General features: G+C 55.5%; 52 protein-coding genes (1 of these 52 only partly in view). 25 read left to right on the forward strand and 27 right to left on the reverse strand.

Translation table 11 applies throughout. The features are described from left to right. Positions 1–41 carry the 3' portion of an MFS transporter gene (locus IM300_RS16830; RefSeq protein WP_193037506.1) on the forward strand. 1,450 nt of this gene lie to the left of the window's left edge, so only the last 41 of its 1,491 coding nucleotides appear in the window; its start codon lies beyond the left edge, outside the window; its stop codon occupies positions 39–41. A gap of 90 nt (positions 42–131) precedes the next feature. On the opposite strand, the gene IM300_RS16835 is transcribed toward IM300_RS16830, so the two are convergent. From IM300_RS16835 to gltB, 4 genes are all read right to left on the reverse strand, one after another. Then, positions 132–1,412, reverse strand: coding sequence for a cytosine deaminase (locus tag IM300_RS16835; RefSeq protein WP_193037508.1), 1,281 nt, complete (start codon positions 1,410–1,412; stop codon positions 132–134). Further along, positions 1,402–2,652, reverse strand: a complete 1,251-nt coding sequence (gene codB / locus IM300_RS16840; RefSeq protein WP_193037510.1) for a cytosine permease — start codon at positions 2,650–2,652, stop codon at positions 1,402–1,404. Before codB ends, IM300_RS16835 begins: the two co-directional genes overlap by 11 nt. Positions 2,653–2,839: 187 nt before the next feature. Beyond that, entirely contained in the window at positions 2,840–4,258 is a 1,419-nt protein-coding gene (gene gltD / locus IM300_RS16845; protein WP_063451012.1) for a glutamate synthase subunit GltD, read from the reverse strand. 9 nt (positions 4,259–4,267) lie between these two features. After that, positions 4,268–8,728, reverse strand: coding sequence for a glutamate synthase large subunit (gltB, locus tag IM300_RS16850; protein WP_063867554.1), 4,461 nt, complete (start codon positions 8,726–8,728; stop codon positions 4,268–4,270). Positions 8,729–9,415: 687 nt separating this feature from the next. Here gltB and IM300_RS16855 point away from each other — a divergent pair. After that, positions 9,416–10,357 carry a TIGR01212 family radical SAM protein gene (locus IM300_RS16855; protein ID WP_193037536.1) on the forward strand — a complete coding sequence of 314 codons (942 nt, stop codon included), beginning with the start codon at positions 9,416–9,418 and terminating at the stop codon, positions 10,355–10,357. Here IM300_RS16855 and IM300_RS16860 read toward each other — a convergent pair. Beyond that, positions 10,337–11,839 carry a helicase HerA-like C-terminal domain-containing protein gene (locus IM300_RS16860; protein ID WP_193037512.1) on the reverse strand — a complete coding sequence of 501 codons (1,503 nt, stop codon included), beginning with the start codon at positions 11,837–11,839 and terminating at the stop codon, positions 10,337–10,339. The two genes, IM300_RS16855 and IM300_RS16860, sit on opposite strands and share 21 nt — an antisense overlap. A gap of 137 nt (positions 11,840–11,976) precedes the next feature. Between IM300_RS16860 and IM300_RS16865 the strand changes: the two genes are divergently transcribed. Beyond that, on the forward strand, positions 11,977–13,614 hold the full coding sequence (locus IM300_RS16865) for a dihydroxyacetone kinase subunit DhaK (protein ID WP_193037514.1): 1,638 nt from the start codon (positions 11,977–11,979) through the stop codon (positions 13,612–13,614). Between the two features lie 46 nt (positions 13,615–13,660). Here the strand turns inward: IM300_RS16865 and IM300_RS16870 are convergent, their stop codons facing one another. From IM300_RS16870 to pepA, 5 genes are all read right to left on the reverse strand, one after another. Further along, complete coding sequence (locus tag IM300_RS16870) at positions 13,661–14,680, reverse strand: NAD(P)-dependent alcohol dehydrogenase (RefSeq protein WP_063867558.1); 1,020 nt, start codon at positions 14,678–14,680, stop codon at positions 13,661–13,663. Between the two features lie 83 nt (positions 14,681–14,763). Then, the gene (locus IM300_RS16875; protein ID WP_063867559.1) at positions 14,764–15,267 is read right to left on the reverse strand and encodes a GNAT family N-acetyltransferase; all 504 of its coding nucleotides are present in this window, start codon (positions 15,265–15,267) and stop codon (positions 14,764–14,766) included. A gap of 123 nt (positions 15,268–15,390) precedes the next feature. Continuing rightward, complete coding sequence (locus IM300_RS16880; RefSeq protein ID WP_193037516.1) at positions 15,391–18,246, reverse strand: valine--tRNA ligase; 2,856 nt, start codon at positions 18,244–18,246, stop codon at positions 15,391–15,393. Beyond that, complete coding sequence (holC, locus tag IM300_RS16885; protein ID WP_193033000.1) at positions 18,246–18,689, reverse strand: DNA polymerase III subunit chi; 444 nt, start codon at positions 18,687–18,689, stop codon at positions 18,246–18,248. The genes IM300_RS16880 and holC overlap by 1 nt, the downstream gene beginning before the upstream one ends. Before the next feature lie 117 nt (positions 18,690–18,806). Next, positions 18,807–20,318: a leucyl aminopeptidase gene (gene pepA, locus IM300_RS16890; RefSeq protein ID WP_063451022.1), complete on the reverse strand. Its 1,512-nt coding sequence runs from the start codon at positions 20,316–20,318 to the stop codon at positions 18,807–18,809. A 265-nt stretch (positions 20,319–20,583) separates the two neighbouring features. Here pepA and lptF point away from each other — a divergent pair, with 265 nt between their 5' ends. The 5 genes from lptF to mtgA all read left to right on the forward strand — a co-directional run bounded on the left by lptF (position 20,584) and on the right by mtgA (position 26,845). Next, positions 20,584–21,684, forward strand: coding sequence for an LPS export ABC transporter permease LptF (lptF, locus tag IM300_RS16895; protein ID WP_063451023.1), 1,101 nt, complete (start codon positions 20,584–20,586; stop codon positions 21,682–21,684). Then, complete coding sequence (gene lptG, locus IM300_RS16900; RefSeq protein ID WP_193037518.1) at positions 21,684–22,766, forward strand: LPS export ABC transporter permease LptG; 1,083 nt, start codon at positions 21,684–21,686, stop codon at positions 22,764–22,766. Before lptF ends, lptG begins: the two co-directional genes overlap by 1 nt. Positions 22,767–22,903: 137 nt before the next feature. Then, a complete protein-coding gene (gene arcB / locus IM300_RS16905) occupies positions 22,904–25,237 on the forward strand; it encodes an aerobic respiration two-component sensor histidine kinase ArcB (RefSeq protein ID WP_063451025.1) in 2,334 nt (777 codons plus the stop codon). A 232-nt stretch (positions 25,238–25,469) separates the two neighbouring features. Continuing rightward, on the forward strand, positions 25,470–26,123 hold the full coding sequence (gene elbB / locus IM300_RS16910; RefSeq protein ID WP_193037520.1) for an isoprenoid biosynthesis glyoxalase ElbB: 654 nt from the start codon (positions 25,470–25,472) through the stop codon (positions 26,121–26,123). Then, positions 26,120–26,845, forward strand: coding sequence for a monofunctional biosynthetic peptidoglycan transglycosylase (mtgA, locus tag IM300_RS16915; protein WP_063451027.1), 726 nt, complete (start codon positions 26,120–26,122; stop codon positions 26,843–26,845). The genes elbB and mtgA overlap by 4 nt, the downstream gene beginning before the upstream one ends. Positions 26,846–26,884: 39 nt before the next feature. Here mtgA and npr read toward each other — a convergent pair whose 3' ends face one another. The 11 genes from npr to IM300_RS16970 all read right to left on the reverse strand — a co-directional run bounded on the left by npr (position 26,885) and on the right by IM300_RS16970 (position 34,804). Beyond that, positions 26,885–27,157 carry a PTS phosphocarrier protein NPr gene (gene npr / locus IM300_RS16920; RefSeq protein ID WP_003861872.1) on the reverse strand — a complete coding sequence of 91 codons (273 nt, stop codon included), beginning with the start codon at positions 27,155–27,157 and terminating at the stop codon, positions 26,885–26,887. Beyond that, positions 27,154–28,008, reverse strand: coding sequence for an RNase adapter RapZ (rapZ, locus tag IM300_RS16925; RefSeq protein ID WP_063451028.1), 855 nt, complete (start codon positions 28,006–28,008; stop codon positions 27,154–27,156). Before rapZ ends, npr begins: the two co-directional genes overlap by 4 nt. A 45-nt stretch (positions 28,009–28,053) precedes the next feature. Continuing rightward, positions 28,054–28,545, reverse strand: a complete 492-nt coding sequence (ptsN, locus tag IM300_RS16930; protein ID WP_003861869.1) for a PTS IIA-like nitrogen regulatory protein PtsN — start codon at positions 28,543–28,545, stop codon at positions 28,054–28,056. Positions 28,546–28,627: 82 nt separating this feature from the next. After that, positions 28,628–28,915, reverse strand: coding sequence for a ribosome hibernation promoting factor (hpf, locus tag IM300_RS16935; protein WP_003861866.1), 288 nt, complete (start codon positions 28,913–28,915; stop codon positions 28,628–28,630). Between the two features lie 22 nt (positions 28,916–28,937). Next, a complete protein-coding gene (gene rpoN, locus IM300_RS16940) occupies positions 28,938–30,371 on the reverse strand; it encodes an RNA polymerase factor sigma-54 (RefSeq protein WP_063451029.1) in 1,434 nt (477 codons plus the stop codon). Positions 30,372–30,418: 47 nt separating this feature from the next. Then, positions 30,419–31,144: an LPS export ABC transporter ATP-binding protein gene (gene lptB / locus IM300_RS16945; protein ID WP_003861862.1), complete on the reverse strand. Its 726-nt coding sequence runs from the start codon at positions 31,142–31,144 to the stop codon at positions 30,419–30,421. 6 nt (positions 31,145–31,150) lie between these two features. Further along, a complete protein-coding gene (gene lptA / locus IM300_RS16950; protein ID WP_063451030.1) occupies positions 31,151–31,705 on the reverse strand; it encodes a lipopolysaccharide ABC transporter substrate-binding protein LptA in 555 nt (184 codons plus the stop codon). Next, entirely contained in the window at positions 31,674–32,249 is a 576-nt protein-coding gene (lptC, locus tag IM300_RS16955) for an LPS export ABC transporter periplasmic protein LptC (protein WP_063451031.1), read from the reverse strand. Before lptC ends, lptA begins: the two co-directional genes overlap by 32 nt. After that, positions 32,246–32,812: a 3-deoxy-manno-octulosonate-8-phosphatase KdsC gene (gene kdsC, locus IM300_RS16960; RefSeq protein ID WP_063867563.1), complete on the reverse strand. Its 567-nt coding sequence runs from the start codon at positions 32,810–32,812 to the stop codon at positions 32,246–32,248. Before kdsC ends, lptC begins: the two co-directional genes overlap by 4 nt. 14 nt (positions 32,813–32,826) lie before the next feature. Next, a complete protein-coding gene (kdsD, locus tag IM300_RS16965; RefSeq protein WP_003861853.1) occupies positions 32,827–33,813 on the reverse strand; it encodes an arabinose-5-phosphate isomerase KdsD in 987 nt (328 codons plus the stop codon). 13 nt (positions 33,814–33,826) lie between these two features. After that, positions 33,827–34,804, reverse strand: coding sequence for a calcium/sodium antiporter (locus IM300_RS16970; protein ID WP_063867564.1), 978 nt, complete (start codon positions 34,802–34,804; stop codon positions 33,827–33,829). 227 nt (positions 34,805–35,031) lie between these two features. Here IM300_RS16970 and mlaF point away from each other — a divergent pair, with 227 nt between their 5' ends. The 7 genes from mlaF (at position 35,032) to murA (ending at position 39,825) form a co-directional block, all read left to right on the forward strand. Continuing rightward, a complete protein-coding gene (gene mlaF / locus IM300_RS16975; protein ID WP_063867565.1) occupies positions 35,032–35,844 on the forward strand; it encodes a phospholipid ABC transporter ATP-binding protein MlaF in 813 nt (270 codons plus the stop codon). Between the two features lie 7 nt (positions 35,845–35,851). Next, positions 35,852–36,634, forward strand: a complete 783-nt coding sequence (gene mlaE, locus IM300_RS16980) for a lipid asymmetry maintenance ABC transporter permease subunit MlaE (RefSeq protein WP_003861848.1) — start codon at positions 35,852–35,854, stop codon at positions 36,632–36,634. 4 nt (positions 36,635–36,638) lie between these two features. Further along, a complete protein-coding gene (gene mlaD, locus IM300_RS16985; RefSeq protein WP_063451035.1) occupies positions 36,639–37,187 on the forward strand; it encodes an outer membrane lipid asymmetry maintenance protein MlaD in 549 nt (182 codons plus the stop codon). A gap of 18 nt (positions 37,188–37,205) precedes the next feature. After that, entirely contained in the window at positions 37,206–37,841 is a 636-nt protein-coding gene (mlaC, locus tag IM300_RS16990; RefSeq protein WP_063451036.1) for a phospholipid-binding protein MlaC, read from the forward strand. Further along, on the forward strand, positions 37,841–38,134 hold the full coding sequence (mlaB, locus tag IM300_RS16995; RefSeq protein WP_063451037.1) for a lipid asymmetry maintenance protein MlaB: 294 nt from the start codon (positions 37,841–37,843) through the stop codon (positions 38,132–38,134). Before mlaC ends, mlaB begins: the two co-directional genes overlap by 1 nt. 126 nt (positions 38,135–38,260) lie before the next feature. Beyond that, the gene (gene ibaG / locus IM300_RS17000) at positions 38,261–38,515 is read left to right on the forward strand and encodes a BolA family iron metabolism protein IbaG (protein ID WP_003861840.1); all 255 of its coding nucleotides are present in this window, start codon (positions 38,261–38,263) and stop codon (positions 38,513–38,515) included. A gap of 50 nt (positions 38,516–38,565) precedes the next feature. Continuing rightward, positions 38,566–39,825 (forward strand): UDP-N-acetylglucosamine 1-carboxyvinyltransferase, encoded by a 1,260-nt coding sequence (murA, locus tag IM300_RS17005; protein WP_006812128.1) that lies wholly within the window; start codon positions 38,566–38,568, stop codon positions 39,823–39,825. A 63-nt stretch (positions 39,826–39,888) separates the two neighbouring features. On the opposite strand, the gene sfsB is transcribed toward murA, so the two are convergent. Both sfsB and ispB read right to left on the reverse strand, forming a co-directional pair. After that, a complete protein-coding gene (sfsB, locus tag IM300_RS17010) occupies positions 39,889–40,176 on the reverse strand; it encodes a DNA-binding transcriptional regulator SfsB (RefSeq protein WP_063451240.1) in 288 nt (95 codons plus the stop codon). 228 nt (positions 40,177–40,404) lie between these two features. Continuing rightward, on the reverse strand, positions 40,405–41,376 hold the full coding sequence (gene ispB, locus IM300_RS17015) for an octaprenyl diphosphate synthase (RefSeq protein WP_063451038.1): 972 nt from the start codon (positions 41,374–41,376) through the stop codon (positions 40,405–40,407). Positions 41,377–41,633: 257 nt separating this feature from the next. Here ispB and rplU point away from each other — a divergent pair, with 257 nt between their 5' ends. From rplU to cgtA, 4 genes are all read left to right on the forward strand, one after another. Then, complete coding sequence (gene rplU, locus IM300_RS17020) at positions 41,634–41,945, forward strand: 50S ribosomal protein L21 (RefSeq protein WP_003025032.1); 312 nt, start codon at positions 41,634–41,636, stop codon at positions 41,943–41,945. A 19-nt stretch (positions 41,946–41,964) separates the two neighbouring features. Continuing rightward, complete coding sequence (gene rpmA, locus IM300_RS17025) at positions 41,965–42,222, forward strand: 50S ribosomal protein L27 (protein WP_003861831.1); 258 nt, start codon at positions 41,965–41,967, stop codon at positions 42,220–42,222. Between the two features lie 95 nt (positions 42,223–42,317). Next, a complete protein-coding gene (locus IM300_RS17030) occupies positions 42,318–43,283 on the forward strand; it encodes a DMT family transporter (RefSeq protein WP_193037522.1) in 966 nt (321 codons plus the stop codon). Between the two features lie 15 nt (positions 43,284–43,298). Continuing rightward, positions 43,299–44,474 (forward strand): Obg family GTPase CgtA, encoded by a 1,176-nt coding sequence (gene cgtA / locus IM300_RS17035; RefSeq protein ID WP_107533974.1) that lies wholly within the window; start codon positions 43,299–43,301, stop codon positions 44,472–44,474. Positions 44,475–44,505: 31 nt separating this feature from the next. Here cgtA and pmrB read toward each other — a convergent pair whose 3' ends face one another. Then, a complete protein-coding gene (gene pmrB / locus IM300_RS17040; protein WP_193037524.1) occupies positions 44,506–45,549 on the reverse strand; it encodes a two-component system sensor histidine kinase PmrB in 1,044 nt (347 codons plus the stop codon). Continuing rightward, positions 45,546–46,208 (reverse strand): two-component system response regulator PmrA, encoded by a 663-nt coding sequence (pmrA, locus tag IM300_RS17045; RefSeq protein WP_193037526.1) that lies wholly within the window; start codon positions 46,206–46,208, stop codon positions 45,546–45,548. The genes pmrB and pmrA overlap by 4 nt, the downstream gene beginning before the upstream one ends. Positions 46,209–46,420: 212 nt before the next feature. On the opposite strand from pmrA, the gene opgB reads away from it, so the two are divergent. Then, the gene (gene opgB, locus IM300_RS17050) at positions 46,421–48,754 is read left to right on the forward strand and encodes a phosphatidylglycerol--membrane-oligosaccharide glycerophosphotransferase (protein WP_193037528.1); all 2,334 of its coding nucleotides are present in this window, start codon (positions 46,421–46,423) and stop codon (positions 48,752–48,754) included. A 41-nt stretch (positions 48,755–48,795) separates the two neighbouring features. Here the strand turns inward: opgB and dacB are convergent, their stop codons facing one another. Next, positions 48,796–50,229 (reverse strand): serine-type D-Ala-D-Ala carboxypeptidase, encoded by a 1,434-nt coding sequence (dacB, locus tag IM300_RS17055; protein ID WP_193037530.1) that lies wholly within the window; start codon positions 50,227–50,229, stop codon positions 48,796–48,798. A gap of 227 nt (positions 50,230–50,456) precedes the next feature. Between dacB and greA the strand changes: the two genes are divergently transcribed. Continuing rightward, positions 50,457–50,933, forward strand: coding sequence for a transcription elongation factor GreA (gene greA, locus IM300_RS17060; protein WP_014171793.1), 477 nt, complete (start codon positions 50,457–50,459; stop codon positions 50,931–50,933). Positions 50,934–51,084: 151 nt separating this feature from the next. Here greA and yhbY read toward each other — a convergent pair whose 3' ends face one another. Then, positions 51,085–51,378, reverse strand: a complete 294-nt coding sequence (yhbY, locus tag IM300_RS17065) for a ribosome assembly RNA-binding protein YhbY (RefSeq protein ID WP_003861814.1) — start codon at positions 51,376–51,378, stop codon at positions 51,085–51,087. A gap of 127 nt (positions 51,379–51,505) precedes the next feature. Here yhbY and rlmE point away from each other — a divergent pair, with 127 nt between their 5' ends. The 4 genes from rlmE (at position 51,506) to glmM (ending at position 56,447) form a co-directional block, all read left to right on the forward strand. Then, positions 51,506–52,132, forward strand: a complete 627-nt coding sequence (gene rlmE / locus IM300_RS17070; RefSeq protein WP_003861812.1) for a 23S rRNA (uridine(2552)-2'-O)-methyltransferase RlmE — start codon at positions 51,506–51,508, stop codon at positions 52,130–52,132. 102 nt (positions 52,133–52,234) lie between these two features. After that, a complete protein-coding gene (gene ftsH, locus IM300_RS17075; protein WP_003861810.1) occupies positions 52,235–54,169 on the forward strand; it encodes an ATP-dependent zinc metalloprotease FtsH in 1,935 nt (644 codons plus the stop codon). Positions 54,170–54,268: 99 nt separating this feature from the next. Next, a complete protein-coding gene (folP, locus tag IM300_RS17080; protein WP_193037532.1) occupies positions 54,269–55,117 on the forward strand; it encodes a dihydropteroate synthase in 849 nt (282 codons plus the stop codon). Further along, positions 55,110–56,447 carry a phosphoglucosamine mutase gene (gene glmM, locus IM300_RS17085; protein WP_193037534.1) on the forward strand — a complete coding sequence of 446 codons (1,338 nt, stop codon included), beginning with the start codon at positions 55,110–55,112 and terminating at the stop codon, positions 56,445–56,447. The genes folP and glmM overlap by 8 nt, the downstream gene beginning before the upstream one ends. Positions 56,448–56,642 lie beyond the last annotated feature (195 nt).

The raw sequence follows: 56,642 nt of genomic DNA on the forward strand, positions 1-56,642 counted from the left end.
TTGGCGGCGATAAAAGCGCGTTAGCCAAAAGCAAAAGTTAATCTGCTGGAAAAAACGGCAGGGCGTTAGCTCCGCCGTGAGGATATCTTTATGTACGCGATGACGTTTGCCACGCGATTTCCAACCCAGAATTAGCGCGTAAACGTTACCGCTTCCGGCTGCGTCAGGTGCACGGTTGTCTGGCTGGGCACCGTCTCGGCAATCACCCTGCCGTGGCGAACAGAGTATCGTGCCGGCGTCTGGCGACGAACGGCATCAAACCCATTCTCTGCCGGGAGGATCACCAGGTTTGCTGAATTCCCAACGCGCACGCCGTAGTCCTGCAAATTGAGCGTTTTCGCGCTGTGGGTAGTGATTAGGTTAAGCCCATCGTTTATTTGCCCGTAGCCCATCAGTTGGCAGACGTGCAGCCCCATATGCAGAACCTGAAGCATATTCGCGGTTCCCAGTGGATACCACGGATCGAAAACGTCGTCATGACCAAAGCAGACGTTGATCTCCGCTTCCAGCATTTCTTTGACGCGCGTGATGCCGCGGCGTTTTGGGTAGGTATCGAAACGGCCCTGCAAATGCGTGTTAACCAGCGGGTTTGCCACGAAGTTAATGCCTGACATTTTTAACAGGCGGAACAGCCGGGACGTATACGCGCCATTATAGGAGTGCATCGCCGTGGTATGGCTGGCGGTCACGCGCGAACCCATTCCGTCACGATGTGCCAGAGCGGCAACGGTTTCAACGAAGCGCGATTGCTCATCATCAATTTCGTCACAGTGGACATCGATCAGGCGGTCGTACTTTCTGGCCAGGGAAAACGTTTTATGCAGCGACTCCACGCCATATTCACGCGTAAATTCAAAGTGCGGGATTGCGCCGATGACATCCGCCCCTAAACGCACGGCTTCCTCAAGCAGTGCTTCACCGTTCGGATAAGAAAGAATGCCTTCCTGCGGGAATGCCACAATTTGCATATCGACCCACGGGGCGACTTCCTGCTTCACCTCCAGCATGGCTTTCAGTGCCGTAAGGGTAGGGTCCGAGACGTCAACGTGTGTACGTACGTACTGAATGCCGTTGGCGATCTGCCACTTCAGGGTCTGCATCGCGCGGGTTTTAACGTCTTCGTGGGTGAGCATCGCCTTACGTTCGGCCCAGCGCTCGATTCCCTCGAAAAGGGTGCCTGACTGGTTCCAGTTCGGTTCACCCGCCGTTTGCGTTGTATCCAGATGGATATGCGGTTCGATGAAAGGAGGGATAACCAGCCCGCATTCGGCGTCCAGCACCTGACCGACTGGCGCAGGGGCAGTTTCCTGAGGATCGATACGGCTGAAGCGTCCGTCCTCAATCGTGATCTGCCATAAACCTTCCTGCCCCTGCAAACGGGCCTGACGGATAGTGAGGGAATTATTCTGCATGGGAAGCCTCCGAAGGATTAGCAAGGGTACGTTTGGCGAATGGGTTTAACACCAAATAGCTGAAGACGCCACCCAATACTGCGTTAACGGGGACAATTCCCGGAATGTAGTGCCCGGCAGCAACACCCAGGGCGACCGAGAAAATGGCAATCCAGTTAACGGACACAAATTTTGCGTGGTCGAAGCTGGCATAGCGGCGGCGATTAATCAGATAGTCGGCGATAATCACCCCGCCAATCGGCGGAATCGCTGCCGACAAAAAGGTCAGCCAGCCAACGAAGTTGTTGTATAGCCACAGCGCGCACAGCGTACCGATAATGCCATTCGCCACCGACAGCGTACGGCTGGAAAGGCCAGTAATATTGGCGAAACCCAGACCAGAGGCGTACAGCGCGTTGTCATTGGTGGTCCAGATATTCAGGCCGAGAACGACAATTGCCGGCAGCAGCAGTCCCTGGGCGATCATCACGTCAGAAATATCGGCCTGTCCTACGGCGGCAGCGCCTGCCGCACCGAAGATAAACATCAGCGAGTTGCCAAGGAAAAATGCCACCATCGCTACCAGAACGGCCCCTTTGGCATTGCGGCCAAAGCGGACGAAGTCGGCGGTCAGCGTGCCTGCGCTGATAAACGAACCTACAACCAGCGCCAGCGCGCTGGAAAAGTTGAGCGGCGTCTGCGGCACAATGGATTTGAGGTGGTCCAACCCTCCCACGCCGTCCACCGCCAGCCAGACGGAGTAGCTACCCAGGATGACAATAGCGGGTACGGCGATGATGGATAAAATCGTCAGTGCCGAGATGCCAAAAAAAATGGTCAACGTCATCAGCAGGCCGGAAACCGCAATCAGGATGTTCACGTCGATGCCCGTGGCTTTACTCACCGGGATGGCAAACATCGCTACGCCGACGCCAAACCATCCTACCTGCGTACCGCCTAAAAGCATGGAGGGAAGCCAGGAACCTTTTATACCGAACGAGTAACGCGCAAGAAGATGGGTTGAGAGGCCGGTTTTTGCGCCAATGTAGCCAAGAAAAGCAGTGTAAATACCGAGGAGGAGATTGCCGAAGAGAACTGCGAGGAAGAAATCATTATAGGAAAGACCGGTACCGAGCGTGCCTCCGGTCCACATACTGGCGGAAAAAAACGTTAACCCTAACATCACAAAAGTGAGTGGAACCACGCCTTTCCGCGCCGCCAGAGGAACCGGGCCCTGGCTATAATTGTTATCTTGCGACACAACGCCTCCTTGAATTTTGGCCAAAAAATCCGCCGCATAATATACATTTTTTTCAACAATGCAAACGTTTACGTCGGGATTTACGCTGCTTTTTTGGGGTAGAGGGTATCGTTAACTGAAGGGTAGGTTACTGAAAACAGGCTCCCCGGCGTTCCGCGTTATGCTTCTGCCGGGGAGTCAGAGGGGCTTACACTTCCAGGAAGTTCATGATCCCGTCAGCCGCTTTACGCCCTTCGGCAATCGCGGTAACCACCAGGTCTGAACCGCGAACGATATCGCCACCGGCGAAGATTTTCGGGTTGCTGGTCTGGAAGGCGTTGTCGCTGCCTTCCGGCGCAATCACGCGGCCCTGAGAGTCCAGCTCTACGCTGTGCTTCGCCAGCCACTCCATGCTGTGAGGGCGGAAACCAAACGCCATCACCACGGCGTCGGCCGGGATCACGTGCTCAGAGCCTGCCACGATCTCCGCGCGACGACGACCTTTCGCATCCGGCGCACCCATCTCCGTGCGCGCCATCTTCACGCCGCTCACCTTACCGTTGGCGTTCACTTCAATGCCCAGAGGCTGGATGTTGAACTGGAACTCCACGCCCTCTTCACGCGCGTTTTTCACTTCGCGCTTAGAGCCCGGCATGTTCTCTTCGTCACGACGGTAGGCGCAGATGACGTGCGCCGCGTTTTGACGAATGGAGGTACGCACGCAGTCCATCGCGGTATCACCGCCGCCCAGCACGACAACGCGTTTACCTTCCATGCTGACAAACGGCTCGTCGGCGGTTTCGCCGTAGCCCATCAGCTGTTTGGTGTTAGCAATCAGGAACGGCAGCGCGTCGTACACGCCTGGCGCATCTTCGTTCTCCAGACCACCGCGCATGGACTGATAGGTGCCCACGCCCAGGAACACGGCGTCGTAATCCTTCAGCAGATCGTCGAGCTGCACGTCGCGGCCCACTTCGGTGTTGAGTTTGAACTCAATGCCCATGCCGGTGAAGATTTCACGGCGGCGGGTCATCACCTCTTTTTCCAGCTTGAAGGCCGGGATGCCGAAGGTCAGCAGGCCGCCGATTTCCGGATGACGGTCAAAAACCACCGCCTTCACGCCGTTGCGTGTCAGCACGTCGGCACAGGCGAGGCCTGCCGGACCCGCACCGACGATCGCCACGCGCTTGTCGGTTTGACGCACGCCGGTCATATCCGGACGCCAGCCCATCTCGAAGGCTTTATCGTTGATATAGCGTTCGATGTTGCCGATGGTCACCGCACCAAACTCGTCGTTCAGCGTACAGGAGCCTTCGCACAGGCGATCCTGAGGACACACGCGCCCGCACACTTCCGGCAGGGTGTTGGTCTGGTGAGAGAGCTCGGCGGCTTCAAAAATACGCCCTTCGTTGGCCAGCTTCAGCCAGTTCGGAATGTAGTTATGGACCGGACATTTCCATTCGCAGTAAGGGTTACCGCAGGACAGGCAGCGGTCTGCCTGTGCTTTGGCCTGGCCTTCTGAAAACGGCTCATAGATTTCAACAAATTCAATTTTACGGATCTTCAGCGGTTTCTTTGGCGGATCAACACGCTGAAGGTCGATAAACTGGTAAACGTTCTGGCTCATCTGAATTCCTTACTGCGCCTGCACGCGCAGCTCTGCTGCGCTACGACTACGGTGACCCAACAGGGCTTTAACATCGCTGGACTTCGGCTTAACCAGCGCGAATTTGGCAGAGAACGCTGGCCAGTTCGCCAGGATCTCTTCGCCGCGCGAAGAACCGGTATGCTGCACGTGTTCGGTAATCAAACCGCGCAGGTGTTCTTCGTGAATGGCCAGCGAATCAACGTCCAGCACTTCCACCAGTTCCGGGTTCACGCGCTTGCGGAACTCACCGTCTTCATCCAGCACGTAGGCAAAACCGCCCGTCATGCCGGCGCCAAAGTTCACGCCGGTTTTACCCAGGACGCACACAATTCCGCCCGTCATGTATTCGCAGCCGTTATCGCCGATGCCTTCCACCACGGTGATGGCACCGGAGTTACGCACCGCAAAACGCTCGCCCGCACGGCCCGCAGCAAACAGACGACCGCCGGTCGCACCGTACAGACAGGTGTTGCCGATGATGCTGGCTTCATGACTGCGGAAGGCTGAACCCACCGGAGGACGCACCGCCAGCAGACCGCCCGCCATGCCTTTGCCGACGTAGTCGTTGGCATCGCCGGTCAGGTATAACTCAACGCCGCCGGCGTTCCACACGCCGAAGCTCTGGCCCGCGGTACCGCTGAAGTGCGCGGTAATCGGATCCGACGCCAGCCCCTGGTCACCGTGCGTTTGTGCGATGTAACCGGAGAGAGACGCGCCCACGGAACGGTCGGTGTTGCGGATGTCAAACCAGAACGTTTTGCTCTGCTTCTCGTCCACGTACGGCTTCGCCTGTTGCAGCAGCTGCGCGTTCAGCACGCCGTTGTCGAACGGCGGGTTGTTCTCGGTGCAGTAAACCGCTTTGCCAGGATGCGGCTCAGCCGTTTCCAGCAGCTTAGACAGCTCCAGCTTCTGCTGCTTGGCGGTGAAGCCTTCCAGCTCTTTCAGCAGGTCGGTACGGCCAATCAGATCCACCAGACGCTTCACGCCCAGCTGCGCCATCAGCTCGCGGGTTTCACGGGCGATGAAGTCAAAGTAGTTGGTCACCTTGAACGGCAGGCCGTGATAGTGATTCTTACGCAGCTTCTCGTCCTGAGTTGCAACGCCGGTTGCGCAGTTGTTCAGATGGCAGATACGCAGGTATTTACAGCCGAGCGCAACCATCGGGCCGGTACCGAAGCCGAAGCTTTCCGCACCCAGAATCGCCGCTTTGATGATGTCGAGGCCGGTTTTCAGACCGCCGTCCACCTGCAAACGGATCTTGTGGCGCAGGCCGTTAGCCACCAGCGCCTGCTGGGTTTCCACCAGGCCAAGCTCCCACGGACAGCCCGCGTATTTCACGGAGGAGAGCGGGCTTGCGCCGGTGCCGCCGTCATAGCCGGCAATGGTGATCAGATCCGCATAGGCTTTCGCCACGCCGGTGGCGATGGTGCCGACGCCCGGCTCGGAGACCAGCTTCACGGAGATCATCGCTTTCGGATTGACCTGCTTCAGGTCGAAAATCAGCTGCGCTAAGTCCTCGATAGAGTAGATATCGTGGTGCGGCGGCGGGGAGATCAGCGTCACGCCCGGCACCGAGTAGCGCAGTTTGGCGATGTACGGCGTGACTTTATCACCCGGCAGCTGACCGCCTTCGCCCGGTTTTGCACCCTGAGCGACCTTAATCTGGATCACGTCGGCGTTAACCAGGTACGCAGGGGTTACGCCAAAGCGGCCGGACGCCACCTGCTTGATGCGCGACACTTTGTTGGTGCCGTAACGGGCCGGATCTTCACCGCCCTCGCCGGAGTTGGAGTTGCCGCCGATGCTGTTCATGGCTTCCGCCAGCGCTTCGTGCGCTTCCGGGCTCAGCGCGCCGATGGACATCGCCGCGGTATCGAAGCGTTTGAACAGTTCGGATGCCGGTTCTACGTCGTCGATGCTGACAGCCTCGTCACCCGGATTCAGGGCAATGAGATCGCGCAGCGTCGCTGCCGGACGGTTGTTCACCAGCTCGGCATACTGCTGATAATCGCTGTACTCGCCGCTCTGTACCGCCTGTTGCAGCGTGCGCACCACGTCCGGGTTATACGCGTGGTACTCGCCTCCGTGGACATATTTCAGCAGGCCGCCCTGTTCCAGCGGCTTACGTGCCAGCCAGGCGCGCTTCGACAGGTTCACCAGGTCCTGCTGGAAGTCAGCAAAACCGGCGCCGCCGATACGGCTGATGACGCCCTGGAAGCAGAGGTTCGCGACATCGTCGTGCAGGCCGACCGCTTCAAACAGCTTCGAGCAGCGGTAAGAGGCGATGGTCGAGATGCCCATTTTGGACATGATCTTGTACAGGCCTTTGTTGATACCGTTACGGTAGTTCAGCATCACCGCACGGTAGTCTTTGTCGATGGCGCGGGTGTCTACCAGGCGGGCCAGCGTTTCGTAGGCCAGGTACGGATAGATCGCCGTCGCACCGAAGCCTAGCAGCACGGCAAAGTGGTGCGGATCGCGGGCGCTCGCGGTTTCAACAATGATGTTGGCATCGCAGCGCAGGCTCTTGTCGACCAGACGCGTCTGAATAGCCCCTACCGCCATTGGCGCAGGCACCGGCAGACGGTTTTTCGCGATGTTGCGGTCAGACAGCACCAGCAGAACGGTGCCGTTACGCACCATCTGCTCGGCTTTGTCGCACAGCGCATTCACCGTCTCTTCGAGGCTCGTTTCAGTCACGTCGAAGGTGATATCGAGCGTGTCGGCGCGGTAGTGCTCCTCGGTCATGGTGGTGAGCTGTTTAAAATCGGAATACAGCAGGATCGGTGATTTAAAGGTCAGACGGTGCGCCTGGCCTTCGGCTTCGCAGAAGACGTTCATCTCGCGACCGATGCTGGTGGCCAGCGACATCACGTGCGCTTCGCGCAGCGGATCGATTGGCGGGTTGGTTACCTGCGCAAACTGCTGACGGAAATAGTCGTAAATAATGCGCGGCTGGCTGGAGAGCACGGCGAACGGGGTATCGTCACCCATCGAGCCGACCGCTTCCTGGCCGTTTTCGCCGAGTACGCGAATAACCGAGTCCAGCTCTTCCGCGCTGTAGTTAAACTGTTTCTGGAAGCTCGCGAGGGTATCGTCGTCCATCTCGCGGCTGCCCACTTCGTCGTCAGACAGATCTTCGAACGGCACCAGGCGACGGACGTTTTTCGCCATCCACTCTTTATACGGATGGCGGCTTTTCAGATCGTTATCGGTTTCCGCAGAGTGCAGAATACGGCCGCCGCGGGTATCGATAACCATCAGCTCGCCCGGACCGACGCGGCCTTTCTCGACCACTTCGTCAGGCTGATAATCCCAGATCCCCACTTCAGAGGCGCAGGTGATGAGCTTGTCTTTGGTGATGACGTAGCGCGCCGGACGCAGACCGTTACGGTCCAGGTTACACGCAGCAAAACGACCGTCGGACATCACGATGCCCGCGGGACCATCCCACGGCTCCATGTGCATGGAGTTGAAATCGAAGAACGCGCGCAGCTCCGGATCCATATCCGGGTTGTTCTGCCAGGCCGGTGGCACGAGCAGACGCATAGCGCGCACGATATCCATCCCGCCCGCCAGCAGCAGCTCCAGCATGTTATCCATGGAGCTGGAATCCGAGCCGGTTTCGTTCACGAACGGCGCGGCATCGTGCAGGTCAGGGATCAGCGGGGTCTGGAACTTATAGGTACGGGCGCGCGCCCACTGGCGGTTACCGGTGATGGTGTTGATCTCGCCGTTGTGCGCCAGGTAGCGGAACGGCTGTGCCAGCGGCCAGCGCGGCACGGTGTTGGTGGAGAAGCGCTGGTGGAACAGGCAAATGGCCGATTCCAGACGCAGGTCCGCCAGGTCCAGGTAGAAGCGCGGCAGGTCAGCCGGCATACACAGACCTTTATAGATGTTCACCAGGTTCGAGAGGCTACAGACGTAGAACTCTTTATCGTCCTGGAGACGTTTTTCGATGCGGCGGCGGGCGATGAACAGACGGCGTTCCATATCACGTGGACGCCAGCCCGCAGGCGCGTTAACGAAAATCTGTTCAATACGAGGCAGCGAGGAGAGGGCGATTTCACCGAGCACCCCTTCGTTGGTTGGCACATCGCGCCAGCCGACAATCGACAGGGTTTCGCGCTGAAGTTCTTCTTCAACGATGCGGCGTGAGGCGGCCGCTTTTTCAGGATCCTGATTCAGGAACAGCATGCCGACGGCGTAGTTTTTGGCTAAACGCCAGCCGCGCTCTTCCGCCACGATGCGAAAGAAACGATCCGGTTTTTGCAGCAGCAGGCCGCAACCGTCGCCGGTTTTACCATCGGCCAGGATGGCGCCACGGTGCTGCATACGGGCCAGTGCGTGAATAGCGGTACGCACTACCTTGTGGCTAGGTTCGCCTTCTATGTGGGCGATCAGGCCGAAACCACAGTTATCCTTCTCAAGGGATTTATCGTACAACATATCAGTGAACCTCCCCAGGCTCGTCGGGCTTCCCACTGAACTTTACCGTGGCGCACAGGCGCAGAAAGAGCATGGCGACGGGGTTTGCGTTTCATACGCGGACCTCGCATTCGCCCTCTTTTTCATCCTTTCGCGCAGGTAAACAAGTTTGAGGACTTGCTTCAGAGGGAATCTCAATTACTGCATAAATATGATGAGCAGGCCGCTCATCCAGAAAGCTTCCAGCGGATTTCCAACTTATCGGGAATTAGTACACAGGTCAAATGGCAATCTTATTTATACAAAAATGTGCTAAAGCGTAATTATCCTTTTGTTTTTATTGGTTATTTAACTAATTTTACAACCACTTAAAGCGTCAGGAAGGTGCAGGGGAGTGTGATCTGACTCACTATATGAAAGCGGTATTATTGATGCAGCATGCTGAAATGCGGATTTATGGCAGAATAATAATCTGGTGCAGTGTTCGAACCCGCATAAAATCACTGTTTTTCAGTCCTGGCGCTATAAATGAAAAAAACCATCAGAACATAAGGAAAAGTAATTACGTGGTGGATGAATGAAATCTCGGTAATCATGATTATTTATTCAAATAGATAAAGGCCGTCCAGGGCGATTGATCCAGGTCATCGCCGACAGAGGCTAAAAATGGCAGGCTTGTCCCCTTTCTTCGGGACGGTCTATCAGATTATGCAGTTACAGAAATTAGTCAATATGTTTGGTGGGGATCTTTTGCAGCGTTACGGGCAAAAGGTGCATAAGCTGACGCTTCACGGCGGCTTTAGCTGTCCGAACCGCGACGGCACCATCGGGCGTGGTGGCTGCACGTTCTGCAACGTGGCGTCGTTTGCTGACGAAGCCCAGCAGCATAAATCTATCGCAGAACAGCTCGCGCATCAGGCCAGCCTCGTGAACCGTGCCAGGCAATATCTGGCCTATTTTCAGGCCTACACCAGCACGTGGGCGGAGGTGCAGGTATTACGCTCTATGTATCAGCAGGCGGTCGCTCAGGCGAATATTGTCGGGCTGTGCGTGGGTACGCGCCCGGACTGCGTACCGGAGGCGGTGCTGGATTTACTTAGCGAGTACAGAGAGAAGGGCTACGAGATCTGGCTGGAGCTGGGCTTGCAGACCGCGCACGATAAAACCCTGCACCGTATCAATCGCGGGCATGATTTCGCCTGCTACCAGCGCACCACACGTCTTGCCCGCGAGCGTGGCCTGAAAGTCTGTTCGCATCTGATTGTCGGCTTGCCCGGAGAAGGGCAGCAGCATGGCCTGGAGACGCTGGAAAAAGTGGTTGAGACCGGCGTGGACGGGATCAAGCTGCATCCGCTGCACATCGTAAAGGGCAGCATAATGGCGAAAGCCTGGGAAGCGGGGCGGCTAAGCGGTATCGAACTCGACGACTATACGGTGACGGCGGGGGAGATGATCCGCCACACGCCGCCGGACATTGTTTTTCACCGTATCTCGGCAAGCGCCCGCCGCCCAACGCTTCTGGCACCGCTGTGGTGCGAGAACCGCTGGACGGGGATGGTAGAAATTGACCGTTATCTGCGTGAACACGGTGTGCAGGGGTCGGCGCTGGGCCGTCCGTGGGTTCCCCCGCTACCGGCGACGGCCGCCTAGCAGACTTCCCAGCATGCCGCGCACTATCTGATTGGTAATCTGACGCGTCGCGCTTTTTGCCATGGTCTGCACTACGCCATCGCGCTTGCCGCCGCGTGGCCCGGTGCTGCCGAACAAAATATCTTTCAGCCCGCCGAGAATACCGTCATCCACGGCAACAGATTGCCCTTTGGCGGCAGGCGCTTCCTGCGATTCGGCAGTCGCCTGCACCCCTTTTTGCAGCATCTCGAACGCAGACTCCCGATCCACCTCGTCTTCATACTTGCCGTACACCGGGGAGTGATTAATCAGGCTGTTACGTTCATCGTCGGTAACCGGCCCCATGCGCGAGCAGGGCGCGATCACCATTGCGCGTTCCACCACGGACGGGCTGCCCTTGGCATCCAGGAACGAGATCAGCGCTTCACCGGTGCCCAGCGCCTGAATCGCGGCTTCGGTATCAAAGGCCGGATTGGCACGCATGGTTTGCGCGGCGGCTTTGACGGCTTTCTGATCTTTCGGCGTGAAGGCGCGCAGGGCGTGCTGTACGCGGTTGCCCAGCTGCCCCAGCACGTTGTCAGGAATATCCGACGGGTTTTGCGACACAAACCAGACCCCAACCCCTTTGGAGCGGATCAGGCGGATAACCTGTTCAATTTTATCCAGCAGCACCTGCGGCGCGTCGTTGAACAGCAGGTGCGCTTCGTCAAAGAAGAACACCAGCTTAGGTTTTTCCAGATCGCCTGCTTCTGGCAGCTGTTCGTAAAGCTCAGAGAGCATCCACAGCAGGCTGGCGGCGTAGAGCTTCGGCATCTGGTAGAGCTTTTCTGAACTCAGAATGTTGATAATGCCTTTGCCGTTGCTGTCGGTGCGCATCCAGTCCTTGATATCCAGCATCGGCTCGCCGAAGAAGTGCTCGGCACCCTGCTGCTCCAGCGTCAGTAGCCCGCGCTGAATGGCACCGACAGAGGCGCTGCTGATATTGCCGTACTGGTTCTGGAAGGATTTGGCGTTATCGCCGATGTACTGGGTGATGGCGCGTAGATCTTTGAAATCAAGCAGCAGCAGCCCCTGATCGTCGGCGATACGGAAGATGATGTTCAGCACCCCGGACTGTACGTCGTTAAGATTAAGCAGGCGGGCCAGCAGCAAAGGACCGAGATCGGAGACGGTGGCGCGCACCGGGTGCCCTTTTTCGCCGAAGATATCCCATAGCACGACAGGATTGCCGTGCGGCGTCCAGTCCGTGATGCCGATATTTTTCAGGCGCTCGAGCAGTTTTTCTGATGCCGTACCTTCCTGAGCCACCCCGGTTAAATCGCCCTTCACGTCAGCCATAAAGACCGGCACGCCAATGTCTGACAATGACTCCGCCAGCTTTTGCAGGGTGACGGTTTTCCCCGTCCCGGTCGCGCCTGTGATCAGGCCATGACGGTTCGTCATCGCGGGCAGTAAAAACAGCTCTTTTTCCAGCGTCCTGGCGATTAACAATGGTGTACTCATGATGCACGTCCTCTCGTAGTCCTGGGTGGAGTATAGGCAACCTGACGGCAAAATGTCTGCGTAAATTCCTCACTTTGCGGCGCATTATCCAGTGCGAACTATGCTTTTGCATACGGTAAACAAATTTTTGGGAAACTATGTCCAGATTCTTTTTTAACGACCGCAAACAGCTTGTCAACGACGCCATAGAAGGCATACTCCTCTCCGCGCCACACGGTAATCTCGTCAAACTCGATATTGATCCGGCCATCCGCGTGGTGGCGCGCGGCGACTGGGATAAAAGCCGCGTGGCGGTGATCTCCGGTGGCGGCTCCGGCCACGAACCGGCGCATGCCGGGTTTGTCGGTAAAGGCATGCTCACCGCCGCGGTGTGTGGCGATCTGTTTGCCTCCCCAAGCGTGGATGCGGTTCTCAACGCCATTGTGGCGGTGACGGGCGATCGTGGCTGTCTGCTGATCGTAAAAAACTATACCGGTGACCGGCTTAACTTTGGCCTGGCCGCGGAGAAAGCCAAACGCTACGGCCTTAAGGTGGAAATGGTTATCGTGGCGGATGACATCGCCCTGCCGGATAACAAGCAGCCGCGCGGTATCGCAGGAACCGCGCTGGTGCACAAGATTGCGGGATATGCGGCAGAGCAGGGGAAATCGCTCACCGAGGTGCGGGATATTGCGCAACAGGCCTGCGATAACCTCTGGAGCCTGGGCGTTGCGATGCAAACCTGCAACCTGCCGGGGAGCGATGACGAAGAAGGGCGGATCAAACAGGGCCACGTGGAGCTGGGGCTGGGTATTCACGGCGAGCCGGGGGCCTCGGTGGTGGATACGCAAAACAGCAGGGCGATTATCGATACGCTGGTGACGCCGCTGAAAGCCCAGGCGGGTGAAGGGCGCTTTGCGGTGCTGATCAACAACCTCGGCGGCGTGTCCGCGCTGGAGATGGCTCTGCTCACCAAAGAGCTGGCACATTCAGCGCTGAAAGCGGAGATCGCTTACCTGATTGGCCCCGCGCCGCTGGTGAGCGCGCTGGATATGAAAGGCTTTTCGCTGACGCTGTTAAAGCTCAACGATTACGTTGAGAAGGCGATTCACGCCGAGGTTGAGACGCTGGGCTGGCAGAAGCCCGTCGCGTTTGCGCCCCTGCGTACCGTCCCACATAGCGCCCTTCATGACCGCGTGGAATATACCCCGTCGGACAATCCGCAGGTGGGCGGGTTCGTCTCCTCGGTGACGAATACATTGATACAGCTTGAAAATCGCCTGAACGCGCTGGATGCCAAAGTGGGCGACGGCGATACCGGCTCAACCTTTGCGCAAGGTGCGCGGGATATTGCGCAGCATCTGGAGGAGAACAATCTGCCCCTTAACGACGTGCCGACATTACTCCTGCTGGTGGGCGAGCGGCTGGCTACGGTGATGGGCGGTTCGAGCGGCGTATTGATGTCGATCTTCTTTACGGCGGCCGGACAAAAGCTGCATGACGGTCAATCCCTGCCGGATGCGCTGTTGAGCGGGCTGGCGCAGATGAAGCAGTACGGCGGGGCCGATCTCGGGGATCGCACGCTGATCGACGCCCTGCAACCGGCGCTGGAAGCGTTACAGAAAGGCACTATTCAGGCGGCGGCGCAGGCTGCGCAGCAGGGCGCCGAAGCCACGGCGAAAATGGCGAAAGCGGGAGCGGGACGCTCGTCGTATGTTAACAAGGAAAACCTGGATGGGGTGATGGATCCGGGAGCGGTCGCGGTGGCGGAAGTATTTAACATATTGGCGCAGTAGCAAAAGTAGGCCGGGTCAGGCGAAGCCGCCACCCGGCAAACTCACATCAGAAATCCGCTTTCAACACCACGCGGTAACGGGCTTTACCGTCGCGCACGTGCTGTATCGCTTCGTTGATTTTCGACATCGGATACAGCTCGGTGGTCGGCGCCACTTTGGTGCGGCCGGCAAACTTCATCAGCTTGCGTAACTCATATGGCGTGCCGGTAGCCGAGCCGGATATGCTGCGATCGCCGCCGATCAGGGTAAACGCCGGAACCGGCAGCGGCTTCATCACCGCGCCCACGGTGTGGAAGTTACCGCCGTAGGCCAGCGCTTCAAAGTACGGCTGCCAGTTGAGATCGACGTTGACGGTATTGATGATCAGGTCAAACTGCCCAGCCAGCGCGTTCAGCGCTTCAGGATCGCGGCTGTTCACCACTTTGTCTGCACCCATCGCCAGCACTTCCTGCTCTTTTGCCGGGTTGGAGCTGAACGCCGTCACTTCACAGCCCATCGCGTGCAGCAGTTTGATGGCAATATGCCCCAGACCGCCAATACCGATTACGCCCACGCGGCTGGTGGCGGTGACGTGGTGCATCAGCAGCGGTTTAAAGACGGTAATACCGCCGCACAGCAGCGGACCTGCGGATTCAATATCAATGCTGTCCGGCAGCGGGATGACCCATTGCCAGTCGGCGCGAAGCTTATCGGCAAAGCCGCCTTTGTTGAGGATGGTAGGAACAGCGCCTTCGGTGCAGTTAACCTGATTACCGCTGATACAGGCGTCGCAGTGGCCGCAGCTGCGTGCCGTCCAGCCGATGCCCACGCGCTGGCCCACTTTTAGCCCTTTGTCCTGCGCGGCGCTGCCGAGCGCCGCAACGCGACCAATCACTTCGTGTCCGGCAACCAGCGGATAGCTGGAAAAGCCCCATTCGTTGTCGATCATGGAGAGATCCGAGTGGCAGATCCCGCAGTAATCAACCTGTACCTCGACGTCTTCTGCTTTTAGTTCGCCCGCATCGTACTCGTACAGCTCAAGTTCTGCACCCGCCTGCGGTGCGGCGTAGCTTTTTATCTTCGACATCGCGTTTCCCCTGTTTTGGTGTGAACTGAGAGTGTAGAGCATTCAGTTTACAGTCGCTTAACAGAAGACGGCAGGAACGAAACTTACAGACTTTTCAGCATTCTGACTTCGCAGTCCACGTGGCCCGTGCAGCCCAGTGGCGCGTCGATATGCTCAAAGCCCAGATGTTCATACAGGCCAATGGCCTCTTTAAGGAACGCGGTGGTTTCGAGGTAGCAACGTTTAAAGCCCTGTGAGCGTGCATGTTCCAGGGCGATCAGCGCCAGCTTTTTCGCCAGGCCTTGGCCGCGTATCGCGGGCAGAAAATACATTTTCTGTAGTTCACAGATATCCGGCTCGCTGCAAAGCAGGGGGGCAATGCCGCCACCGCCCACGACCTGTCCGTCCTGCTCGACGACCCAGTACGCATGACCCGGCTGGCTGTACAGCTGAAAAAGTTCGTCCAGATTCGGGTCGGCCACGGTGTAGCCTTTGTCGGCGGTCAGACCGTATTCGGCAGAGACCGTGCGTATAACGGCGGCGATAGCTGGGTTGTCTTGCTCAGCAATCCGACGCATTGTCGTGGCGACGGGGGTAATCACGCTCATAGCATTACTCATGACAAAAATTGACACACAGCTGCTGTTAATAGCACCGCAGAAAGGGGAGTGCAAGCGAGGAGTTTTCAGGAAGGATACCCCTTACGCCCTGAAGCGTAAGGGGTAAAAGCATTACAGGGCTGCGATAACGGCCTGCTGCTCGATCAGTTTGGTCTTCGCATCGGCGAAGGCAACCAGACGCTCACGCTCTTTGGCGATGACCGCTTCCGGCGCGCGGGCCACAAAGCCCTCGTTCGCCAGTTTGCCTTCGATTTTTGCAATTTCCACGTCGACTTTCGCCACTTCTTTCGCCAGACGAGCCAGCTCAGCGTCTTTGTCGATCAGGCCCGCCATCGGGATCAGCAGCTCCGCACCGTCGATGATTTTTGTCACGGAAACCGGACCTTTGTCATCGGCAGGCAGCACGGTGATGCTTTCCAGACGCGCCATGGTTTTCAGGAAGGTGTTGTTCTCGGTGACGCGACGAACGGCAGCGTCGCTGCAACCGCGCAGCAACAGCTCCAGTGGTTTACCCGGCGCGATGTTCATTTCTGCACGGATGTTACGTACCGCAACGATCGCCTGCTTCAGCCACTCGGTATCCGCAGACGCGGCTTCATCCACCTTCGCGGCGTCGAAGGCCGGGAACGGCTGGAGCATGATGGTATCGGCGTTGATACCGGCAATGACCTTCACGCGCTGCCAGATGGTTTCGGTGATGAACGGAATAATCGGGTGCGCCAGGCGCAGCAGGCCTTCCAGAACGGTAATCAGCGTATTACGCGTGCCGCGCAGCTCCGCTTCGGAACCGCCGTTCATGACCGGCTTCGCCAGCTCCAGATACCAGTCGCAGAACTGGTTCCAGGTGAATTCGTACAGAATGCCCGCTGCGATATCGAAGCGGTAGCTGTCCAGCGCGTCGCGGAACGCTTTCACCGTCTGGTTAAATTCCGCCAGGATCCAGCGGTCTGCCAGAGACAGGATCATTTCGCCGCCGTTAAAGCCGCAATCCTGATCTTCGGTGTTCATCAGCACGAAGCGACTGGCGTTCCACAGCTTGTTACAGAAGTTACGGTAACCTTCCAGACGCTTCATGTCCCAGTTGATGTCGCGACCGGTAGAGGCCAGCGCCGCCAGGGTGAAACGCAGGGCGTCGGTACCGTGAGACTCAATCCCGTTCGGGAACTGCTTCTCGGTACGCTTGCGGATTTTCTCAGCCAGCTGCGGCTGCATCATATTACCGGTACGTTTTTCCAGCAGCTCTTCCAGGGAGATCCCGTCAACCATGTCCAGCGGGTCGATAACGTTACCCTTGGATTTGGACATCTTCTGGCCTTCATCGTCGCGGATCAGGCCGGTCATGTAGACGGTATGGAACGGAACCTGCGGCTTGCCGTCTTCGTCTTTGATGAAGTGCATGGTCATCATGATCATGCGGGCAATCCAGAAGAAGATGATGTCGAAGCCGGAGACCATCACGCTGGTTGGGTGGAACTGACGCAGCGCGTCGGTGTTTTCCGGCCAGCCGAGGGTGGAGAAGGTCCACAGCGCGGAGGAGAACCAGGTATCCAGCACGTCTTCGTCCTGGCGCAGCGCCACGTCAGCGCCCAGGTTGTTTTCCTGACGCACTTCCTCTTCGGTGCGGCCAACGTAGACGTTGCCTTCGTTGTCGTACCACGCCGGGATGCGGTGTCCCCACCACAGCTGACGGGAGATACACCAGTCCTGAATGTCGCGCATCCAGGAGAAGTACATGTTTTCGTACTGCTTCGGCACGAACTGAATGCTGCCGTTCTCAACCGCTTCCACAGCCGGTTTCGCCAGCACGTCGGCACGGACGTACCACTGGTCGGTCAGCATTGGCTCAATAACCACGCCGCCACGGTCGCCGTACGGCACGGTCAGATCGTGAGGCTTAATCTCTTCCAGCAGGCCGAGCGCATCAACGGCGGCTACGATGGCTTTACGCGCGGCAAAGCGTTCCAGCTTCTGGAACTCAGCCGGGATCTCGCTGGAGTAAACGTCGGATTCGTTGCCTTTGGTGTCGTACACTTCTGCGCTTTCGCGGATATCGCCGTCGAAGGTCAGAATGTTGATCATCGGCAGGGCGTGACGACGGCCCACTTCATAGTCGTTGAAGTCGTGCGCCGGGGTGATTTTCACGCAGCCGGTGCCTTTTTCCATGTCGGCGTGTTCGTCGCCCACAATCGGAATGCGGCGGTTCACCAGCGGCAGCACCACGAATTTGCCGATCAGATCTTTATAGCGCGGATCTTCCGGGTTCACGGCCACGCCGGTATCGCCCAGCAGGGTTTCCGGACGCGTCGTGGCGACCACCAGGTAATCTTTACCGTCTGCGGTTTTTGCGCCGTCGGCCAGCGGATAGCGGATGTGCCACATGGAGCCTTTAGACTCGCGGTTTTCCACTTCGAGGTCAGAAATCGCGGTGCGCAGTTTCGGGTCCCAGTTCACCAGGCGCTTGCCGCGGTAAATCAGGTCTTCTTTGTACAGACGGACAAAAACTTCTTTCACGGCGTTGGACAGGCCTTCGTCCATGGTGAAGCGCTCGCGCTCCCAGTCCACGGAGTTGCCGAGACGGCGCATCTGACGGGTAATGGTGCCGCCGGATTCCGCCTTCCACTGCCAGATTTTGTCGATGAACGCGTCGCGACCGTAGTCGTGGCGGGTTTTACCTTCTTCAGCGGCAATTTTACGCTCAACCACCATCTGGGTCGCGATACCCGCGTGGTCAGTCCCCGCCTGCCACAGGGTGTTTTTGCCCTGCATGCGCTGGTAGCGGATCATGGTGTCCATGATGGTCTGCTGGAAAGCATGCCCCATATGCAAACTGCCGGTGACGTTCGGCGGCGGGATCATGATGCAGAAGGACTCTTTGCTTTCGTCGCCGTTAGGCTTGAAATAGCCCTGCTGTTCCCAGTGCTCGTAAAGCGGCTGTTCGATATCGCGTGGGTTATATGTCTTTTCCATTATTTCCAGGTTGCCGTATTCAGGTTAAAACCGGCCAGGCGGTACGCTTTGTAGCGTTCGCGCGCCAGTTGTTTCAAAGATTCTTCGTAAGGGACAAAGTCTACCACTTCTGTGAAAGCGGTGGCAAAATCTGCAAAGTCTGTCCGCAGGCTAATGAGAATGTCGCGCGCGCTGCTGTTGCGTTTTTGCGGCCAGGCTATTTCGACCGGTGCCCCGCCGCGTGGACCTTCGCCCGACAGGTTATGCGGAACAAAACGTTCCGGCGGGCGCGCCCACAGCGCTTCATCCAGGCGAATCGCCTGCTGCTCATCTTCACAGGCAATCAGTACGCGTTTACCTGCGCGCCAACGTTCTGCGGCAATTTCACACACCAGCTGTTCAACGGCGCTGAGGCCATCCTGATGGGTGTCGTTGTCCAGAAGGTAGAACGTTGCATTCTTCATATATGGGGCTTCTTGTCGTGGATTTAAATGCAAAGCCGGGTGGCGCTTCGCTTACCCGGCCTACGGTTGAGTGGCGTGTAGGCCGGGTAAGGCGAAGCCGCCACCCGGCACATTACATCACTCGTCGCCGTTAAAACCCGCACGATTAAGCAGGAACTGCGACAGCAGGGCAACCGGACGTCCGGTCGCGCCTTTAGCTTTACCGGAGCGCCATGCGGTTCCCGCGATGTCCAGGTGCGCCCAGTTATATTTACGGGTGAAGCGCGCCAGGAAGCAGCCTGCGGTAATTGCGCCGCCAGGACGACCACCAATGTTAGCCATGTCCGCGAAGTTTGACTCCAGCTGTTCCTGGAACTCGTCCCCCAGCGGCAGACGCCATGCGCGGTCGCCAGCCTGCTCGGATGCGCCAATCAGCTCATGCGCCAGCGGATTGTGGTTCGACATCAGGCCGGTGATGTGGTGGCCCAGGGCAATCACGCAGGCACCGGTCAGGGTGGCCACGTCAATGACCGCTTCTGGTTCGAAACGCTCAACGTAGGTCAGCACGTCGCACAGCACCAGACGGCCTTCCGCGTCGGTGTTCAACACTTCCACGGTCTGGCCGGACATGGTGGTCAGCACGTCGCCCGGACGATAGGCGCGACCGCCAGGCATGTTTTCGCAGCCTGCCAGCACGCCGATCACGTTGATGGGCAGCTGAAGCTCCGCAACCATGCGCATCACACCGTAAACCGCCGCCGCGCCGCACATGTCGTACTTCATCTCGTCCATGCCTTCTGAAGGCTTGATGGAGATACCGCCGGAGTCGAAGGTCAGCCCTTTCCCGACGAGCACGATCGGACGCGCGTCTTCAGACGGATTGCCTTTGTATTCGATGACCGACATCAGGGATTCGTTCTGAGAGCCGTTACCGACCGCCAGATAAGAGTGCATCCCCAGCTCTTTCATTTGCTGTTCGCCGATGACGCGGGTGATAACGTTCTTGCTGTAGGAGTCAGCCAGCTGGCGCGCCTGAGAGGCCAGATACGCGGCGTTACAGATGTTTGGCGGCATATTGCCAAGATCTTTAGCGGCTTTAATGCCCGCAGCAATGGCCAGGCCGTGCTGAATAGCGCGCTCGCCGCTGGTCAGCTCGCGACGGGTTGGCACGTTAAAGACCATTTTACGCAGCGGTCGACGCGGCTCGCTTTTGGTGGTCTTCAACTGATCGAAGCTGTAGAGGCTCTCTTTTGCGGTTTCGACGGCCTGGCGTACTTTCCAGTACGTGTTGCGGCCCTTAACGTGCAGCTCGGTCAGGAAGCAGACCGCTTCCATTGAACCAGTATCATTCAGTGTATTAATGGTTTTCTGAATAACCTGTTTGTACTGGCGCTCATCAAGCTCACGTTCTTTACCGCAGCCAATCAGCAGAATACGCTCGGACAGGACGTTCGGAACATGGTGCAGCAACAGGGTCTGCCCTGGTTTGCCTTCCAGTTCGCCACGGCGCAGCAGGGCGCTGATATAGCCGTCGCTGATTTTATCGAGTTGCTCGGCGATCGGGGAGAGTCGGCGTGGTTCAAAGACGCCCACAACGATGCAGGCACTCCGCTGTTTCTCCGGGCTACCGCTTTTTACACTGAACTCCATGCACTACGCTCCTGAATCTTAAAGACAACGGCGGCGGCTACGGATAGAATTGAAACCTTTCGTAACTCATGTCCGCCGTTGTGGTGACTTCGTGTTAATCTTACGTTACTACGGTTTCGACACGTCAATAAATGTCATGAAGCGCGAATCCGCCGGGTTTTTTAATCTTAGCGATGATTTCGACGACTCAAGAGAATAAATGACGTTTAAGCCATGAAACAAGCTAAATTCCTGCATAAGACGAGTTTTAACGGGCGTATTTAAAGTGATAATCATAAGATATCTGGTTCGGGAGACGCTGAAGAGCCAACTGGCGATCCTCTTTATCCTCCTTCTGATCTTTTTCTGTCAGAAGCTGGTCAGGATCCTCGGCGCGGCGGTTGATGGCGAAATCCCAACGAATCTGGTGCTTTCCCTGCTCGGGCTTGGCGTGCCGGAAATGGCGCAGCTTATCCTGCCGTTAAGCCTTTTCCTCGGTTTGCTGATGACGCTGGGTAGGCTCTATACCGAAAGTGAAATCACCGTGATGCATGCCTGCGGCCTCAGTAAGGCCGTACTGGTAAAAGCAGCCATGGTGCTGGCGCTGTTCACGGGCATTGTTGCCGCGGTCAACGTCATGTGGGCGGGGCCGACATCCTCTCGTCATCAGGATGAGGTGCTGGCGGAAGCAAAAGCTAACCCGGGGCTGGCGGCGCTGGCGCAGGGGCAGTTCCAGCAGGCGACCGACGGTAATTCCGTTCTCTTTATCGAAAGCGTTGATGGCAACCGCTTCAACGACGTGTTTCTTGCTCAGTTGCGCCCGAAAGGTAACGCTCGCCCTTCGGTGGTGGTGGCGGATTCCGGCCAGCTGGCGCAGCGTAAAGATGGCTCTCAGGTCGTCACGCTGAACAAAGGAACGCGTTTCGAAGGCACGGCAATGCTGCGCGACTTCCGCATTACGGACTTCCAGAACTACCAGGCCATCATTGGTCACCAGGCCGTCGCGCTCGATCCCACGGATACCGAGCAGATGGACATGCGCACCTTAATCAATACCGATACCGATCGTGCCCGTGCTGAGCTGCACTGGCGTATCACGTTGGTATTCACCGTATTTATGATGGCGCTGATGGTGGTGCCGCTGAGCGTGGTGAATCCGCGTCAGGGCCGCGTGCTGTCGATGCTGCCGGCGATGCTGCTGTATCTGGTGTTCTTCCTGCTGCAAACTTCGATCAAGTCTAACGGCGGGAAAGGCAAAATTGACCCGATGATCTGGACCTGGGTCGTGAATGGTTTGTATCTGCTGCTGGCAGTCGGACTCAACTTGTGGGACACGGTGCCTGTGCGTCGTCTACGTGCCCGGTTTACGCGTAAAGGAGCCATCTAATGCAGGCGTTTGGCGTACTTGACCGCTATATCGGTAAAACAATTTTTACCACCATCATGATGACCCTGTTCATGCTGGTGTCGCTCTCGGGCATTATCAAATTTGTCGACCAGCTGAAAAAAGCCGGGCAGGGGAGTTACGACGCGTTAGGCGCCGGAATGTATACCCTGCTCAGCGTGCCAAAAGATGTGCAGATCTTCTTCCCGATGGCGGCCCTGCTGGGTGCGCTGCTGGGGCTGGGGATGCTGGCTCAGCGTAGCGAACTGGTGGTGATGCAGGCATCGGGCTTTACCCGTATGCAGGTTGCGCTGTCGGTGATGAAAACCGCGATCCCGTTGGTGCTGCTGACCATGGCGATCGGCGAATGGGTTGCGCCGCAGGGCGAACAGATGGCGCGTAACTACCGTGCTCATGCGATGTACGGCGGTTCACTGCTTTCCACGCAGCAGGGATTATGGGCGAAAGACGGTCAGAACTTCGTCTATATCGAACGCGTGAAGGGGGATGACGAGCTGGGCGGTGTGAGTATTTATGCCTTTAACGACCAGCGTCGCTTGCAGTCCGTGCGTTATGCCGCCTCTGCCAAATTTGATGCCAACAACAAGCTGTGGCGGTTATCGCAGGTTGATGAATCTGACCTGACGAACCCGAAACAGATCACCGGCTCGCAGACCGTTAGCGGTACCTGGAAAACCGACCTGACGCCAGACAAGCTCGGCGTCGTGGCGCTTGACCCCGATGCGCTCTCCATCAGCGGTCTGCATAACTACGTGAAGTATCTGAAGTCCAGCGGACAGGATGCGGGGCGTTACCAGCTCAACATGTGGAGCAAAATCTTCCAGCCGCTGTCGGTGGCGGTGATGATGCTGATGGCGCTGTCGTTCATCTTTGGCCCACTGCGTAGCGTGCCGATGGGGGTTCGCGTGGTGACCGGTATCAGCTTTGGTTTCGTGTTCTACGTCCTCGATCAGATTTTTGGTCCGCTGACGCTGGTGTACGGCATTCCGCCAATTATCGGCGCGCTGTTGCCGAGCGCCAGTTTCTTCCTGATCAGCCTCTGGATGCTACTAAAACGTTCCTGATAAACCTTCATCCTCGCCCCCGGTTGCTCGGGGGCGAGGCTAATCTCCTGTTTCACCCCGCACTTTTTCTCACAACCTGCAACGCCTCGCCGTGAATTTGAGTATTATTGAGCGATAAAGTCGTGAAGGGATCCTCTATGAAGCAAATTCGAATGCTGGCCCAGTACTACGTCGATCTGATGATGAAGCTCGGGCTGGTGCGTTTTTCCATGCTGCTGGCGCTGGCGCTGGTCGTTCTGGCCATCGTCGTGCAAATGGCCGTCACCATGGTTCTGCATGGCCAGGTCGAGAGCATCGACGTCATCCGCTCTATTTTCTTTGGCCTGCTGATTACCCCGTGGGCGGTCTATTTCCTCTCCGTGGTGGTCGAGCAACTGGAGGAGTCCCGACAGCGTTTATCAAAGCTGGTGGATAAGCTGGAAGAGATGCGCGAACGCGATCTCAAGCTCAACGTCCAGCTCAAGGACAATATTGCCCAGCTGAATCAGGAAATTTCAGACCGTGAGAAGGCGGAAGCCGAGCGCCAGACCACGCTGGAGCAGCTCAAAATTGAGATGAAAGAGCGTGAAGTCACGCAGATCCAGCTTGAACAGCAATCCTCTTTCCTGCGCTCGTTCCTCGATGCGTCGCCGGATCTGGTGTTCTACCGTAACGAAGATAAAGAGTTTTCCGGCTGTAACCGGGCCATGGAGCTGTTGACCGGGAAAAGCGAAAAGCAGCTGATCCACCTGAAGCCGCAGGACGTCTATTCCGAAGAGGCGGCGGCAAAAGTGATGGAGACGGATGAAAAGGTCTTCCGCCATAACGTCTCGCTGACCTACGAGCAGTGGCTGGACTACCCCGACGGGCGCAAAGCCTGCTTTGAGATCCGCAAAGTGCCTTATTACGATCGGGTGGGTAAACGTCATGGTCTGATGGGCTTTGGCCGCGATATCACCGAGCGTAAGCGCTATCAGGATGCGCTGGAGCGCGCCAGCCGTGACAAGACCACCTTCATCTCCACCATCAGCCATGAGCTGCGTACGCCGCTTAACGGCATTGTGGGGCTGAGCCGCATTCTGCTGGATACCGACCTGACCAGCGAGCAGGAAAAATACCTCAAAACGATCCACGTTTCGGCGGTCACGCTGGGCAATATCTTCAACGATATTATCGATATGGATAAGATGGAGCGCCGTAAGGTTCAGCTCGACAACCAGCCGGTTGATTTTACCGGCTTCCTTGCGGACCTGGAGAACCTTTCAGGTTTGCAGGCCCAGCAAAAAGGGTTGAGCTTTGTGATGGAGCCAACGCTGCCGCTGCCGCATAAAGTGGTGACGGACGGCACGCGGCTGCGTCAGATCTTGTGGAACCTCATCAGCAACGCCGTGAAGTTTACCCAGAAGGGGCAGGTTGCGGTGCGCATTCGCTATGACGAAGGGGACATGCTGCACTTTGAAGTTGAGGACTCGGGTATCGGCATTCCTCAGGAGGAGCAGGACAAGATCTTCGCCATGTATTATCAGGTTAAAGACAGCCACGGCGGTAAACCGGCAACGGGTACGGGCATTGGCCTGGCGGTGTCGAAACGCCTGGCGAAAAGTATGGGCGGGGATATCACCGTTGCCAGCCAGCCGGGTAAAGGCTCAACCTTTACCCTTACCGTACACGCGCCTGCCGTCGCTGAAGAGGTGGAAGATACGTTCGAGAACGACGATATGCCACTGCCGGCCCTGCACGTTCTGCTGGTGGAAGATATTGAGCTGAACGTCATTGTCGCCCGGTCGGTACTGGAAAAACTCGGCAACAGCGTAGATGTGGCAATGACCGGCAAAGCCGCGCTGGAGATGTTCACGCCGGGCGAGTACGACCTGGTGCTGCTTGATATTCAGCTCCCGGACATGACCGGGCTGGATATCTCCCGCGAGCTGACGCGCAAGTACGCCCCTGACGAGCTGCCGCCGCTGGTGGCGCTGACCGCAAACGTGCTGAAAGATAAAAAAGAGTACCTCGAGGCCGGTATGGACGATGTGCTCAGCAAGCCGCTGGCGGTACCCGCCCTGACGGCGATGATCAAGAAGTTCTGGGATACCTGTGATGAAGAGGAGAGCACCATGACGTCTGTTGATAGCGCCAAAGCCCAAACGATACTCGATACCGCCATGCTGGAGCAGTATATCGATCTGGTGGGACCAAAACTGATCACCGACGGTCTGGCCGTGTTCGAAAAAATGATGCCGGGCTATCTGAACGTGCTCGAATCTAACCTGACGGCGCGTGACCAGAAGGGCATCGTCGAAGAGGGACATAAAATCAAGGGCGCGGCTGGCTCCGTCGGGTTACGCCATCTCCAGCAGCTGGGCCAACAGATTCAGTCGCCTGATTTACCTGCGTGGGAAGATAACGTGGGTGACTGGGTTGAAGAGATGAAGCAGGAGTGGCAGAACGATGTGGCGGTGCTGAAAGCCTGGGTGGAATCCAGAAAAAAATGACCCCGGCTATACCGGGGTGCGCGAATACTGCGCCAACACCAGGGAAATCGTGGCTGCGCCTGATTTTTATGGGTTGTTTTCGCATGGACGCCGCCTGAAAATTGAGGCCGCACGCAGATAAGATAGCAAATCTTAAACAGTTTGTTACATGAATCAGTGAAATGTGTGAAGCATAGCGTTTTAATCAGAATTTTTAATGTGCTTCGGCGAGTTGCTTAGAAGGATCGTCAGAATGAAGAAAGTGGGTGTCGTGCTGAGCGGATGTGGCGTTTACGATGGTTCAGAGATACATGAAGCCGTATTAACGCTGCTGGCATTATCGCGCCAGGGGGCAGACGTTATCTGCTTCGCGCCGGATAAAACTCAAGCAGACGTAATGAATCATCTTACCGGCGTGCCAATGGCGGAAAGCCGTAACGTACTGATTGAAGCGGCGCGTATTGTGCGTGGAGATATTCATCCGCTGGCACAGGCCGATGCTGCTGAACTTGATGCGCTCATCGTGCCGGGCGGCTTTGGCGCGGCGAAAAACCTGAGCACGTTTGCCACTGAGGGGGCGGCGTGTCAGGTCGATCCCGACTTAAAAGCGCTATCGCTGGCGATGCATGCGGCGGGTAAGCCGCAGGGCTTTATCTGCATCGCGCCAGCCATGCTGCCGAAAATTTTTGATTTCCCGCTGCGGCTCACGATCGGAACCGACATTGATACCGCTGAAATTATCGAGGATATGGGCGGCGAGCACGTGCCATGCCCGGTCGACGACATTGTGGTGGATGAGGACAACAAAATCATCACCACGCCGGCGTACATGCTGGCGCAGAACATCGCTGAGGCTGCCGCCGGCATTGAAAAGCTGGTGGACAGAGTGCTGGTTCTTACCGAATGAGTCGTAAATTATCCCCAGGCGGGTGGTTAAAACGGATCCTGCTGCGTATTGTGCTGGTCCTGGCCGTTTTCTGGGGCGGAGGCATTGCGCTGTTCAGCATCCTGCCCGTCCCGTTCTCCGCCGTGATGGCAGAGCGGCAGATTAGCGCCTGGCTCTCAGGTGATTTCGGCTACGTTGCCCACTCAGACTGGGTCGGCATGGATGACATTTCCCCGTGGATGGGGCTGGCGGTCATTGCGGCAGAAGATCAGAAATTCCCCGAACACTGGGGTTTTGACGTGGCGGCTATCGAGAAGGCGCTGGATCATAATGAGCGTCATGAAAACCGCGTGCGCGGCGCGTCGACGCTGTCTCAGCAGACGGTAAAAAATCTGTTCTTATGGGACGGTCGCAGCTGGGTGAGGAAAGGTCTGGAGGCCGGGCTGACGCTGGGCGTCGAGACGGTGTGGAGTAAAAAACGCATTTTGACTGTCTATCTGAATATCGCGGAGTTTGGTGACGGCGTGTTTGGCGTCGAAGCGGCATCGCAACGTTATTTCGGCAAGCCCGCCAGCAGGCTGAGTATGTCCGAAGCGGCGCTGCTTGCCGCCGTGCTGCCGAACCCTCTGCGTTTCAAGGCCAGCGCGCCGTCAGGCTACGTGCGAAGCCGGCAGGCGTGGATCATGCGCCAGATGCGTCAGCTGGGTGGGGAAGGGTTTATGGAGCGAAATCATCTTATGTAGGGCGGGTAAGCGTTGCGCCACCCGCCGACGTAGCGAACGTTAGTCTTCGTCAAACCCGGCATTAAACAGGGCAATCACCGCGGCCAGCGCTTCTTCTTCCTGCGGGCCGGTCGCTTCAACTTCAATCTGGCGTCCTTTGGCAGAATCCAGCATCAACAGCGCAATCACGCTGTTGGCTTCTGCCTCGGTTCCCTCGTCGTTGCGCAGCAGCACCTCAGCATCAAAACCCTGCATCAGTTCAAACAGCTTCATCGCCGGGCGCGCATGCATGCCCAGCTTGTTGGTGATTTCGACGGTCTGTTTTACGGTCATGTTTTACGTTTTTCCAGCGTGCGATGACGGGACTGAACGTTCTTCCCGCGTGAGCGGAAGTAATCGGCCAGCTGTTCGGCAATATAGACCGAACGATGTTTACCGCCGGTACAGCCAATCGCCACCGTCAGGTAGCTGCGATTGTTTGTTTCCAGCATAGGTAACCATAGCTCAAGGTAGCTTCGCGTCTGGTAGATAAAATTGTGTACTTCTGTGTGTCGGTCAAGGAACGCCGCCACGGGCTTATCCAGACCGGTCATCGGACGCAGTTTCGGATCCCAGTGTGGGTTCGGCAGGAAACGCACATCAAAAACGTAATCCGCATCGATAGGAATGCCGTGCTTAAAGCCGAAGGATTCAAACACCATCGTCAGTTCGCGCTCGCGCTTGCCGAGCAAGCGAGTACGCAGCATTTCCGCCAGCTCGTGGACGGACATTTCAGAGGTGTCGACAATCAGGTCGGCGCGGGAACGCAGCGGCTCAAGCAAATCGCTTTCTTTATCAATGGCGCTTTCCAGCGAAAGATTTTTACTGGAGAGCGGATGCAAACGACGGGTATCGCTGTAGCGGCGGATCAGCGTGTTGCGGTCAGCGTCAAGGAACAAGAGCTGCGGTGAAAAACACTCCGGCAGATTGTTCATTGCCTGCTCGAAGATTTCCGGCGATTCCGGCATGTTGCGCACGTCAATACTGACGGCGGCAGAGATTTGCCGGTCCGCAAGCGTCCGCGCCAGATCGGGTAACAACACTACCGGCAGGTTATCTACACAGTAAAATCCCATGTCTTCCAGCGCGCGCAGGGCCACGGATTTCCCGGACCCCGAACGACCGCTGACGATCATCAGCACCATGTTCCGTTTCTCCTCAGGGCAGCCGTTCTGAAGGCCTTCTCCCGATTATGCCTCATCCTGATTGCCTTCTGCTTCAGTGATAATTTGATAAAGCTCTTCATCACTTTGGGCTGAGCGCAGTCGACGACAAATGGTTTTGTCCGCCAGACGTTTGGCCACCAGCGACAGCGTGTGCAGATGGGTTTTGGTCTGATCGGCAGGAACCAGCAGCGCAAAGAGCAGATCCACAGGCTGGTTATCGATGGCGTCAAAAGCGATAGGCGTTTCCAGTTGCACAAACACCCCCACGGCACGCAGCGTATCTTCTTCCAGCTTGCCATGCGGGATCGCAATGCCGTTGCCGATGCCGGTACTGCCCATTTTTTCACGGGTCAGAATGGCTTCAAACACGATCTGCGGCGGCAGACCCAGCTGTTTTGCGGCGAGTTCACTGATAATTTCCAGCGCACGTTTTTTGCTCTGGCAGTGAACGCCACTGCGGGTACAATCCTGGTTAAGGACATTGCTCAGTTGTAGAGCGGAATCGTTGTTTATCATAATTTCACCTAAGCGCTAACCGTACAAATGGCCTGTTGTGTCTCACAACAGGCCTTCCTGCACCCGTTAACTGCCCGGACAATTAGTGTTGTTTCAGTTTATCTTTATGTTTATTGAGCTGTCTCGCAAGCTTATCAATCAAGCCGTCGATAGCCGCGTACATGTCTTGCCCTTCCGCACTGGCATGGAGTTCCCCTCCGTTGACGTGCAGAGTCGCATCCGAGATATGCGTCACTTTCTCCACTTTCAACACAACATAGACCTGATTGATCCTTTCGAAATACTGCTCAAGTTTTGCAAACTTAGTGTTCACAAAATCGCGTAAGGCCTCAGTAATCTCGACGTTATGTCCGGTGATATTGAGCTGCATAGTGTCTTCCTTATCGGTTGTGTCAAACCAGTTGTTTACGCTGGTTAGACGGCGGAATGGATAAAGACTCTCGATACTTCGCAACAGTACGGCGTGCCACCATAATACCCTGATCGGACAGCATGGTGGTTAACTTACTGTCACTGAGTGGCTTCGCGGGGTTCTCCGCGGCGATCAACTTCTTCACCAGTGCGCGAATGGCCGTTGACGAGGCTTCGCCGCCGCCTTCGGTGTTCACGTGGCTGGAGAAGAAATACTTAAGCTCAAAAATACCGCGCGGGCTGTGCAGGTATTTCTGCGTAGTCACGCGGGAAATGGTTGATTCATGCATCTCGACGGCCTGGGCGATGTCTGCCAGCACCATCGGTTTCATAAACTCTTCGCCCTGTTCAAAGAACGCCTGCTGCTGTTCGACAATACAGCGGCTGACGCGCAGCAGCGTGTCATTTCGGCTCTCCAGACTCTTAATCAACCATCGTGCTTCCTGAAGGTTGCTGCGAATGTATTGATTATCGGCGTCGTTACGTGCGCTGGTGCACATGGAGGCATATTGCTGGTTGATTTGCAGGCGAGGAAGGCTGTCGGCGTTCAGTTCAACGACCCAGCGGCCGTTGTGCTTTCTCACCAGCACATCAGGAATGACATATTCCGGTTCGCTGGTCTGGATCGACTGTCCCGGACGCGGATCGAGTGACTGGATCAGATTCACCGCTTCCTTCAGCACCTCTTCTTTGAGGCGCGTGACGCGCATCAGGGTGCGGAAATCGTGATTCGCCAGCAGATCCAGATGATCGCTGATGATGAGCCGGGCTTCATCAATCCACGGTGTTTCTTTAGCAAACTGCGAAAGCTGGATCAGCAGGCAGTCGCGCAGATCTCTCGCGGCGACGCCAATCGGGTCGAAACGCTGGACGCGCTTGAGGACGGCTTCGATCTCTTCCATCTCAATGTCGTCATCGCCGATGCTTTCCAGAATATCGTCCAGCGTCACGGTCAAATAGCCCGTGTCGTCAACGGCATCGACAATCGAGGTGGCAATCGCGCGATCGGTATCCGAGAAAGGCGTCAGCTCCACCTGCCACATCAGGTAGTCCTGAAGCGACTGGGTGGTTTCGCCCTGATAGACCGGCAGTTCGTCGTCCTGATAATCCGCACGCGTGCCGGAAGGCGTTCCTGCGGTGTAGATTTCATCCCAGCTGGCATCCAGCGGCAGCTCGTCCGGCATCTCTTTTTGTTCGAGCGCATCGGCGGTGTCGAGCGTTTCCGTGTCCTGCGTTTGCTGGGTATCTACCTCGTCATGAAGATCGGTTTGCTCCAGCAGCGGATTGCTGTCCAGCGCCTGCTGGAGCTCCTGCTGGAGTTCTAACGTGGACAACTGCAACAGACGGATGGCCTGTTGTAGCTGCGGCGTCATGGCCAGTTGCTGGCTGAGCCGTAATTGCAAACCTTGCTTCATGTTCAGCGCGTTTTTCTCCGGTTCGGCGTGACTTAACCTCTACCCTATCAGAGTCTGAAGTCTTCCCCAAGGTACACGCGCTTAACATGCTCATCTTCGAGGATTTGCTGCGGCGTACCGTGGGCAATCAGATGGCCCTGGCTCACAATGTAGGCGCGTTCACACACGGCCAGCGTTTCGCGTACGTTGTGGTCCGTGATCAGTACGCCAAGCCCGCTGTCGCGCAGATGCTCAATGATACGTTTGATATCGATAACCGAAATCGGGTCAACGCCCGCAAACGGCTCATCCAGCAGGATAAATTTCGGATTTGCTGCCAGCGCGCGCGCAATCTCAACGCGGCGGCGTTCACCGCCGGACAGCGCCTGACCGAGGCTGTCGCGAAGATGTTCAATATGAAACTCTTCCATCAGCTCGTTCGCGCGGTCGGTGCGCTGCTCGCTGGTCAGATCGTCACGGATCTGGAGCACGGCCATCAGGTTATCGAACACGCTTAAGCGGCGGAAGATAGACGCTTCCTGCGGCAGGTAGCCGATGCCACGACGCGCGCGGGCATGCAGCGGCAGCAGGCTGATGTCTTCATCATCAATGATGATGTTGCCAGCGTCACGCGGGACAATGCCCACCACCATGTAGAAGGTTGTGGTTTTACCCGCACCGTTAGGGCCAAGCAAGCCCACGATTTCGCCGGAGTTGACGGTCAGACTGACATCTTCGACGACGCGGCGGCCCTTGTACGCTTTCGCGAGGTTTTTTGCAGTTAATGTTGCCATAACGAATTAGTTACTCTTTTTCTGTGCCGGAGCCTGACCGTTGTTCTTGTCCTGCAACTGCGAAGGCACAAGCACGGTAGTGACGCGTTTACCTTTTTCGCTGGAGGCCTGCATTTTCTGCTCTTTCACCAGATAGGTGATCTTGTCGCCTTTGATGTTGCTGTCCAGCTGTTCCAGGTAAGCATTACCGGTCAGGATGACCAGATCCTTCGCCAGTTCGTAGTGCATATGCGAGGCATGGCCTTTTACCGGCTTGCCGTTGTCCTGCATCTGGTAGAACGTGGCCGGGTTGCCATAACCATCAATAATCTCTTTGCCCTGCTCGCCGCCCGGACGGGTAACGACCACTTTATCGGCATTGATTTTGATGGTGCCCTGGGTCACGACGACGTTGCCGGTAAAGGTAACGACGTTACCCTGCATATCCAGAGACTGCGTATCAGATTCGATATGAATCGGCTGTTCGGTGTCGCCAGTCACAGCAAGCGCGGGAAGACTGGCCGCCAGCAGCGCGCTGGCGATAACAACTTTAAGGCTGAGTTTGTTTGTTTTGAATTTCATAGGAGGTTCTAACCTTTTCAATCAGCTCGGCGTTTTTGCTGCGTAAGTTCCCGCGCATTCTTAAACCGCTGGAATTAAATGTTGTGCCATACAGGGTGACTAAATCCTGCGACGTGACATCCTGGGTGACCAGGTTGATCTGGGCGTTATCGGTCGTAATTTTGCGCAGTTGAGCGTCAGCGGTCAGGGCGTTGACCTCAACGTGACCATACAGATAAAGCATACGGTCATTTGTCAGTTTTGCCCGGTCAGACTTGATCGACCACGTCGGCACTTTGTCGGTATCAAAGGTGGTCAGCACCGGCTGGGTAAACCACGAAACACCGTCATCTGAAAAATATTCGACATGCTGAGCAATCAGGCGATAGTTCAGTGCGCCTTCCGGGCTATAGACCACGGTATCGCTGCGATCGCTTTTGTAGGTCGGGTCGCTCGTGTTGACCACTTCCGTTTGCGTATCATCGCGGTCGGCGAGGTTCACGCCAATCAGGATCAGGACGACAAGCGAAAGCAGAATGATAACCCAACGTCTGGTTTTACTCATATCGATTGCCCTTTCGCCTCATCAAGCTTGCCCTGCGCCAGCAGAAGCAGATCGCAGACTTCACGCACGGCGCCGCGGCCACCGTGAATATGGGTAACGTAATCAGCACGCGGGATCAGCAGCGGGTGCGCGTCAGCCACGGCAATGCTCAGACCCACCTCCGCCATCACTGGCCAGTCGATCAAATCATCCCCGACGTACGCCACATTCTCTGGCGCAATGGCCAGTTTTTCCAGCAAATCCCGGAAGGCTACCATCTTATCAGACTGTCCCTGATAGAGATGCGTAATGCCCAGCGTTTCACACCGATCTTCTACCAGTTTAGCTTTCCGCCCGGTGATGATTGCAACGTCAATACCGGACGTGAGCGCACAGCGGATACCGTAACCGTCGCGAACGTTAAAGGCTTTCAGCTCTTCGCCGTTATTGCCCATATAAATCAGACCGTCGGAAAGCACGCCGTCTACATCGAGGATCAGCAGGCGGATAGTTTCCGCCTTTGCCATCATCTGGGCGCTCACCGGGCCATAACAGGTTGCAAGGGATGCACCCGCATTACTCATTGTCTTATCCTTCATTACACTACGCCTGCGCGCAGCAGATCATGCATATGTACCACACCCAGCAGTTGGTCGCCATCGGCAACCATCACTGAGGTGATATGACGGGACTGCATCAGGTTCAGCACATCGACCGCCAGCGTGCCCGGACGGACGCGGATCCCGCCTGGCGTCATCACATCCGCGATGCCCAGCGTTCGGACATCCACACCCATATCGAACACCCGGCGCAGGTCACCGTCGGTAAAAATGCCCTGAATCTTCATCAGGTCGTCACAGATGACCGTCATGCCCAGGTTTTTGCGGGTGATTTCCAGCAACGCGTCGCGCAGAGAAGCCTCTTTGCTGACGTGCGGGATTTCATCCCCGGTGTGCATAATATCGTTAACCCGCAGCAGCAGTTTGCGCCCGAGCGCGCCGCCGGGGTGAGACAGGGCGAAATCTTCAGGCGTAAAACCGCGGGCTTCCAGCAGCGCAACGGCAAGGGCATCGCCCATCACCAGCGCGGCGGTGGTGCTGGATGTCGGGGCCAGTCCCAGCGGACAGGCTTCTTTCGGCACCTTCACGCACAGGTGAATATCTGCCGCACGCGCCATGCTGCTTTCCGGGCGGCTGGTCATGCAAATCAGCGGGACGTGCAGGCGCTTCAGCACCGGGATCAACGCCAGGATCTCATTCGATTCCCCGGAGTTAGACAGGGCGATAACCACGTCCTGGGGCGTAACCATGCCGAGGTCACCGTGCGCGGCTTCACCCGGATGAACGAAGAAGGACGAGGTGCCGGTGCTGGCAAAGGTCGCCGCCATTTTGCGCCCGATATGGCCAGACTTGCCCATCCCCATCACCACGACTTTACCGGCACAGTAGAACATTTTCTCACAGGCCAGACTAAAATCCTGATTAATGTACTGATCTAACTGCGCCAGACCTTCACGTTCAATCTCCAGAACGTCTTTGCCTGCTTTCTGAAAGTCAAAACCCGGCTGCAATTCTATTTGCGACATAATGCGTTTCCGTTTACCCAGAGAGAAGTGGCGAGAGCCAGTACAGCATCGCCAGCCATACGATAAATCCACCCGTCAGCAGCGCGCCTGCGCCTTTGCCGATCTGCTCTTTTCGCCGCCAGCAGAGCAGGGCGAAAATGACGCTGACCAGCAGCATCACACCGTAATCGCGCGTGAAGACCATGGGGTTAAACGGCCCCGGCGAGATCAGCGCCGGCAGCCCCGTCACGATCGCGATATTGAAAATATTAGAGCCAATGATATTGCCGATGGCGATATCATCTTCCCCTTTACGCGCCCCGGCGATGGCGGTGGCCAGCTCCGGCAGGCTGGTGCCGATGGCGATGACCGTCAGACCGATTGTCAGTTCGCTCATCGCAAACGCGTTCGCCAGCACCGTCGCGTTATCGACGACCATCCGCGTGGCCATCGGCATGATGATCAGCGCGACGCCCAGCCACAGCAGGGCGACGGGTAAGGTGCCTTCCCTGGGCAGCTCGGCGAGATGCTCACGCGTGAGGCTATCGTTGCCCTGTTTTTCCGCCAGACGCGCGATTTTCACGCTGTAAAGCAACCAGATCCCGGCCAGGGCGAGCAGGAATATACCGTCATCAATGCTCAGCACCCCGTCGTAAAGCACGTAGCCAGCCAGCAGGCTAACGACTAACATTAGCGGCAATTCGCGGCGCAGAACATCAGAATGGACGCGAAATGGATGCAGCAATGCGGCTAAGCCTAAAATCAGTAATATATTGACGATGTTAGAGCCAATCGCGGTGCCGATAGCGAGGTCGACCTGACCATGCAGCGAGGCTGAAACAGAAACAATGATTTCAGGAAGCGATGTGCCTACACTGACCACCGTCATCCCGATAATGATGGGCGGCATGCCAATGAGTCGACAAAGAATGGATGCGGCAAAGACCAAACGGTCAGCACTGTAGACCACCAACAGTAAACCAATTATTAACAGTGCTGTTGCTAAAAGCATCAAAAGTCCTTTCTTCAGGTATACTCGCTGGTCCACTGCGCACGGATTCTGGCGCCAGATGAAGTCTGAGACGTGACGAATTCCTAATTTTGACTTTATGCGCCGGAAAAGTAAAACAAATGCCAGCTTTAGCTAACCCCAATAGTGAATATTCTGTAAAAATGCGGGGTTTAGGGCTGATTTACGCTTCATGCCAGCCGTGAAGCAAGGTAAGTAAGGAACCATAAATGAGCCAAACGATGGCGAATATAGTCGATGTCCGGGGCGTCAGTTTTTCTCGCGGCAGCCGGGTGATATTTGATGATATTTCGCTGACCGTGCCGCGCGGTAAAATCACCGCCATCATGGGGCCGTCAGGGATCGGTAAAACGACGTTGCTGCGTCTTATCGGCGGGCAAATCCCCCCTGACAGCGGCGAAATTCTCTTCGACGGCGAAAACGTTCCGGAGATGTCTCGCTCGCGCCTCTACACGGTTCGCAAACGAATGAGCATGCTCTTTCAGTCGGGTGCGCTGTTCACCGATATGAACGTATTTGACAACGTGGCCTATCCGCTGCGTGAGCACACCCATCTTCCTCCTGCGCTGTTGCACAGCACGGTGATGATGAAGCTCGAAGCCGTGGGGTTGCGGGGGGCGGCGAAACTTATGCCGTCCGAACTCTCTGGCGGAATGGCGCGCCGCGCCGCGCTGGCGCGTGCTATTGCCCTTGAACCGGATTTAATCATGTTCGACGAACCGTTCGTCGGGCAGGACCCTATCACTATGGGCGTACTGGTGAAGCTCATTTCAGAACTGAACAGCGCCCTTGGCGTCACCTGCGTGGTGGTTTCCCACGACGTGCCGGAAGTGCTGAGCATTGCTGATTACGCCTATATTGTGGCTGACAAAAAGATCGTTGCCCACGGCAGCGCTCAGGCGTTGCAGGAGAATGGCGATCCGCGCGTGCGGCAGTTCCTGGACGGTATCGCAGATGGGCCGGTGCCTTTCCGCTATCCGGCAGGCGACTATCATGACGATTTACTGGGAATAGGGAGTTAAGCCACTCATGCTGTTAAATGCGTTGGCGGGTCTTGGACACCGTGGCCTAAAAACCATCAGTACGTTCGGGCGTGCCGGATTAATGTTGTTCAACGCGCTGGTTGGCAAACCGGAGTTCCGCAAGCATGCGCCGTTACTGGTGCGGCAGCTTTATAACGTCGGCGTACTGTCGATGCTTATCATCATCGTGTCGGGGCTGTTTATCGGCATGGTGCTGGGGTTGCAGGGGTATCTGGTGCTGACAACCTACAGCGCGGAAACCAGCCTGGGCATGCTGGTGGCGCTCTCGCTGCTGCGTGAGCTCGGGCCGGTGGTTGCCGCGCTGCTGTTCGCCGGGCGTGCCGGGTCAGCACTGACGGCGGAAATTGGCCTGATGCGCGCCACCGAGCAGCTTTCCAGCATGGAGATGATGGCGGTCGATCCGCTGCGCCGGGTAATCTCACCGCGCTTCTGGGCTGGGGTTATCTCCTTACCGTTACTGACTATCCTCTTTGTGGCGGTCGGCATCTGGGGCGGCGCGCTGGTCGGCGTCAACTGGAAAGGCATTGATGCCGGGTTCTTCTGGTCTGCCATGCAGGACGCCATCGATCTGCGGATGGATTTGGTCAACTGTCTGATCAAGAGCGTGGTTTTCGCTGTGACGGTTACCTGGATTGCGTTGTTTAATGGTTACGATGCCATTCCGACGTCGGCGGGCATTAGCCGCGCAACGACGCGTACTGTCGTACATTCGTCGCTGGCCGTTTTAGGTCTGGATTTTGTGCTCACCGCACTGATGTTTGGGAATTGAGTTCATGCAAACGAGAAAAAATGAAATTTGGGTTGGCGTGTTTCTGCTTCTGGCGCTGCTGGCCGCGCTGTTCATCTGCCTGCGAGCGGCGGACATTACCTCTGTTCGCGCCGAGCCGACGTATCGCGTCTACGCGACCTTCGATAATATCGGCGGCCTGAAGGCGCGCTCGCCGGTGCGTATTGGTGGCGTCGTCATCGGACGTGTAGCGGACATTACGCTTGATGAAAAAACGTATCTGCCGCGCGTCGCGATGGATATCGAAGAGCGCTATAACCACATTCCTGACACCAGCTCGCTCTCTATCCGCACTTCTGGCCTGCTGGGGGAGCAATATCTGGCCCTCAACGTTGGTTTTGAAGATCCTGAGCTGGGAACGTCTATCCTTAAAGACGGTAGCGTAATCCAGGATACCAAGTCAGCGATGGTGCTGGAGGATATGATTGGTCAGTTCCTTTACAACAGTAAAGGGGATGATAAAAAGTCTGACGATGCCCCTGCGCAGAGTGAAGACCACACCAACGTCGAACCGACGCCAGGCGCGACGAATTAATTTCAGGAGAAGTCATTCATGTTTAAACGACTGTTAATGGTTGCCATGCTGGTCATTGCCCCTCTGACTGCGGTACACGCTGCGGATCAGAGTAACCCGTACAAACTGATGGATGAGGCTGCGAAGAAAACCTTCGACCGTCTTAAAAATGAACAGCCCAAAATCCGCTCTAACCCTGACTATCTGCGTGATGTCGTGGATCAGGAGCTGCTGCCGTATGTGCAGATCAAGTATGCGGGCGCGCTGGTACTGGGCCGTTATTACAAAGAGGCGACCCCGGCGCAGCGCGAGGCTTACTTCGCGGCGTTCCGTGAATACCTGAAACAGGCTTACGGCCAGGCGCTGGCGATGTATCACGGTCAGACCTATCAGATTGCCCCTGAACAGCCGCTGGGCGATGCCACCATCATTCCTATCCGCGTGACAATTATCGATCCAAATGGCCGTCCGCCGGTTCGCCTGGACTTCCAGTGGCGTAAGAACAGCCAGACCGGAAACTGGCAGGCGTATGACATGATCGCCGAAGGCGTAAGCATGATTACCACTAAACAGAACGAGTGGAGCGATCTGCTGCGCACCAAAGGGATTGATGGCCTGACGGCTCAGCTTCAGTCTATCTCTCGTCAGAAAATTACCCTGGACGAGAAGAAGTAATGTCGCAGCAGCTTAGCTGGGCGCGAGACGGCGAGACGCTGACGCTGACGGGAGAGCTGGATCAGGATCTGCTTAACCCGCTGTGGGACGCTCGCCATAACGCGATGCAGGGCGTGACGCGGATTGATCTACATGGCGTCACGCGGGTAGATACCGCCGGTATTGCGCTGCTGGCGCACCTGGTTGCCACGGGCAAAAAGCAGGGGAGCAGCGTCACCCTGACGGGGGTAAGCGACAACGTCGTCACCCTTGCACAGCTTTACAATTTGCCCGAAGACGTATTACCTCGCTAATTTTTTCAGTACGTTACTTCCGAAAGCCCCGACAGTTTATGCGTCGGGGCTTTTTGCTTGTTTAAGACCGCGCCACTTTGCTCTAAGATGTTGGGCTTGTTTTCACTATCAGATGATGTAGACCCCATGGAAAATAATGAAATCCAGACTGTGCTGATGAATGCACTCTCCCTTCAGGAAGCCCACGTCTCTGGCGATGGCAGTCACTTCCAGGTTATTGCTGTGGGTGAGATGTTCGACGGAATGAGTCGCGTGAAAAAACAGCAGGCTGTGTACGCGCCGCTGATGGAATACATTGCGGACAACCGCATTCACGCCCTGTCGATTAAAGCGTTTACCCCACAGGAGTGGGCACGCGATCGCAAACTAAACGGTTTTTGAGCTGGGGGCGAAGCGCCCGCAGCACGGTTGAATTTATAAGAGAGCAAACAATGGATAAATTTCGTGTACAGGGACCCACGCGTCTCCAGGGCGAAGTCACAATTTCTGGCGCTAAAAACGCCGCGCTGCCCATTCTTTTCGCTGCGCTGCTCGCAGAAGAGCCGGTAGAGATCCAGAACGTACCGAAGCTGAAAGATATCGACACGACCATGAAGTTGCTCGGCCAGTTGGGCACCAAAGTGGAGCGTAACGGTTCCGTCTGGATCGATGCCAGCAACGTGAACAACTTCTCAGCACCGTATGAGCTGGTGAAAACCATGCGTGCTTCCATCTGGGCCCTTGGGCCGCTGGTGGCGCGTTTCGGTCAGGGTCAGGTTTCACTCCCGGGCGGATGTGCTATCGGCGCGCGTCCCGTCGATCTGCATATCTTTGGCCTGGAAAAGCTGGGCGCGGAGATCAAGCTGGAAGAAGGCTACGTGAAAGCGTCCGTCAATGGTCGTCTGAAAGGCGCGCACATTGTCATGGACAAAGTGAGCGTGGGCGCAACGGTGACCATCATGTCGGCTGCCACGCTGGCAGAAGGCACTACCATCATCGAAAACGCCGCGCGTGAACCGGAAATCGTGGACACCGCGAACTTCCTGGTCGCACTGGGTGCGAAGATCAGCGGGCAGGGCACGGATCGTATTACCATCGAAGGCGTTGAGCGTCTGGGTGGCGGCGTGTACCGCGTCCTGCCAGACCGTATCGAAACCGGGACCTTCCTGGTGGCGGCGGCCATTTCTGGCGGTAAGATTGTCTGCCGCAACGCACAGCCGGATACCCTGGATGCGGTGCTGGCGAAGCTGCGCGATGCGGGCGCGGACATTGAAATCGGTGAAGACTGGATAAGCCTGGATATGCACGGGCAGCGTCCTAAAGCCGTTAACGTGCGCACTGCGCCACACCCGGCCTTCCCGACGGATATGCAGGCGCAATTCACGCTGCTGAACCTGGTGGCCGAAGGCACGGGCTTCATCACGGAAACCATCTTCGAAAACCGTTTCATGCATGTCCCGGAGCTGATCCGTATGGGGGCGCATGCTGAGATTGAAAGCAACACGGTCATCTGTCACGGCGTTGAAAAACTGTCCGGTGCGCAGGTGATGGCGACCGATCTGCGCGCGTCTGCGAGTCTGGTACTGGCAGGGTGTATTGCGGAAGGCACTACCGTTGTCGATCGTATCTACCACATCGACCGTGGTTACGAGCGCATTGAAGACAAACTGCGCGCGCTGGGTGCGAATATCGAGCGTGTGAAGGGCGAGTAATCGTTCCGGCACCCCCCTGCCAGAACAGGCCGGGGGATTGCTGTTCCTGTAAATCCCGGTGCATCAGTCCTGATGTGCTTTCTTCGTTTTGCTCTGACGCATCATGCGCGTTCTGTCGATAAATTCATGGGTAATGGGATCGTGGTAGCGTGACGGCCATATCACCCACGGATGCGTATCCAGCGCTCTCGCGATAATCAGCTCCCCCTTCGGCCATGGGCGGGTCAGTGCATTTGCCAGCGTCGACGAGCTCAATCCGTTGCGACGTGATTCGGCAGCCAGCGATGTCCCTTTTTTACGCAGTGCCGCAATAATGTCAGCAGAATGCCAGTCGATGAATTTTGTATCCATAATGCTGTCCTTGTGTTCGTTATCGTCCACGCCTTTTCGTGTGAAAAGACAGCATTACTATACTCACTTAGAACATCTGTTCTAAAAAGTTCATGTTACGAGAAGCAATATTCAGAATAAGGCATGGCTTTATACATGCGGCCTGTAACCTGATGAGCTTACACGGAAATGTAATTTACTGATGCGTACTGGAATCTCCCTGCGGAGCGCAGGGAGACGAGGAGGGGATTAACGATCGCGCTGGACGGCGATGTGCGCGAGGCCGATTAGCGCATCACGCCATGGGCTGTCAGGAATGACCTGAATGGCGGCGATGGCTTTGTCTGCTTCTTCTTCTGCACGCTGACGCGTCCATTCCAGGGAGCCACAGACTGCCATTGTTTCCAGTACCGGTTCCAGAAGATGGCGACCATTTCCCTGCTCGATAGCCTCGCGGATCATTTTCGCCTGATCCGGTGTGCCATTATGCATCGCGTGGAGCAGCGGCAGCGTTGGCTTGCCTTCGTTCAGGTCATCACCGACGTTTTTTCCGAGCGTTTCGCCATCCGCGCTGTAGTCCAGCAAATCATCAATCAGCTGGAATGCGGTACCGAGATAGCGGCCATAGTCCTGAAGCCCTTTTTCCTGCGCTTCGCTACAGCCTGCCAGAATCCCGGAGCACTGCGCGGCGGCTTCAAACAGACGTGCGGTCTTGCTGTAAATCACCCGCATGTAGTTTTCTTCGGTGATGTCCGGGTCGTTAACGTTCATCAACTGTAGGACTTCGCCTTCAGCGATAACGTTCACCGCTTCTGACATCACTTCCAGCACCTTCAGCGAGCCAAGGCTGGTCATCATCTGGAAAGCGCGGGTATAGATAAAATCCCCGACCAGAACGCTTGCCGCATTACCAAACGCGGCGTTGGCGGTGGCTTTACCCCGACGCATGTCTGATTCATCCACAACATCGTCGTGAAGCAGGGTGGCGGTGTGGATAAATTCGATCAGCGCCGCGATTGTGACGTGGGCGTTCCCCTGATAGCCAACCGCGCGTGCGGCCAGAATGGCAATCATTGGACGAATACGTTTACCGCCGCCGCTGACGATGTAATAGCCCAACTGATTGATCAGCTGAACGTCAGAGTTGAGTTGCTCCAGGATTGCTGCATTCACACCCGCCATATCTTGCGCGGTTAACTCATTGATTTTTTCTAAATTCATCGCAAAAGCCGGGCTTTTTATCCTGTTTATCCCACACGAGATGGGTACACAAAGGGTTTCGGTTTATAAATAGTATTGCTGATTGTACTGAAAAAACGGCTCAGATAAACGTTACCGTACGTGTTGTGTTTTTTTTCTTCATGTATTGATGGTAGCACTTGTCAAAGGCTCGCGTTTTGCGTAATATTCGCGCCCTATTGTGAATATTTATAGCGCACTCTGAATCATACGAGGATGTGCGCGGAAGCGGAGTTTATATGTACGCGGTTTTCCAAAGTGGTGGTAAACAACACCGAGTAAGCGAAGGTCAGACCGTTCGCCTGGAAAAGCTGGACATCGCAACTGGCGAATCTGTTGAGTTCGCAGAAGTTCTGATGATCGCAAACGGTGAAGAAGTCAAAATCGGCGTTCCTTTCGTTGATGGCGGCGTTATCAAAGCTGAAGTTGTTGCTCACGGTCGTGGCGAGAAAGTTAAAATCGTTAAGTTTCGTCGTCGTAAACACTATCGTAAGCAGCAGGGCCACCGTCAGTGGTTCACTGATGTGAAAATTACTGGCATCAGCGCCTAAGACCTGAGGAGAGATTTAAATGGCACATAAAAAGGCTGGCGGCTCCACACGTAACGGTCGCGATTCAGAAGCTAAACGCCTGGGCGTTAAGCGTTTCGGTGGCGAATCCGTTCTGGCGGGTAGCATCATCGTTCGTCAGCGTGGCACCAAGTTCCACGCGGGTACCAACGTAGGTTGCGGTCGTGACCACACTCTGTTTGCTAAAGCAGACGGTAAAGTGAAATTTGAAGTTAAAGGCCCGAACAACCGTAAATACATCAGCATCGTTGCTGAGTAAGGTTTTCTCGGTCCGGTAACGGATTAAAGCCCCGCAACGTGTTGCGGGGCTTTTTACATTGGAAACCCGGAAAATTTTCTGTAGGGAAAACGGGCATGAAGCAGCAGGCCGGCATTGGTATTCTTTTGGCGCTCACTACCGCAATGTGCTGGGGTGCGCTGCCAATTGCAATGAAGCAGGTACTGGAAGTGATGGAACCGCCTACGGTGGTGTTTTATCGCTTCCTGATGGCAAGCATTGGCCTGGGCGTCATTCTGGCCGTCAAAAGTAAGCTGCCACCGCTGCGCATCTTCCGAAAACCTCGCTGGCTGGTATTACTGGCTATCGCGACGGGCGGTCTGTTCGGGAACTTCATTCTGTTCAGCTCCTCCCTGCAATATCTTAGCCCTACAGCGTCGCAGGTGATTGGGCAACTTTCACCGGTCGGCATGATGGTCGCCAGCGTCTTTATCCTCAAGGAGAAGATGCGCGGCACGCAGATCATCGGGGCAAGCATGCTGCTTTGCGGTCTGGTGATGTTCTTTAACACCAGCCTGATCGAGATTTTTACCCGCCTGACGGATTACACCTGGGGTGTCATTTTCGGGGTGGGTGCAGCAACGGTCTGGGTGAGTTATGGCGTCGCGCAAAAGGTGTTATTGCGCCGTCTTGCCTCACAGCAGATCCTCTTTTTGCTGTACACTTTGTGTACACTGGCATTATTGCCGTTAGCGAAGCCGGGTGTGATTACCCAGCTCAGCGACTGGCAACTGGCGTGCCTCATTTTTTGTGGGCTGAATACGCTGGTTGGTTATGGCGCGTTGGCGGAAGCCATGGCGCGCTGGCAGGCAGCACAGGTGAGCGCCCTAATCACGCTTACCCCGCTGTTTACGCTGTTATTTTCAGATTTGTTATCAATGGCCTGGCCCGATGTCTTCGTCAAGCCGATGCTCAACCTGTTGGGTTATCTCGGTGCGTTTGTCGTGGTTGCGGGCGCGATGTATTCCGCCATTGGTCATCGTCTCTGGGGACGTTGGCGCAAAAATGAAGCGGTTGTAATAGTCCCCCGCTCAGGCGAATGAGTTACGGAGAGTAAAATGAAGTTTGTTGATGAAGCGACGATTCTGGTCGTGGCAGGTGATGGCGGTAACGGTTGTGTAAGCTTCCGCCGTGAAAAATATATTCCTCGTGGCGGTCCTGACGGCGGTGACGGCGGTGACGGCGGTGACGTGTGGCTGGAGGCGGATGAAAACCTCAACACGCTGATCGACTACCGTTTCGAAAAATCTTTCCGCGCCGAGCGTGGCCAGAACGGCCAGAGCCGCGACTGTACCGGTAAACGCGGTAAAGACGTGACGATCAAAGTGCCGGTGGGTACGCGTGTCATCGATCAGGGCACGGGCGAAACCATGGGTGATATGACCAAACACGGTCAGCGCCTGATGGTGGCGAAAGGCGGCTGGCACGGTCTGGGTAACAGCCGTTTCAAATCGTCCGTTAACCGTACCCCGCGTCAGAAAACGATGGGTACCCCGGGCGATAAGCGCGACCTGCAACTTGAACTGATGCTGTTGGCAGACGTAGGTATGCTGGGTATGCCAAACGCCGGTAAATCAACGTTTATTCGTGCAGTGTCTGCGGCGAAACCAAAAGTGGCGGACTATCCGTTTACTACGCTGGTGCCGAGCCTGGGCGTTGTTCGTATGGATAACGAAAAGAGCTTCGTGGTAGCTGACATTCCGGGTCTGATTGAAGGGGCGGCAGAAGGCGCCGGTCTGGGTATTCGCTTCCTGAAGCACCTTGAGCGTTGCCGCGTACTGTTGCATCTCATCGACATCGATCCGATCGACGGTTCCGATCCGGTTGAAAACGCCCGTATCATTATCGGCGAGCTGGAAAAATACAGTGAAAAACTGGCGGAAAAACCACGCTGGCTGGTGTTCAACAAGATCGACCTGATGGACAAAGCGGAAGCTGAAGCGAAGGCAAAAGCGATTGCCGAAGCGATGGGCTGGGAAGATAAGTACTATCTGATCTCTGCCGCCAGCCAGGTTGGCGTGAAAGAACTCTGCTGGGATGTAATGACCTTTATCATCGAGAATCCGATTGTTCAGGCAGAAGAAGCGAAACAGCCTGAAAAAGTCGAATTCATGTGGGATGACTACCACCGCCAGCAGCTCGAAGAGCTGGAAGCGGAAGAAGATGATGAAGACTGGGACGATGACTGGGATGAAGACGACGAAGAAGGCGTCGAATTCATTTACAAGCACTAAGCCCTGCATAAAGCCCCTGACGGGGCTTTTTTTATCCTATCTTCGCGGGTAGCCAGCAGCTGGCGATTAAGCCGCCCTCAGCACCGTTCTCCAGCGTTAAATGACCATGATGGAGCTGCACGATACGCTGTACAATGCTCAGCCCTAGGCCGCTGCCGCCGTAGCGCTGGTCGAGACGCCGGAAAGGTTCAGTAATCGACTGTCGGTGCGCCTCATCAATACCCGGCCCCTGATCGGTAACGCTGACCCGGGTACCGCCTTCCATCGCCGTTAATGCCACTTCAATGGTTGTGCCTGCCGGGCTGTAGCGGGTGGCATTCTCCAGAAGGTTCCTTAACATCAGACGTAACAGAACGGCATCTCCCTGCACCGTCAGCGTGCTTTCAGCAGGCCATATCACCGTATGCTCTTTAGCTTCATGCTCCAGTCTCAGCGGGGCAATGATAGTTTCTGTCCAGTTCACGGTATCGTAATGGCCGCTGGCCATCGCCTGGCCGGCACGCGCCAGCATCAGCAGCTGTTCTACCGTATGCATCAGCTGGTCGATACGGCTTATGAGTGGCGTGGCCTGCGGAGAACCGGACTGGGCCATCAGCTCCAGATGAAGCCTGATCCCCGCAAGCGGCGTTCGTAACTCGTGCGCCGCATCGGCGGTGAACAGGCGTTCCTGCTGGATAGTGTGGTCCAGCCGGGCGAGCAGTTGGTTCAGCGACGCAGTTACTGCGCCTATCTCTTCCATATCCGAATACATCGGCAGGGGAGTCAGATTATCCGCCGAGCGGTTCGCAAGGCTGGCGCGAAGTTGGTTGAGTGGCCGGGTGATCCAGGTGACTGCCCAGAATGAGAAAAACAGGGTAAATCCGACCATCACCAGAGAAGGAACCAGCAGGGAGGCAATGGCTTCGCGGATCTCTTTTTCAACATGGTTGTTGCGCGCTTTTGCAGACAACGTTTCGTTCACCAGAAAACCGATTTGCTCGCGGCTCTCATGCCATAGCCAGACCACGCTAATCAGTTGAAAAAAGAGCAGTATCACCGCCAGCAACACCATTAATCGCCGGCGCATACTGTTCATTTCTGGCTCTCCAGACGGTAACCCACGCCGCGTACGGTTTTGATACGATCTTTACCGAGCTTGCGCCGCAGATTATGAATGTGCACTTCAAGCGTGTTTGAACCCGGATCGTCCTGCCAGGAGTAGATGTCCTGTTGCAGCGTCTCACGGTGCACGGTCTGCCCGCTGCGCATGATCAGGCGCGTCAGCAGAGCGAACTCTTTTGGCGTCACTTCCACAGGCTGAGACTGGCGAAGCACCTGCTGGGTTTGCAGATTAAGGGTGATATCTCCGTCCGTCAGCAGGTTGTCGCTGTGGCCCTGATAGCGCCGAATCAGTGCCCGTACGCGCGCCTGTAGCTCGGCAAGGGCGAAGGGTTTTACCAGATAATCGTCAGCCCCGGAATCCAGCCCGTTAATTCTGTCTTCAATGGCATCGCGGGCGGTAAGAATCAATACGGGATTTTCCACTCCGCGACGACGCCACTGGCAGAGCAGCGTCGCGCCGTCTTTATCTGGCAGGCCTAAATCCAGGATCACCAGGCTGTATTCTCCGCTCTGGATCAGGGCATCTGCTTCAGCGGCCGTGGCGGCACGGTCAAGCGCATAGCCTTCATTAGCCATCGCGAGCGCAAGCCCTTCCTGTAATAACAAATCGTCTTCAACGATAAGGAGTTTCATCTCTGTTCTTCCGAGCCCGTGTCCTTTTACTGAAATGATTATGGCAGAAAGCAAGGTTCAGGCGTACACCCTTATCCTCTGCGGTTTGTAATCCTTAATATATTCCTAATTAAATTTTATTAAATAGGGAGAACTTATAGCAAAAGTTATAATGCTGCTCTTGTACTCATCACGTCTCTGCCACTGACGTCTTACAATCAACGAGTAAGAGAATGGATTCACTCTATTTATTAATCTTTTCAGTGAGTTGCATGGTTTTTGCAACAGCGTTGTATCGGTTTAAATCTTATCAAAACGCTTATCTGTCCCTGTTCATATTCGTTATGACCGTCGGTTCGGTGTTTCTGGATGGCTTTTGGGTTGTCTGCCAGTATTTTACCGGCGATGGTGTTAATGAATCTGTGCTTTACACGCTAACGACAACGATGGAAGGCGGTGAAATAAGTGATTACATCTGGCCATCTTTATTTGCATTAGTCTTATGTGCAGTGATTATTGTTATCATCCATCGTATTCTCTTTCGTGGTCAATCAGACGGTAAGCAAAGCTGGATATTTACGTTATTTTCTGTTTGCTGTAGCGCCCTCGCGCTGTTTATCTCACCGGCGTTCTCTCAGCTTAGCGGTAATACGCTCATGACGACGAAAATAGATGGTTCGGACTTTAATCAGTACTATTTTAATCAACCCGGCATTATTGAAAATCCAAAATATAATTTAGTCTATATCTATGGCGAAAGTCTGGAGCGGACCTATTTTGATCAACATGTTTTTCCCAATCTGCTTCCTGATTTGGATAAACATAGGTCCATGAGCTTGGACTTTTCTAATACTTTTCAAATGCCCGCCACCGATTTCACCATTGCGGGGATTGTAGCCTCGCAGTGCGGATTACCACTCTTTAAGCCCACTGCGTTTAATGGCCAGAATACGGTGACGAGCTTTTATCCTGAGAGCAAATGTCTGGGTGATATACTCAGCGAGTCAGGATATGAAACCTATTTCTACCAGGGGGCCAACCTTCACTTCGCGGATAAAGATGCCTTCTTTAAAGTGCATGGCATTAAGCATGCCTGGGGGTTAACCGAATCGGGGCTGAAGGATAATTTTGATGTGCAGAATAACTGGGGCCTGTATGACAGTGTTGTTATGGATAAAGCCTGGGAAAAGTTCAGTGAACTGTCCTCCTCGGGGCAGCGTTTTGCGCTTTTTGCACTCACGGTCGATACGCATCCTCCAAGGGGCTACATTTCTCCAGGATGTCGTCAGAACAGTTATTCCATCGAAGGCCATAAGGTTGATGCGCTAAGTGCCGTATTGTGTAGTCAGGAAAATATTGCACGCTTTGTACAGCGGATCCAGTCTTCGCCATGGGCCAGCAATACGATCGTTGTGCTTTCGTCAGATCACCTGGCAATGCCCAGCACAGCGGTTTCCGTGGACTATCTTAATAAGCTTGAACGCCGGGATCTGTTTTTTGTGCTTGGACCAAAGATAAAAGCCGAAATTAAGTCGCAGCCAAGGAGCACGCTTGATAATGGCGCGACAGTCCTGGACCTGCTCGGTGGTGGAACGAAAATAGGGCTAGGACGAAGCTCCGCCAGTGAAAAATCGCTCACCGAAACTATACCGGAATTTAAGAATAAACTTTATGCCTGGGGGGACAGCATTCGAGGCCTGTGGGGGATCCCGGATCGCATCGATCGTTTTACGCTGGATACGAGTAAGAATGAGATTTCATTTAGCGGTCACACCTATAGTTTGCCGATTTTGATTGATATAAAACCGAATGAGGTATTACCGGTTATTGACGATAGCAGCAGAACTCTATCGCTAAGACAATCCCTGGCATTTTTACCCGAAGGCGAACGTTTCCTGTGGGTCGATAAATGTTTTCGCCCCGCAACGCTGTGGCGTAACGACCTTTCGCTTTCTGAAAAATGGTGCGTCACACAAGGCAAAGCCGGGGGAAAGGTGACAGTCGAGGAGGTAATGGATGAACAATACGAGGGCAACGTTAGCATTGATGATGGTCCCACGAATTCAGCGACGTATCAGCGTGAGCAAGGGCTGCTGAAGATGAATCCCGATGAGATCCGTTATGTTTCAGATACCTTCAAGTTCAACCTCGACGGGCTACCTCTTTTCATCGAAAACGTGATGGGGCTAGGACGACAGGAGCCCTGGGGACGATGGTCAGATGCACTGACGTCGCCGTCGATATTGTTGCTGTATAAAGCCCCGTTTGTGCCCGAATTTGACGTTGAGATTGAAGCAAAAGCGTATGGCAAAAATATTGATGCACCGATAGCGGTGAAGATCGGCGAGCAGACGCAGTATGCGCGCTTCGGTGAAAAGCCGACCCGCGTTACGCTTCGCTTTAAAGGGGATTCATACTCGCGTTTAATTATGATTACTCCGCCTGAGCCGACGCTCAGCCGTGAAGGCAGCGTATTGGGACAAATGTACACCTCCCCGGCCAGAAAGATAGGTATCGGTCTCATTGAGGTGAAAGTCGTGCCTGTGATTCAGACCAACAAGAAATAGTGCGAGGTGGTGGCCTGCCTGGCAGCAGGCCACCGTGAACATCAGTTGTTTTGATAGATGTCTTTGTAGAGCCGGCTTTCGAAACGCACCAGTGGAATACGACGATTGCGCTGGTCGGCCGGTTCGACGGCATACCCGGAGAGATACTGCACAAATGCCATGCGTTGCCCGCTGGCTGTCGTGATGAAACCGGCAAGGTTGTAAACACCCTGCAAGGAACCCGTTTTGGCTGACACTTTGCCGTCCACGCCCGCAGCGTGAAGCCCCGCGCGGTACTGAAGTGAACCGTCGTGTCCGGCCAGCGGCAGCATCGTGATAAAGTTTAGCTCAGCGTCATGCTGAGCGATGTACTGCAATACCTGCATCATGGTGGCCGGCGAGATCAGGTTATGGCGCGATAAACCGGAACCATCGACGGCGATCGTATTGCCCAGATCGATACCCGCCTGCTGGCGCAGGATCTGACGTACGGCGTCAGAACCGGCCCGCCAGGTGCCCGGCACGCCAAAGCGCGCGTGCCCGATCATGCGGAACACCGTGTCGGCAATCATGTTATCCGACTTTTTCAGCATAATCTTAAGCAAATCATGCAGTGGCGCAGACTGTTTGCTGGCGATCACCGTGCCTGGCTCATTCACCTGCGTCTGGCGCAGCAGCGTTCCGGTGTAGGTGATACCCGCCTGCTTCAGTTCGTCTTTGAAAATGGCCCCGGCATAGCCCGCACCGTCCTGAATGGCGAAGGCCAGCGGCAGCGGGTCAGCCCGCTGGGTCAGGCAGCCGGTGAGCGTATAGCGGTTGAGATCGCCCGGTACCACGTCCAGCTCGCAATACTGCGCCTCCGGGGAGCCTTTCGCCAGCGTCCGTACCTGGCTGAACATCGTGACCGGGTAGTAAGAGGCAACGCGGATAAACGCTAAGTCATTGGGCTTAGGCGCGCTGTAAAGCGAAACGGAGAAGCAGTTACGGTCGACGATTGCGGCGGCAGGCGGGGCGCTGAAGCACTGCGTCATGTCATTCCACGGCCAGCCGGGCGCTTTATCGTGGCTGGAGAAAATGGAGGTATCGATCAGGACGTTACCGTCGATTTTTGTCACGCCGGATTTTTTCAGTACCGCCACCATGTTGCGGACATCCTGGCGCTTAAAGGTGGGATCGCCACCAAAACGGGCGATAAGATCGCCTTTTAGTTCGCCACCCGAGACGTTACCTTTGGTTTCAAGGGTGGTGGTAAAACGGAAGTCAGGCCCGAGCTGGAGCAGGGCGGCGAGGGCAGTGATCACCTTCTGGGTACTCGCAGGCAGCGCCATCTGTTGACTGTGATAGTCAATCTCGGGAGCCTGAGCGCCAACCTTTTGCACCATCAGGGCAAGGTTCGCGCCGGCGGGCAGCTGATTAATGTACTCATCAACATTCGCGGCCTGAACGGTGAACGTTATACTGGTGGTCAATCCGATGATAAAACTGGAAAATCGCATAATCTCGCGCTAACAACCCGAAAACAAACCGTCATACTACGGTGCATGGCACTGTAAAGTAAACGATGACCCATAGTGAACTTCGCGGTAAAATGCGTATCAAATTGAAAAATTGCTGCTGACCTGGGGCGTTGCTCCCGGGTCGGTTTTCTTTTGCTTCTGGCCTGTTCAGGTGGGCTGGAGCAGGGAACACTGCTCCCAACAGGAATGTTTAAGAGGTATAACAAATGCAAGCTATTCCGATGACCTTACGTGGTGCCGAAAAACTGCGCGAAGAGCTGGATTTTTTGAAATCCGTACGTCGCCCTGAAATCATCGCCGCTATCGCGGATGCGCGTGAGCATGGCGACCTGAAAGAGAATGCTGAATACCACGCGGCGCGTGAGCAGCAGGGCTTCTGCGAGGGGCGCATCAAAGATATCGAAGCGAAACTGTCCAACGCGCAGGTTATCGATATCACTAAAATGCCCAACAACGGTCGCGTGATCTTCGGCTCTACCGTCACCGTCCTGAATCTGGACAACGATGAAGAGCAAACCTACCGCATCGTGGGTGATGACGAAGCGGACTTCAAACAGAACCTGATTTCGGTGAACTCCCCGATTGCTCGCGGCCTGATTGGCAAAGAGCAGGACGATGTTGTGACGATCCGCACCCCGGGCGGCGAAGTGGAATACGAAATTATTAAGGTTGAATACCTGTAATTCGCTTCTCTTCTAAGATGTTGATACATTGTAAAGAAAAGAAAAAGGCCGCATAGCGGCCTTTTATCAACTCAAGGAGCATGGCATTTTGCTCGCCTGCTGAAAGAAATCCCTCGTTTCACACAGAAAATGTGATTGATTCAGGATATCCTTAACGTGGCAGCGAGATTTTACGCTCTTTAGATGGGCGATAGAGCACCAGCGTTTTACCGATGACCTGTACATTACAGGCGCCGGTTTCGCGCACGATGGCTTCCACGATCAGGTTTTTAGTGTCTCTGTCTTCAGAGGCGATTTTCACCTTGATCAGCTCGTGGTGTTCCAGCGCTTGTTCAATCTCGGCAAGCACCCCTTCGGTCAAACCATTGTTGCCAAGCATAACTACAGGCTTGAGCGGATGTGCCAGACCTTTAAGGTGCTGTTTTTGTTTAGTACTCAGATTCATCGTATATTTTTGCTTACGTTGGGATTGAAAACGGTTCATTCTACCGCCATCTCCCTAATATCGCCAAATAGCTGCGTAGAAATTTACGTCATAGGCAAGCAACGATGAACCAGGACGGAAATGTTAAATGACAGGTAAAAAGCGTTCTGCCAGCTCCAGCCGCTGGCTTCAGGAACACTTTAGCGATAAATATGTTCAACAGGCGCAGAAAAAGGGGTTGCGTTCCCGCGCCTGGTTTAAACTTGATGAAATACAGCAAAGTGACAAACTTTTTAAACCGGGAATGACGGTAGTCGACCTCGGTGCGGCACCTGGCGGATGGTCCCAGTATGCGGTTACGCAGATCGGCGGAACGGGACGAATCATCGCATGCGATCTTTTACCAATGGATCCCATCGTTGGTGTCGACTTCCTTCAGGGCGACTTTCGTGATGAATTAGTGCTTAAAGCATTACTTGATCGTGTTGGTGACAGCAAGGTCCAGGTTGTCATGTCGGATATGGCACCAAATATGTGCGGAACACCGGCGGTGGATATCCCCCGCGCCATGTATCTGGTGGAACTAGCGTTAGAAATGTGTCGTGATGTACTAGCGCCTGGTGGTAGTTTTGTTGTGAAGGTGTTTCAGGGCGAAGGTTTCGAGGAGTATCTTAAGGAAATTCGCTCCCTGTTTGCGAAGGTCAAAGTTCGTAAGCCGGACTCTTCCCGGGCCCGTTCCCGTGAAGTGTATATTGTAGCGACCGGGCGAAAATGATAACCGGGAGATTTCAGACGAAAGTTTGAATGAAACTGGATATAGAGTATCCTGACGCTGTTTTTAACACAGTTGTAATGTGAGGTTAATCCCTTGAGTGACATGGCGAAAAACCTAATACTCTGGCTGGTCATTGCCGTTGTGCTGATGTCAGTATTCCAGAGCTTTGGGCCCAGCGAGTCGAATGGCCGCAAGGTGGATTATTCTACCTTCCTGCAAGAGGTCAATCAGGACCAGGTTCGCGAAGCGCGTATCAACGGACGTGAGATCAACGTTACCAAGAAAGATAGTAACCGTTACACGACTTACATCCCGGTGAACGATCCTAAGCTGCTTGATAACCTTCTGACCAAAAACGTCAAAGTGGTAGGCGAGCCGCCAGAAGAACCAAGCCTGCTGGCTTCTATCTTCATTTCCTGGTTCCCGATGCTGCTTCTTATTGGCGTCTGGATCTTCTTTATGCGCCAGATGCAGGGCGGCGGTGGCAAAGGTGCCATGTCGTTCGGTAAGAGCAAGGCGCGTATGCTGACGGAAGACCAGATCAAGACCACCTTTGCTGACGTTGCAGGCTGTGACGAAGCGAAAGAAGAGGTCGGTGAACTGGTTGAATACCTGCGCGAGCCGAGCCGTTTCCAGAAACTGGGCGGTAAGATCCCGAAAGGCGTCCTGATGGTCGGCCCTCCGGGTACCGGTAAAACCCTTTTGGCGAAAGCCATTGCGGGCGAAGCGAAGGTGCCGTTCTTTACTATTTCAGGTTCTGACTTCGTTGAAATGTTCGTGGGTGTCGGTGCATCTCGTGTGCGTGACATGTTCGAGCAGGCCAAGAAAGCAGCACCGTGCATCATCTTCATCGATGAAATCGACGCCGTAGGCCGCCAGCGTGGCGCAGGCCTGGGTGGTGGTCACGATGAGCGTGAGCAGACCCTGAACCAGATGCTGGTTGAGATGGACGGCTTCGAAGGTAACGAAGGTATTATCGTTATCGCGGCAACTAACCGTCCGGACGTCCTCGACCCTGCGCTGCTGCGTCCAGGCCGTTTCGACCGTCAGGTTGTGGTCGGTCTGCCGGATGTTCGTGGTCGTGAACAGATTCTGAAAGTGCACATGCGTCGCGTACCGCTGGCGCCAGATATCGACGCGGCCATCATTGCGCGCGGTACTCCAGGCTTCTCCGGTGCAGACCTGGCTAACCTGGTCAACGAAGCTGCACTGTTCGCCGCTCGCGGTAACAAGCGCGTGGTGTCCATGGTGGAGTTCGAGAAAGCGAAAGACAAAATCATGATGGGGGCGGAACGTCGCTCCATGGTGATGACGGAAGCGCAGAAAGAGTCCACGGCGTACCACGAAGCAGGTCACGCGATTATTGGCCGCCTGGTGCCGGAACACGATCCGGTACACAAGGTAACGATTATTCCGCGCGGTCGTGCACTGGGTGTGACCTTCTTCCTGCCTGAAGGCGACGCGATCAGCGCCAGCCGTCAGAAGCTGGAAAGCCAGATTTCAACCCTGTACGGGGGTCGTCTGGCGGAAGAGATTATCTACGGTGCGGAACATGTTTCCACCGGTGCGTCGAACGACATTAAAGTGGCGACAAACCTGGCGCGTAACATGGTGACGCAGTGGGGCTTCTCCGACAAACTCGGTCCGCTGCTGTATGCAGAGGAAGAGGGCGAAGTGTTCCTGGGCCGCTCTGTGGCGAAAGCGAAACATATGTCCGATGAAACGGCACGTATCATAGACCAGGAAGTGAAAGCGCTGATTGAACGTAACTACGCTCGCGCCCGTCAGATCCTGAACGACAATATGGACATTCTGCATTCGATGAAAGATGCGCTCATGAAATATGAGACCATCGATGCTCCGCAGATTGACGACCTGATGGCTCGCCGCGAAGTGCGTCCGCCAGCAGGCTGGGAAGACCCAGGTGCGTCTAACAATTCTGACAACAATGGCACCCCGCGTGCGCCGCGTCCGGTCGATGAACCGCGTACGCCAAACCCGGGCAACACCATGTCAGAGCAGTTGGGCGACAAGTAAGTCACTGCTGTTGAAGCGTTTGTCTGTACCTCAAACCCTGGAGCTTGCTCCGGGGTTTTTTCTTATCTGTTTAACCATATTAATTCCAGGGAATTCACCATGAAACTCTTCGCCCAGGACTCGCATCTCGACCTTTCACATCCGCATGTGATGGGGATCCTGAACGTCACGCCTGATTCCTTCTCTGACGGCGGCACGCATAACTCGCTCATCGACGCGGTTAAGCACGCGAATTTAATGATCAACGCGGGCGCCACCATCATTGACGTTGGCGGGGAATCAACGCGGCCTGGCGCGGCGGACGTTTCGGTGGAAGAAGAGCTGGCGCGCGTGGTGCCGGTGGTGGAAGCTATCGCCCAGCGCTTTGAAGTGTGGATCTCCGTGGATACCTCTAAACCCGAAGTGATCCGTGAAGTGGCGAGAGTGGGCGCTCACATTATCAATGATATCCGCTCGCTGACCGAGCCGGGCGCGATTGAAGCCGCGGCGGAAACCGGGCTACCGGTGTGTCTGATGCATATGCAGGGCCAGCCGAAGACAATGCAGGAGGCGCCAAGGTATGAAGATGTATTCGCTGACGTCAGCCGCTTCTTTATTGAGCATATCGAGCGTTGTGAACGTGCGGGTATCGCAAAAGAGAAATTGCTGCTCGACCCGGGCTTCGGTTTCGGTAAAAATCTCTCCCACAATTACGCGTTGCTTGCGCGTTTATCAGAATTTCATCAGTTCGGCCTGCCACTGCTGGTGGGAATGTCGAGAAAATCGATGATTGGTCAGTTACTGAATGTTGGGCCGAGCGAACGTCTGAGCGGCAGTCTGGCCTGCGCGGTGATTGCCGCGATGCAAGGTGCACACATCATTCGTGTCCATGACGTAAAAGAAACAGTAGAAGCCATGCGTGTGGTAGAAGCCACACTGGCAGCGAAGGAAAACAAACGCTATGAGTAATCGTAAATATTTTGGTACCGATGGCATCCGTGGGCGCGTAGGCGATGCGCCAATTACCCCTGACTTTGTCCTGAAGCTGGGCTGGGCGGCGGGTAAGGTACTGGCGCGTCATGGATCCCGTAAGATCATTATTGGGAAAGACACCCGTATTTCGGGTTATATGCTGGAGTCCGCGCTGGAAGCCGGGCTGGCGGCGGCGGGGCTTTCAGCTTCCTTTACGGGTCCAATGCCGACCCCTGCTGTAGCCTATCTGACCCGCACCTTCCGTGCGGAAGCGGGTATCGTCATTTCAGCTTCTCATAACCCGTTTTATGACAACGGTATCAAATTCTTCTCCATCGACGGCACCAAGCTGCCGGATGACGTAGAAGAGGCGATTGAAGCGGAAATGGAAAAAGAGATCACCTGCGTCGACTCCGCTGAGCTGGGTAAAGCAAACCGTATCGTCGATGCCGCAGGCCGCTACATTGAATTCTGCAAAGGCACTTTCCCGAATGAACTGAGTCTGGCACACCTCAAAATTGTGGTGGACTGTGCAAACGGTGCGACTTACCACATTGCGCCGAATGTTTTCCGCGAGCTGGGCGCGAAAGTGATCACCATCGGCTGCGAGCCGGACGGCCTGAACATCAACGAAGAAGTCGGGGCGACAGACGTGCGTGCCTTGCAGGCGCGCGTGCTGGCTGAAAAAGCCGATCTGGGTATCGCCCTGGACGGCGACGGCGACCGCGTGATCATGGTTGACCACGAAGGTAACAAGGTCGATGGCGATCAGATCCTCTACATCATTGCCCGTGAAGGCCTGCGTCAGGGGCAATTGCGCGGCGGTGCGGTGGGCACGCTGATGAGCAATATGGGTCTGGAGCTGGCGCTGAAACAGCTGGGTATTCCGTTTGTGCGCGCGAAAGTGGGCGACCGCTACGTGCTGGAAAAACTCCAGGAGAAAGGCTGGCGTATTGGCGCGGAAAACTCCGGCCACGTGATCCTGCTCGATAAAACCACCACCGGTGACGGTATTGTGGCGGCGCTTCAGGTTGTTGCCGCGATGGCGCGTAACCACATGAGCCTGCACGACCTTTGCAGCGGCATGAAAATGTTCCCGCAGATCCTGGTGAACGTGCGTTTCACTGCCGGTAAAGGCGATCCGCTGGAAAATGATAACGTGAAAGCGGTGATGGCAGACGTTGAAGCTGCGCTTGGCAACCGCGGTCGCGTCCTGCTGCGTAAGTCAGGTACTGAACCATTGATCCGCGTAATGGTGGAAGGTGAGGATGAAGCGCAGGTCACCGAGTTTGCGCATCGAATCGCAGATGCGGTGAAAGTGGCGTAATCAGGCGGCTTAGCACGTTTAAAAGAGGGCGACACGATTCGCCCTTTTTTTATTTACATATAGTTATTTAATATATAATTAATTCAATAAATACATCACGCAAGTAAATATAGGTTTAGTCTGCTTATTAGACGTTATTATAATTAAACCTATCTCCTCCAGATTTAATTATTTAAGTTTTACTTAACATCTTAT

Source organism: Enterobacter cloacae complex sp. I2 (assembly GCF_014896205.1).
Lineage (GTDB): Bacteria > Pseudomonadota > Gammaproteobacteria > Enterobacterales > Enterobacteriaceae > Enterobacter > Enterobacter quasihormaechei.

Coding starts and splice junctions, on each gene's coding strand:
- IM300_RS16835 (WP_193037508.1), bottom strand. CDS start 1,412: ATGCAGAATAATTCCCTCACTATCCGTCAGGCCCGTTTGCAGGGGCAG.
- gltD (WP_063451012.1), bottom strand. CDS start 4,258: ATGAGCCAGAACGTTTACCAGTTTATCGACCTTCAGCGTGTTGATCCG.
- gltB (WP_063867554.1), bottom strand. CDS start 8,728: ATGTTGTACGATAAATCCCTTGAGAAGGATAACTGTGGTTTCGGCCTG.
- IM300_RS16855 (WP_193037536.1), top strand. CDS start 9,416: ATGCAGTTACAGAAATTAGTCAATATGTTTGGTGGGGATCTTTTGCAG.
- IM300_RS16860 (WP_193037512.1), bottom strand. CDS start 11,839: ATGAGTACACCATTGTTAATCGCCAGGACGCTGGAAAAAGAGCTGTTT.
- IM300_RS16865 (WP_193037514.1), top strand. CDS start 11,977: ATGTCCAGATTCTTTTTTAACGACCGCAAACAGCTTGTCAACGACGCC.
- IM300_RS16870 (WP_063867558.1), bottom strand. CDS start 14,680: ATGTCGAAGATAAAAAGCTACGCCGCACCGCAGGCGGGTGCAGAACTT.
- IM300_RS16875 (WP_063867559.1), bottom strand. CDS start 15,267: ATGAGCGTGATTACCCCCGTCGCCACGACAATGCGTCGGATTGCTGAG.
- IM300_RS16880 (WP_193037516.1), bottom strand. CDS start 18,246: ATGGAAAAGACATATAACCCACGCGATATCGAACAGCCGCTTTACGAG.
- holC (WP_193033000.1), bottom strand. CDS start 18,689: ATGAAGAATGCAACGTTCTACCTTCTGGACAACGACACCCATCAGGAT.
- pepA (WP_063451022.1), bottom strand. CDS start 20,318: ATGGAGTTCAGTGTAAAAAGCGGTAGCCCGGAGAAACAGCGGAGTGCC.
- lptG (WP_193037518.1), top strand. CDS start 21,684: ATGCAGGCGTTTGGCGTACTTGACCGCTATATCGGTAAAACAATTTTT.
- arcB (WP_063451025.1), top strand. CDS start 22,904: ATGAAGCAAATTCGAATGCTGGCCCAGTACTACGTCGATCTGATGATG.
- elbB (WP_193037520.1), top strand. CDS start 25,470: ATGAAGAAAGTGGGTGTCGTGCTGAGCGGATGTGGCGTTTACGATGGT.
- mtgA (WP_063451027.1), top strand. CDS start 26,120: ATGAGTCGTAAATTATCCCCAGGCGGGTGGTTAAAACGGATCCTGCTG.
- npr (WP_003861872.1), bottom strand. CDS start 27,157: ATGACCGTAAAACAGACCGTCGAAATCACCAACAAGCTGGGCATGCAT.
- rapZ (WP_063451028.1), bottom strand. CDS start 28,008: ATGGTGCTGATGATCGTCAGCGGTCGTTCGGGGTCCGGGAAATCCGTG.
- ptsN (WP_003861869.1), bottom strand. CDS start 28,545: ATGATAAACAACGATTCCGCTCTACAACTGAGCAATGTCCTTAACCAG.
- hpf (WP_003861866.1), bottom strand. CDS start 28,915: ATGCAGCTCAATATCACCGGACATAACGTCGAGATTACTGAGGCCTTA.
- rpoN (WP_063451029.1), bottom strand. CDS start 30,371: ATGAAGCAAGGTTTGCAATTACGGCTCAGCCAGCAACTGGCCATGACG.
- lptB (WP_003861862.1), bottom strand. CDS start 31,144: ATGGCAACATTAACTGCAAAAAACCTCGCGAAAGCGTACAAGGGCCGC.
- lptA (WP_063451030.1), bottom strand. CDS start 31,705: ATGAAATTCAAAACAAACAAACTCAGCCTTAAAGTTGTTATCGCCAGC.
- lptC (WP_063451031.1), bottom strand. CDS start 32,249: ATGAGTAAAACCAGACGTTGGGTTATCATTCTGCTTTCGCTTGTCGTC.
- kdsC (WP_063867563.1), bottom strand. CDS start 32,812: ATGAGTAATGCGGGTGCATCCCTTGCAACCTGTTATGGCCCGGTGAGC.
- kdsD (WP_003861853.1), bottom strand. CDS start 33,813: ATGTCGCAAATAGAATTGCAGCCGGGTTTTGACTTTCAGAAAGCAGGC.
- IM300_RS16970 (WP_063867564.1), bottom strand. CDS start 34,804: ATGCTTTTAGCAACAGCACTGTTAATAATTGGTTTACTGTTGGTGGTC.
- mlaF (WP_063867565.1), top strand. CDS start 35,032: ATGAGCCAAACGATGGCGAATATAGTCGATGTCCGGGGCGTCAGTTTT.
- mlaE (WP_003861848.1), top strand. CDS start 35,852: ATGCTGTTAAATGCGTTGGCGGGTCTTGGACACCGTGGCCTAAAAACC.
- mlaD (WP_063451035.1), top strand. CDS start 36,639: ATGCAAACGAGAAAAAATGAAATTTGGGTTGGCGTGTTTCTGCTTCTG.
- mlaC (WP_063451036.1), top strand. CDS start 37,206: ATGTTTAAACGACTGTTAATGGTTGCCATGCTGGTCATTGCCCCTCTG.
- mlaB (WP_063451037.1), top strand. CDS start 37,841: ATGTCGCAGCAGCTTAGCTGGGCGCGAGACGGCGAGACGCTGACGCTG.
- ibaG (WP_003861840.1), top strand. CDS start 38,261: ATGGAAAATAATGAAATCCAGACTGTGCTGATGAATGCACTCTCCCTT.
- murA (WP_006812128.1), top strand. CDS start 38,566: ATGGATAAATTTCGTGTACAGGGACCCACGCGTCTCCAGGGCGAAGTC.
- sfsB (WP_063451240.1), bottom strand. CDS start 40,176: ATGGATACAAAATTCATCGACTGGCATTCTGCTGACATTATTGCGGCA.
- ispB (WP_063451038.1), bottom strand. CDS start 41,376: ATGAATTTAGAAAAAATCAATGAGTTAACCGCGCAAGATATGGCGGGT.
- rplU (WP_003025032.1), top strand. CDS start 41,634: ATGTACGCGGTTTTCCAAAGTGGTGGTAAACAACACCGAGTAAGCGAA.
- rpmA (WP_003861831.1), top strand. CDS start 41,965: ATGGCACATAAAAAGGCTGGCGGCTCCACACGTAACGGTCGCGATTCA.
- IM300_RS17030 (WP_193037522.1), top strand. CDS start 42,318: ATGAAGCAGCAGGCCGGCATTGGTATTCTTTTGGCGCTCACTACCGCA.
- cgtA (WP_107533974.1), top strand. CDS start 43,299: ATGAAGTTTGTTGATGAAGCGACGATTCTGGTCGTGGCAGGTGATGGC.
- pmrB (WP_193037524.1), bottom strand. CDS start 45,549: ATGAACAGTATGCGCCGGCGATTAATGGTGTTGCTGGCGGTGATACTG.
- pmrA (WP_193037526.1), bottom strand. CDS start 46,208: ATGAAACTCCTTATCGTTGAAGACGATTTGTTATTACAGGAAGGGCTT.
- opgB (WP_193037528.1), top strand. CDS start 46,421: ATGGATTCACTCTATTTATTAATCTTTTCAGTGAGTTGCATGGTTTTT.
- dacB (WP_193037530.1), bottom strand. CDS start 50,229: ATGCGATTTTCCAGTTTTATCATCGGATTGACCACCAGTATAACGTTC.
- greA (WP_014171793.1), top strand. CDS start 50,457: ATGCAAGCTATTCCGATGACCTTACGTGGTGCCGAAAAACTGCGCGAA.
- yhbY (WP_003861814.1), bottom strand. CDS start 51,378: ATGAATCTGAGTACTAAACAAAAACAGCACCTTAAAGGTCTGGCACAT.
- rlmE (WP_003861812.1), top strand. CDS start 51,506: ATGACAGGTAAAAAGCGTTCTGCCAGCTCCAGCCGCTGGCTTCAGGAA.
- ftsH (WP_003861810.1), top strand. CDS start 52,235: ATGGCGAAAAACCTAATACTCTGGCTGGTCATTGCCGTTGTGCTGATG.
- folP (WP_193037532.1), top strand. CDS start 54,269: ATGAAACTCTTCGCCCAGGACTCGCATCTCGACCTTTCACATCCGCAT.
- glmM (WP_193037534.1), top strand. CDS start 55,110: ATGAGTAATCGTAAATATTTTGGTACCGATGGCATCCGTGGGCGCGTA.